At 74.4% G+C, this 57,671-nt stretch carries 21 protein-coding genes and 1 pseudogene (1 of these 22 running past the window's edge); 3 read left to right on the forward strand and 19 right to left on the reverse strand.

From position 1 onward, the window contains the following. Positions 1-69: 69 nt before the first annotated feature. The 6 genes from ACFU97_RS39230 to ACFU97_RS39255 form a co-directional block, all read right to left on the reverse strand. On the reverse strand, positions 70-978 hold the full coding sequence (locus ACFU97_RS39230) for a 3-hydroxybutyryl-CoA dehydrogenase (RefSeq protein WP_384266222.1): 909 nt from the start codon (positions 976-978) through the stop codon (positions 70-72). Continuing rightward, positions 975-1,964, reverse strand: a complete 990-nt coding sequence (locus ACFU97_RS39235) for a 3-oxoacyl-ACP synthase III family protein (protein WP_384266225.1) — start codon at positions 1,962-1,964, stop codon at positions 975-977. The genes ACFU97_RS39230 and ACFU97_RS39235 overlap by 4 nt, the downstream gene beginning before the upstream one ends. Position 1,965: 1 nt before the next feature. Then, positions 1,966-3,321 carry a crotonyl-CoA carboxylase/reductase gene (gene ccrA, locus ACFU97_RS39240; RefSeq protein ID WP_384266227.1) on the reverse strand — a complete coding sequence of 452 codons (1,356 nt, stop codon included), beginning with the start codon at positions 3,319-3,321 and terminating at the stop codon, positions 1,966-1,968. A 102-nt stretch (positions 3,322-3,423) separates the two neighbouring features. After that, complete coding sequence (locus ACFU97_RS39245; RefSeq protein WP_384266230.1) at positions 3,424-6,639, reverse strand: AMP-binding protein; 3,216 nt, start codon at positions 6,637-6,639, stop codon at positions 3,424-3,426. A 200-nt stretch (positions 6,640-6,839) separates the two neighbouring features. Continuing rightward, positions 6,840-10,037, reverse strand: a complete 3,198-nt coding sequence (locus ACFU97_RS39250) for an acyltransferase domain-containing protein (protein WP_384266232.1) — start codon at positions 10,035-10,037, stop codon at positions 6,840-6,842. A 5-nt stretch (positions 10,038-10,042) separates the two neighbouring features. After that, complete coding sequence (locus ACFU97_RS39255) at positions 10,043-16,870, reverse strand: type I polyketide synthase (RefSeq protein ID WP_384266235.1); 6,828 nt, start codon at positions 16,868-16,870, stop codon at positions 10,043-10,045. Positions 16,871-17,023: 153 nt separating this feature from the next. Here ACFU97_RS39255 and ACFU97_RS39260 point away from each other — a divergent pair, with 153 nt between their 5' ends. After that, positions 17,024-18,220 (forward strand): RNA-guided endonuclease InsQ/TnpB family protein, encoded by a 1,197-nt coding sequence (locus ACFU97_RS39260; RefSeq protein ID WP_384266238.1) that lies wholly within the window; start codon positions 17,024-17,026, stop codon positions 18,218-18,220. Between the two features lie 30 nt (positions 18,221-18,250). Here the strand turns inward: ACFU97_RS39260 and ACFU97_RS39265 are convergent. The 5 genes and pseudogenes from ACFU97_RS39265 to ACFU97_RS39285 form a co-directional block, all read right to left on the reverse strand. Further along, positions 18,251-23,884 (reverse strand): annotated as a pseudogene (locus tag ACFU97_RS39265) (SDR family NAD(P)-dependent oxidoreductase); the annotation flags it as partial. 90 nt (positions 23,885-23,974) lie between these two features. After that, positions 23,975-27,088, reverse strand: a complete 3,114-nt coding sequence (locus ACFU97_RS39270; RefSeq protein WP_384266240.1) for a type I polyketide synthase — start codon at positions 27,086-27,088, stop codon at positions 23,975-23,977. Between the two features lie 87 nt (positions 27,089-27,175). Next, the gene (locus ACFU97_RS39275) at positions 27,176-27,910 is read right to left on the reverse strand and encodes a thioesterase II family protein (protein WP_384266242.1); all 735 of its coding nucleotides are present in this window, start codon (positions 27,908-27,910) and stop codon (positions 27,176-27,178) included. Beyond that, positions 27,907-29,157, reverse strand: a complete 1,251-nt coding sequence (locus ACFU97_RS39280) for a cytochrome P450 (protein WP_384266244.1) — start codon at positions 29,155-29,157, stop codon at positions 27,907-27,909. Before ACFU97_RS39280 ends, ACFU97_RS39275 begins: the two co-directional genes overlap by 4 nt. Next, the gene (locus tag ACFU97_RS39285) at positions 29,154-29,510 is read right to left on the reverse strand and encodes a phosphopantetheine-binding protein (protein WP_384266247.1); all 357 of its coding nucleotides are present in this window, start codon (positions 29,508-29,510) and stop codon (positions 29,154-29,156) included. Before ACFU97_RS39285 ends, ACFU97_RS39280 begins: the two co-directional genes overlap by 4 nt. 445 nt (positions 29,511-29,955) lie before the next feature. Between ACFU97_RS39285 and ACFU97_RS39290 the strand changes: the two genes are divergently transcribed. Continuing rightward, on the forward strand, positions 29,956-30,789 hold the full coding sequence (locus tag ACFU97_RS39290; RefSeq protein WP_384266248.1) for a putative nonproteinogenic amino acid hydroxylase: 834 nt from the start codon (positions 29,956-29,958) through the stop codon (positions 30,787-30,789). A gap of 77 nt (positions 30,790-30,866) precedes the next feature. On the opposite strand, the gene ACFU97_RS39295 is transcribed toward ACFU97_RS39290, so the two are convergent. After that, positions 30,867-31,793, reverse strand: coding sequence for a phytanoyl-CoA dioxygenase family protein (locus ACFU97_RS39295; RefSeq protein WP_384266250.1), 927 nt, complete (start codon positions 31,791-31,793; stop codon positions 30,867-30,869). A 598-nt stretch (positions 31,794-32,391) separates the two neighbouring features. Here ACFU97_RS39295 and ACFU97_RS39300 point away from each other — a divergent pair. After that, positions 32,392-33,744 carry a PLP-dependent aminotransferase family protein gene (locus tag ACFU97_RS39300; RefSeq protein WP_384266253.1) on the forward strand — a complete coding sequence of 451 codons (1,353 nt, stop codon included), beginning with the start codon at positions 32,392-32,394 and terminating at the stop codon, positions 33,742-33,744. Positions 33,745-33,963: 219 nt separating this feature from the next. Here ACFU97_RS39300 and ACFU97_RS39305 read toward each other — a convergent pair whose 3' ends face one another. The 7 genes from ACFU97_RS39305 to ACFU97_RS39335 all read right to left on the reverse strand — a co-directional run. Then, the gene (locus ACFU97_RS39305; protein WP_384266255.1) at positions 33,964-34,725 is read right to left on the reverse strand and encodes an ABC transporter permease; all 762 of its coding nucleotides are present in this window, start codon (positions 34,723-34,725) and stop codon (positions 33,964-33,966) included. Continuing rightward, positions 34,722-35,702, reverse strand: a complete 981-nt coding sequence (locus ACFU97_RS39310) for an ATP-binding cassette domain-containing protein (protein ID WP_384266256.1) — start codon at positions 35,700-35,702, stop codon at positions 34,722-34,724. The genes ACFU97_RS39305 and ACFU97_RS39310 overlap by 4 nt, the downstream gene beginning before the upstream one ends. 168 nt (positions 35,703-35,870) lie before the next feature. Beyond that, positions 35,871-36,590, reverse strand: a complete 720-nt coding sequence (locus tag ACFU97_RS39315; protein ID WP_384266259.1) for a thioesterase II family protein — start codon at positions 36,588-36,590, stop codon at positions 35,871-35,873. Continuing rightward, positions 36,587-41,569 (reverse strand): amino acid adenylation domain-containing protein, encoded by a 4,983-nt coding sequence (locus ACFU97_RS39320; protein WP_384266261.1) that lies wholly within the window; start codon positions 41,567-41,569, stop codon positions 36,587-36,589. Before ACFU97_RS39320 ends, ACFU97_RS39315 begins: the two co-directional genes overlap by 4 nt. After that, complete coding sequence (locus tag ACFU97_RS39325; protein ID WP_384266263.1) at positions 41,566-49,353, reverse strand: amino acid adenylation domain-containing protein; 7,788 nt, start codon at positions 49,351-49,353, stop codon at positions 41,566-41,568. Before ACFU97_RS39325 ends, ACFU97_RS39320 begins: the two co-directional genes overlap by 4 nt. Before the next feature lie 10 nt (positions 49,354-49,363). Continuing rightward, the gene (locus ACFU97_RS39330; protein ID WP_384266266.1) at positions 49,364-57,154 is read right to left on the reverse strand and encodes an amino acid adenylation domain-containing protein; all 7,791 of its coding nucleotides are present in this window, start codon (positions 57,152-57,154) and stop codon (positions 49,364-49,366) included. Positions 57,155-57,193: 39 nt separating this feature from the next. Then, a protein-coding gene (locus ACFU97_RS39335) for an NAD(P)/FAD-dependent oxidoreductase (RefSeq protein ID WP_384266267.1) crosses the window boundary here: on the reverse strand, positions 57,194-57,671 show its 3' portion. The gene runs 713 nt beyond the window's last position; only the last 478 of its 1,191 coding nucleotides appear in the window; its start codon lies beyond the right edge, outside the window — the gene reads right to left on this strand; the stop codon is at positions 57,194-57,196.

The raw sequence follows: 57,671 nt of genomic DNA on the forward strand, positions 1-57,671 counted from the left end.
AAAAAAGGGGGGCCCGGTCGCCGTCGGCGGTGACCGGGCCCCCCTTTTTTTGTGCGACGCGGCGGGGGTTCAGTCGTAGGTGTAGAAGCCGCGGCCGGACTTGCGGCCCAGCAGGCCGCCCTCGACCATGCGCAGCAGCAGCGACGGGGGCGCGTACAGCGGCTGCTTGAACTCCTCGTACATGGCCTGGGCGATGGAGACGGTGGTGTCCAGGCCGATGAGGTCGGCGAGTTGGAGCGGGCCCAGCGGGTGCGAGCAGCCCTGCCTCATGCCCTGGTCGACGACCTCGGCGGTGGCCAGGCCGGATTCGACCATGCGGATGGCGGAGAGCAGGTAGGGGAACAGCAGCGCGTTGACGAGGAAGCCGGCCCGGTCCGGGGAGGTGATGGGCTGCTTGCCCAGGGTGTCGCGGACGAAGGCCAGGGCGCGGGCGGTGACGCTCTCGTCGGTGCGGACGCCGGGCACGAGCTCGACCAGCGGCAGTGCCGGCACCGGGTTGAAGAAGTGCAGGCCCAGCACCTGGGCGGGGCGGCGGGTGGCGGCGGCCAGCCGGGCGATGGGCAGGGAGGAGGTGTTGGTCGCCAGGATCGCGTCGGCGTCCTCGACGCTCTTGTCCAGGACGGCGAACAGGTCGAGCTTGAGCTGCAGGTCCTCCTTGACGGCCTCGATCACCAGCTGGCGGTCGGCGAGTTCGCCCAGGTCGCGGGTGAAGGAGACCCGCTCGAGGGCCGCGTCGCGCTCGGCGGGGGTGAGTTTGCCCCGGCCGACGCCGCGTTCGAGGCCGGCGGCCAGCTGCTGCGGGGCGCGGTGCAGGGAGGCTTCGGAGAAGACGGCGACGCGGACGTCCAGGCCGGACTTGGCGCACAGTTCGGCGATGCCGGTGCCCATGATGCCGCTGCCGACGACGCCCACCCGCTCGATGCCGGCCGTGCCGGTGGCCGGATCGGACGAGGTCGCCGGGGTTGTGGTGGTGGTCATGCGGGGGCTCCCCAGGTCAGAAGTGTCGCCCCGATCGACATGCCGCCGCCGAAGCCGGCGAGCAGCACCAGGTCGCCGGGGGCGAGGGCGCCGGTGCGGTGGGCCTCGTCGAGGGCGACCGGGACCGAGGCGCTGCCGACGTTGCCGTAGCGGATCAGGGTGCGGTGGGTGTGCGCGCCGCTCAGGCCGGCGCGTTCGACGACGTCGGCGAGCATGACGCCGTTGGCCTGGTGCGGCACGAAGTGGTCGACGTCCGCGAGGTCCACGCCGGCCGTGTCGGCGAGGGCGCGCAGGGCGGGCGGGACGTGTTCGGCGACGAAGTCGCGTACGCCGCGGCCGTCCATGCGGAAGTAGTGCTCGCCCTGCGCGACGGTGGCGGCGGAGGCCGGTTTGCGGCTGCCGCCGGCCTCCACCCGGATCAGGTGGTGGGCGTCGCCGCGGCTGGCGAGGTCGGTGGCGATGATCCCGTACGGCTCCGGGACGGCGCCCACGACGGCGGCGCCGGCGCCGTCGGCGAACAGGACGGCCGTCTTGCGGTCGGTGAAGTCCAGGATCCGCGAGTACACGTCGGCGCCGATGACCAGCACCCGGGCGGCCGGGTGCAGGGCGATGAGGCTGTGGGCCAGGGCCAGGGCGTAGACGAAGCCGCTGCACACGACGTTGACGTCGAAGCAGGCCGCGCCGTAGGCGCCCAGGTGGTGCTGGACCAGGTAGGAGGTGGGCGGCTGCGGGAAGTCGCCGGTGGAGGTGGAGACGATGACGTGGTCGATCTGATTGGCCGTCAGGCCGGCCTGGTCCAGGGCGCGTTCGGCGGCCTTGACGGCCAGGTCGGAGGTGGCCTCGTGGTCGGCGGCGTAGCGGCGGGAGCGGATCTGCGTCTTGCGTTCGATCCACTCCGCGCTGACGCCGACGCGTGCGGCGACCTCGTCGTTGCCGACCTCGTGCTTGGGCAGGTAGGAGCCGGTGGCCAGGATGCCGATGCCCATCTCAGGCCACCTCCGCGAACGCGGCGGCGGGGGTGCGCAGGGGGTTGAGGCGGGCGGCGCCGATCCTCTCGCGCAGGGCGGGGTCGGTGACGCCGAGGCCCTCCTCGGGGGCCAGGCACAGCACGCCGACCTTGCCGGTGTGCCGGTTGTTCTGCACCAGCCGGGCGGCCTCGCCCACCTGTGCCAGCGGGTAGACCGCGGACAGGATCGGCACCAGGTGCCCGAGCTGGAACAGCCGGTTGCACTCGGCCTGTTCCTGCAGGTTGGCGGCGTGGCTGCCGAGGATGCGCTTGAGGTTCATCCACAGGTAGCGGTTGTCGAAGTGGTGGTCGTAGCCGGTGCTGGAGCCGCAGGTGACGACGGTGCCGCCCTTGCGGACGACGAACACGGAGATGCCGAAGGTGGCCCGGCCGACGTAGTCGAAGACGACGTGCGGGTCCTCGCCGACCTGGCGGCGGATCTCGCGTCCGAGCCGCTTGCCCAGTTCGATGGTGCGCTCGGGGGTGAGCGGCGCATCGCCGCCCATGCCGATCTCGCTGCGGTCGATGACGACGTCGCAGCCCAGGCGGCGCAGCAGTGTGGCCTTGGCCGCGGAGCCGACCACGCCGACGGGGATGCCGCCGGCGTTCTTGACCATCTGCACCGCGAACGCGCCCAGGCCGCCGGTGGCGCCCCAGATCAGCACGATGTCGCCCTGCTTGATGCGGGCGCCGTTGGCGCCGACCAGCATCCGGTAGGAGGTGGCCGCGGTCAGCAGGATGCCGGCCGCCTCCTCCCAGGTCAGGTGGGCGGGTTTGGGCAGCAGCTGGCCGGCGCGGACGACCGCGTAGTGGGCCAGGCCGCCGAAGTTGGTCTCATAGCCCCAGATCCGCTGGCCGGTGCCGAGCATGGCGTCGGCGTGGGTGGCCGGTTCCTGCTCGTCGACCTGGACGCAGCTGGCGACGACGTGGTCGCCGGTCTTCCAGTGCCGGACCCCGGCGCCGGTGCGCACGACGATGCCGGCCGCGTCGGAGCCCACCACCTGGTGCGGCAGGTCGTGGCGGGCGGCGAAGCCGCCCTGGCGGGCGTAGCGGCTGAGGAAGTCGAAGGTGGGCACCGGCTCGAACGTCGCCGACCAGACGGTGTTGTAGTTGATGGAGCTGGCCATGACGGCGACGACGACCTCGTCGGGGGCGAGGTCGGGCATCGGCACCTGGCCGACGTGCAGCGACTTGCGCACGTCCTTGTCCGCGACGCCGTCGAACATGCCGCGGTCGGCGGCGAGCAGGTGCGCGGCCTGGTAGGTGGGGGGCAGGTCGTGTCGCCCGATCTCCTCGGGGCCGGCCCCGGACAGCAGGGCCTCTGTCAAAGAATCCATGGTTGTGCCTTCTCCTTTGCAGTGCCTGACGGGCCGGGGGCGGCCGTGTGCGCCGCCCGGCGTCGACGCGCCGGGCGGCGGGCGGTGTTCAGGGGCGCGAGGTCACAGGACCGCGCCCTCCCGGGTCCGCCGGCGCAGGCTGGGCCTGCGGGACTGGCCGAGGTCCTTCCACATGTCCGACAGGCCGATGACGGTGCGCGCCGCGAACAGCCGGCGGATGGAGACCTCCTGCTGCAGCTCGGCCCGGATCAGGCCGACCAGGCGGATGGCCCGCAGCGAGTTGCCGCCGAGGTCGAAGAAGTCCTCGTCGATGCCGACCCGGTCCCGTTCGAGGACGTCGGCGAAGGCCGCGGCCAGGACGCGTTCGGTGTCGTTGCGCGGGGCCCGGTAGGTGTCCTCGGCGAAGCGCGGCTCGGGCAGCGCGGCGCGGTCCACCCGGCCGGCCGCGGTCACCGGCAGCCGCTCCAGGACGGTGAAGACCGACGGAACCAGCGGCTCGGGCAGCCAGCCCGCGGCGAAGCGGCGCAACTCGTCGGCGGCCACGGTGTGTCCGGCGGCGGGCACCACGTAGGCCACCAGGCGCTGCTGGCCCGAGCCGTCGGTGCGGACGGTCACGGCCGCCTGGGCGAGGGCGGTGTGCTCGGCGAGCACCTCCTCGACCTCGGCCGGCTCCACCCGCACGCCGCGGACGTCGATCTCGGCGTCGGCGCGGGCCATGTACTCCAGGCGGCCCTCGGTGCCCCGGCGCACCCGGTCCCCGGTGCGGAACATGACCGTGCCGGGCGGGCCGAACGGGCAGGGCACGAAGTGTTCGGCGGTCGCCGCGGGGTGTCCCGGGTAGCCGCGGGCGGGCACGCCGGGCCCGGCCACGTACAGTTCGCCGCTCACGCCGACCGGCACCGGGGCCAGGCCCGGGCCCAGGACGTGCAGGGCGGTGTTGTCCAGGGGGTGGCCGACGGTGCCCGGGGCGCGCACCGGTTCGCCGGCGGCCAGGCGGTGGCAGGCGGCGAACACGGCGGCCTCGGTGGGGCCGTGGCCGTTGACGATGCTCAGGTCGGGGCAGGCCTCCCGCACCCGGCGCAGCGCGGCGGCGGAGACGCGGTCGCCGCCGGTGAACACCTCGCGCAGCCCGGCCAGCGCGGCCGGGTGCTGGGCCGCGATCGTCGCGAACAGGGCGGCGGGCAGCCAGACGGTGGTCAACTCGTGCGCGGTGCGGGCCTGGGCCAGGGTGTCGGCGGTGAGCTCGCCGGGGGCGGCGACCACGACGCGGCCGCCGTGCAGCAGCGGCACCCACACCTCCAGGGCGAGGGCGTCGGAGGTGGGCGGGGTGTGCCACAGCACGGTGCTGCGCCGGGCGTCCTGCCAGTGGCCGTCCGCGACGAGCCGCTCCAGGTTGCGGTGGGTGAGCCCGACCGGCCGGCCCGGGGCGCCGGGCAGCACGGCCAGCAGGTTGTCCGCCCGCACCGGAACCGGAGCGGGTGCCGGGACGGTGTGGCCGGTGCCGGGGGTGGGGGTGGTGAGGTCGCCGACCTTGAGGGCCGGGATGTCCAGGTGCGGGGCGAGCAGGTCGGCCGTGGCCGCGCCGGTGAGCAGGGCGCGGGCCGCCGCGGCGGCGGCCTGCGCGCTCATCTGCGCGGGCGCGCAGGCCGGGTCCAGGGGCAGGTAGGCTCCGCCCGCCTTCACCACCCCCAGCAGGGCCACCACCAGGTCCGCCGAGCGGGGCAGCGCCACCGCCACCACCGACTCCGGTCCCACCCCGTGGGTGCGCAGGGCGGCGGCCAGCCGGTCGGAGCGCTCGTCCAGCTGCCGGTAGGACAGGGCGGTCTCGCCGCAGACGAGGGCGACGGCGTCCGGGCTGCGGTCGGCCTGCCGGGCGAACAGCTGGGGCACCGTCAGGCCCTCGAGGGGGACGTCCGTGCCGTGCGCGGCCTTGAGGATCTGGCTGCGTTCGGCGCCGCCGAGCACGTCCAGCGCGCCGACCGGCTGCGCCGCGCCGGCCGTCAGGGCCCGGATGCAGGCGATCAACTCCTCGCCGATGAAGCGCAGTTCGGCCCGGTGGTAGAGGCGGGCGGGGGCGTCCAGGCGGATGTAGAGGTCGCTGTCGGGGCTGCCGTCGGTGTAGACGCCGATGGACAGTTCCTCGAAGGTGCCGGTGGTCGCGCCGGAGTAGCGGGCCGGGCTGTCGCCGAAGTGCAGCTGGTCGGCGAACTCGACGACGTTGACGACGGCGCCGTAGCTGCCGCGGCCGCTGAGCACGGTGCCGGCCGCCCGCTGGATGTCGGAGTAGTGGCAGGCGGTGTGGTCGAACAGGTCGTACGTCTCGTCGACGAGGGCCTCGGTGATCTCGGTGAAGGTGGCGTTGAGGTCGACGGCCGCCCGCACCGGCACCACGTTGACCGCGAGGCCGGGGGTCCGGGCGGCGACGCCGACCCGGTTGCCCACGGCCAGCGACAGCAGGAACTCCGGGCGGTCGCAGCGGTGGCGCAGGTACACCGCGGTGGCCGAGGTCAGCAGCTGCGACATCCACACGCCCATGGCGTTCGCGGTCCGCGTCCAGTCGGCCGCCTCGGCGCGGGGCACGGTCAGCGTGCGGCTGACCATGCCGATGGTCTCGGCCACCTCCGACCAGCGGTCCGCGCTGCCCAGCGGCTCGGACAGGGCACTGCGCTGGGCGTCGGACAGGGCCACGCGGGGCACCTGCGCGGGGGGCGGCGCCTGGGTCAGGTAGCCGCGCCAGAACGCGCTGTCCTCGGTGAACTGCGGGGAGGCGAGGTACTGGGTGGCCTCGGTGGCGAACGACTCGGTGTCCCACGGGTGCGCCAGCGGCGGCACCGGCCGGCCGTGCAGCAGCGCGGTGTAGACCTCGGCCAGCCGCTTGGAGAGCAGGCCGCCGGCGCCGAACCCGTCGGAGATGAGGTGGTGGTAGGCGATCACCAGCAGGAAGCGGTCCGCGGCCAGCCGCACCATGCCGAGCCGGAACAGCAGGTCGCGGCCGAGGTCGAAGGGCCGGCGCACCAGCTCGGCCAGCTCCTCGCGGGCCGCCTGCTCGGGGTCGGCCGCGGCGCTCAGGTCGAGGAGGAAGGGCTGCCAGTCCCCCAGTTCGCGGGGGGTCAGGCGCAGTTGGCCGCCGTCGTCGGCGAAGGTGACGCGCAGCACCTCCGCCTCGCCCATCACGTGCAAGAACGCGGACGTCATGACGGATGTGTCCAGGTCACCGGCCACATCCCACATGGTCAGCGCATGGTTCGGTGTGTCGGGAGCCATTTCCTGCGCCCGCCACATGCCTTTGTGCGCAGACGACGCACCGAACGAAGGCACACAGATCAACCCCTCGAGGAAACAGGCCAGAACACCGGAGGAAGGTCACGCATCACCCCCTCATCGTCCGGGGGGACGGATCAGCCGTTCAAGACAAGTCGACTCCCGGCGGGACAGGCCCTGTTGGGGCTTGCACCGTCCCGCCGGCGGGACATTCCCGCCGCGCCGGAAACCGGTCCGCGGCGGGGGCGCGCGTGCGCTCAGGGCGCGTCGGCCGGGGTCATCAGGGACACCAGATGGCCCGCGACCTGCCGCGGCGAGGGATGGCGCAGCACCAGGTTGGCCCGGAGTTTGTGGCCGGTCGACGCGGTCAGGCGTTTGCTCAGTTCCGAGGAGAGCATCGAGTCGAAGCCGATCTTCATGAACTCGCCGTCGGGGTCGATGGACGCGCTCGAGGGATGCCCGAGGACGACCGCCACCCGCTCCAGGACGTGGTCCAGGACCAGGGCCCGCGCGTCGTCGGGGGCCAGCGCGCCGACCCGTTCGGACAGCGGCACGAGCGAATCGGCGCCGGCCGGTTCCTCGACCGCCCCCACCGCGCCCGCGGGGGCGGTGGGGGCGGGGGCGGAGCTGAGCCAGTAGCGGCGGCGCTGGAAGGCGTAGGTGGGCAGGTCCACCACCCGGCGGGTGGTGAACAGGGCGCCGAGGTCGGCCGGCCCGCCGGCGGTGTGCAGGGCGGCCAGCGAGGTGAGCAGCGCCTCGACCTCGCCGCGGCCGCGCCGCGAGGAGGACAGCACCAGCGCCTGGTCGAGGTCCTCGACGATGTCCTGCACCGGCACGGTCAGCACCGGGTGCGGGCTCATCTCCACGAACACCCCGAAGCCGTCGGCGGCCAGACGCCCCGCGGACGTCTCGAAGCGCACCTTCTGGCGCAGGTTGTCGTACCAGTAGCCGGCGTCCAGCCGTGCGGTGTCGATGACTTCGCCGTACAGGGTCGAGTAGAACGGCAGCTGCGAGGTGCGCGGGTGGAGGCCGGCGAGGGGGCCGACGACGTCGTCGCGGACCCGGGTCACGTAGTGGGAGTGGGAGGCGTAGTCGACCTTGATCCGGCGGGCCTGGACGCCGTCGGCGTTCATCGTCGCGACGAACGCGTCCAGGGCGTCCGGCTCGCCGGAGACCACCACCGAACGCGGCCCGTTGACCACGGCCACGCTCACCCTCTCGCCGGAGCGGGCCAGATGGTCCTCGACGGCCTGCTCGGACAGCGCCACCGACGCCATCCCGCCGTGCCCGTCCAGGTCCACCAGCGCCTTGCTGCGCAGCGCCACGACCTTGGTGGCGTCCCGCAGCGACAGCGCCCCGCACACGTGGGCGGCGGCGATCTCGCCCTGGCTGTGGCCGATCACCGCGGCCGGCTCCACGCCCCAGGAGCGCCACAGCGCGGCCAGGGACACCATCACCGAGAACAGGGCGGGCTGTACGACGTCCACCCGGTCGTAGGTGGGGGCGCCCTCCACGCCGCGGATCACGTCCAGCAGCGACCAGTCGACCCACTCGGCCAGCGCGTGCGCGCACGCGTCGATGCTCCGCGCGAAGACCGGGAAGGCCTCGTACAGTTCGCGGCCCATGCCGGCCCACTGCGAGCCCTGGCCGGGGAACATGAAGGCGACGCGGCCCAGCGGGCCGGCCGTGCCGCTCACCACGGCGGCGGACTCGCCGCCGGCGCCCAACGAGGCGAGGCCGGCGAGGAGTTCACCGCGGTCACGGCCCAGGACCACGGCGCGGTGCTCGAAGCGGGTGCGGGTGGCGGCCAGCGAGAAGCCGGTGGCGGCGAGGTCCAGGCCGGCGTCGGCGGCGGCGAAGTCGTGCAGCCGGGCCGCCTGCTGGCGCAGGGCCTGGGCGGTGCGGCCGGACACCACCCACGGCACCAGCCCGCCGACCACGCCCGCGCCCGGCCGCTCCCCCGGCTCCCCCGGCAGCCGGTCCTGGACCGGCTCCTGCTCCTGCTCCTGGACCGGTTCCTGGACCGGCTCCTGGACCGGTTCCTGGTCCTGGGGGGCTTGTTCGAGGATGACGTGGGCGTTGGTGCCGCTGACGCCGAAGGAGGACACCCCGGCCCGGCGCGGGCCGGCCCCGGGAACCCACTCGCGGCCCCGGGTGAGGAGTTCGACGCGGCCGGAGGGCCAGTCCACGTGGTGCGAGGGCGCCTCCACGTGCAGGGTCTTGGGCAGGTGGCCGTGGCGCATGGCCATCACCGCCTTGATGACGCCGCCGACACCGGCGGCGGCCTGGGCGTGGCCCAGGTTCGACTTCAGCGAGCCCAGCCACAGCGGCCGGTCGGCGGGCCGGTCCTGGCCGTAGGTGGCCAGCAGGGCGCCCGCCTCGATCGGGTCGCCCAGCACGGTGCCGGTGCCGTGCGCCTCCAGCAGGTCGACCTCGGCGGGCGCGACGCCCGCATCCGCCAGCGCCTTGCGGATCACCTTCTCCTGGGCGCGGCCGTTGGGGGCGGTCAGCCCGTTGCTGGCGCCGTCCTGGTTGACGGCGCTGCCGCGCACGACGGCCAGCACCGGGTGGTTGTTGCGGCGGGCGTCGCAGAGCCGCTCCAGCAGCAGCACGCCCACCCCCTCGGCCCAGCCGGTGCCGTTCGCGCCGTCGGCGAAGGCCTTGCAGCGGCCGTCGGGCGAGAGGGCCGCCTGCCGGGAGAACTCCACGAACATCGCGGGCGTCGCCATCACCAGTGCCCCGCCCGCCAGCGCCAGGGAGGACTCCCCCGCGCGCAGCGACTGCACCGCCAGGTGCAGGGCCACCAGCGAGGAGGAGCAGGCGGTGTCCACCGACACGGCCGGCCCGGTCAGGCCCAGTTCGTAGGCGACCCGGCCGGAGGCGACGCTCAGCGCGCTGCCGTAGAGGAGGTAGCCCTCCAGGTCCTTCTGGCCGCCCTCCAAAAAGCGCCAGCCGTACTCCGAGGAGCTCACCCCGGTGAAGACGCCGACCTCGCTGCCGCGGACGTCGGCGGGCACGATGCCGGCCCGTTCGAAGGCCTCCCACGACGTCTCCAGCAGCAGCCGGTGGTGCGGGTCGACGGCCAGCGCCTCGCGCGGGCTGGTGCCGAAGAACTCCGCGTCCCAGCCCGCCACGTCGGTCAGGAAGCCGCCCTGGCGGGTGTAGGCGTGGCCGGGGGTGTCGGGGTCGGGGTCGTAGACGTCGCGCCAGCCGCGGTCGGCGGGGAAGTCGCCGACCACGTCGCGGCCCTCGCGGACCACGTCCCACAGCTGTTCGGGCGTGCTGACGCCGCCGGGGTAGCGGCAGGCCATGGCCACCACGGCGATCGGCTCGCCGCGGCCGGCCCTGAGGGCGTCGTTCTCCCGGCGCAGCCGGTCGCGTTCCTCCAGCAGGGTGCGGAGCGCCCGCTGGACCCGCTCCGCGCCCTCCGCCGTGCGTTGTGCGGAGTCGGTCATCGCTTCTACCTCTTCTCGTCCAGTGCCAGGTCGACCAGTGCTTCCAGGTCCAGGTCGGACAGTTCCTCGCCGTCCTCCGCCCCCGCCCCCGCGGCCGTATCCGCCCGGGTGGCGGGGTCGGCGGCCGCGGCGCACGCGAGGATGACGTCCAGGACGCCCGCCGCGCGCAGGCCGGCGATCGGCACGCTCGCCAGCGCCTGCCGGATCGCCGCCTCCTCCTCGGCCGCGGCCGGCTCCTCCTGCGCGGCGGGGGCGGTGTCGGCGGGGCGCAGCAACCCGTACAGGTGCTCGCTCAGTTCGCGCAGGGTGGGGTAGCTGAAGACGAGGGTGGAGGCCAGGCGCAGTCCGGTCGCGGCGGCCAGCCGGTTGCACAGTTCGACCGCGATCAGCGAGTCGAAGCCGAGCTGGGCGAAGGCCTGGTCGACGTCGACGCCCGCGCCGGAGGTGTGGCCCAGGACGACGGCGACCTGTTCGCGCACCCACTCCAGGGTGGCCGTGCGCGCCTGCGCCGCGGGCAGGGCGGCGAGGTCGGCCGCCAGGCCGCCCGGCCCGGCCGCGGGGGTGGTGGGGTGGCCGGCCGTGGTGCGGCGCGGGCGGCCGCCGTCGACCAGGTCGCGCAGCAGCGGCGAGGGCGGGGTGTCGCCGGGCCGGCCGCGCAGCGCGGCCAAATCCAGCCGGGCCGGGACGAGGACCGCCCGGCCGCTCGCGCAGCCCGCGTCGAACAGGTCCAGGGCCTCGGCCGTGGGCATCGCGGCGATGCCCATGCGCCGCAGCCGGGACAGGTCGGCCGCGTCCAGGTCGCCGGTCATGCCGCTGCGCTGCTCCCACCAGCCCCAGCACAGCGAGGTGCCGGGCAGGCCGGCGGCGCTGCGCTGCGCCGCCAGGCCGTCCACGAGGGCGTTGGCGGCGGCGTAGTTGGCCTGCCCGGCGTTGCCGAGGGTGCCGGCCAGGGCGGAGAAGACCACGAACGCCGACAGCGGCCGGGTGCGGGTCAGTTCGTGCAGGGCCAGGGCGCCGCCGGCCTTCGCGGCCAGCACCCGGTCGATGTCCGGCCCGGTCAGCGACTCCACGGTGGCGTCGGCCAGGACCCCGGCGGCGTGCACGACGGCGGTCAGCGGATCGCGGCCCTCCAGCCCGTCCAGCAGCCCCGCCAGCGCGGCCCGGTCGGCGACGTCGCAGGCGGCCACCTCGACCCGCGCGCCCGCGGCCCGCAGGTCGGCGACCAGTGCGTCGACGCCGTCGGCGGCCGGCCCGCTGCGGCTGGCCAGCAGCAGGCTGCGCACGCCGTGCGCGGCGACGAGGTGGCGGGCCACCAGCGAGCCCACTCCCCCGGTGCCGCCGGTGACCAGGACGGTGCCGCCGCCGAAGCCGCCGCCCACGTCGAGGACCAGCTTGCCGACGTGGCGGCCCTGGCTCATCTCGCGGAAGGCGCGGCGCGCGTCGCGGATGTCGCGCAGCGAGATCGGGTTGAGCCGCAGCCGCCCGTCGGCGAACAGCCGCATCACGGCCCGGAACATCTCGCCGATCGCCTCGGGGCCGGCCGCGTAGAGGTCGAAGGCCTCGTAGGCGACGCCGGGATGCGCGGCGGCGATCTGCCGCGGATCGCGGATGTCGGTCTTGCCCATCTCGACGAAGTGGCCGCCGCCGGGCAGCAGGGTCAAGGAGGCGTCGACGAACTTGTGCGCCAGGGAGTTGAGGACCACGTCCACGCCGCGGTCGCCGGAGGTCTTGAGGAACTTGCCGGCGAAACCCAGGTCGCGGGAGGACGCCAGATGGTCGTCGTCGATGCCCAGGGCGCGCAGCACGGGCCACTTGGCCTCGCTCGCGGTCGCGTAGACCTCGGCGCCGGCGTGCCGGGCCAGCTGCACCGCGGCCATGCCGACGCCGCCGGCCGCGGCGTGGATGAGGACGCGCTGGCCCTTGCGCAGCCGGGCCAGCGTGAACAGGCCGTGGTAGGCGGTCAGGAAGGTGCACGGCACCGACGCCGCCTGCGCGTAGCTCCAGCCGTCGGGGACGGGCACGAGCATGCGGTGATCCGCGATCGCGGTGCGGCCGAAGGCGCCGGTGAAGATGCCGGTGACCCGGTCGCCCGGCGCCAGGCCGGTGACGTCGTCGGCGACCTCCAGGACCTCACCGGCGCCCTCGCTGCCCAGGCCGGCGTCGATGGCGGTGCGGTCCACCAGGCCCAACGCGATCGTGACGTCACGGAAGTTGAGGCCCGCGGCCTGCACGGCGATACGGACCTGGCCGGCGGCCAGGGGGGCGTCCACCTCGGGGCAGGGCACCCAGGTCAGGTTCTCCAGCGTCCCCTTGCGGGGGATGCCCAGCCGGTGGGCGCCGGCCGGGGCCGGCAGCCGCTGGGCGTCGGGGGCGGCGGCGGCCAGCCGCGGCACGAGGGGGGCGCCGTCGCGCAGCGCCAGCTGGGCCTCGTCCAGGGCGAGGACGTCCGCGAGCGCGGCCAGCGAGGCGGGCGTGTCGTCGGTGTCCACCAGCCGGAAACGGCCCGGGTGTTCGGTCTGCGCGGAGCGGACCAGACCCCACACGGACGCGCCGGGCAGGCTCCGTACGCCGTCACCGGTGCCGGTGTCCACGGCGTGCCGGGTGAGCACCACCAGCGTGGACTCCGCCAGCGCCGCCTCGGCGAGGAAGCGCTGCACCAGGTGCAGGACGTGCCGGTCGGCGCCGGCGGCCGCCGCCAGCAGCCCCCCGCCGCCGTCGGCGCCCTCGGCGTCGACGCCGGTGCCGGTGCCGGTGCCGGTGCCGGTGTCGTCGTCCGGGCACACCAGCAGATGGCGGGGGGCCGGCGCGGCGAGCACCTCGTCCAGGCCGGCGTGCACCACCGGGCGGGCGCCGGCGCCGGCCAGCCGCTCGGCCAGGCCGCCGGCCGCGCCCAGCACCGTCAACGGCCCCGGATCGCCGGCCGTGCGGCCCTCTGCGGCCGGGCGCCACCGCACCTCGTACAGGGGCCGGCGCTGCCCGCCGCGGGCGGCGTGCACCTGCGCGGCACTGGCCGGGCGGAAGGTGAGGGCGGCGACGGAGGCGAGCGGCCGGCCGTGCTCGTCGGCGACGTGCAGCGCCACCCCGTCCTCGCCCGCCGGGCTCAGGCGCACCCGCACGGTGGGGCCGCCGTGTCCGCTCAGGCGCACGCCGGACCAGGCGAAGGGCATCCGGCCCTGCTCGCCGGTGACTTCGACGACGCCGCCGGCGATGGCCGCGTGCAGGACGGTGTCCAGCAGGGCCGGGTGCAGGGCGAAGCCGTCGCCCGCCGCGTCCTGGGCGGCGTCCGGGAGACTGGCCAGGGCGTACAGGTCCGTACCGCGCTGCCAGACCTCGCGCAGCCCGCGGAAGGCGGGGCCGTAGTCGAAGCCCGCGTCGGCGAAGGAGTCGTAGAGCGTGCCGATGTCGAGTTGCCGGGCGCCGGCCGGCGGCCAGACGGCGAGCGCCCGGCCGGCGTCCTGCGGGTCCTGCGCGGCGGGGCCGGCCGGGGCGCCGGAAGCACCGGAAGTGCAGGAGCTGTCCGGGGTGTCGGGGGTGTCGGGGGTGTCGGAGGTGTCGGAGGTGTCGGAGGTGTCGGAGGTGTCGGGGGTGTCGGAGGTGTCGGGGGCGAGGGTGCCCATGGCGTGGCGGGTCCAGCCCGCCGCCGGATCGTTTTCGTCCTCGTCGTCCTGGCCGGGCCGCGCGTACACGTCCAGGGAGCGGCGGCCCCGCTCGTCGGCGGCGCCGGCCACCAGGCGCAGGCGCACCTCGCCCGTCTCGGGCAGGATCAGCGGGACCTCCAGGGTGAGTTCCTCCACCGTGGTGCAGCCCAGCCGCGCGCCCACCGCCAGCGCCACCTCCAGGTAGGCCGTGGCGGGGACGACGACCCGGCCGAACACGGCGTGGTCGGCCAGCCAGCCGTGGCGGCGCAGGGACCACAGGCCGCTGACGACGACCTCGTCGCTGCCGGGGTGGTCCACCACCGCGCCCAGCAGCGGGTGCCCGGCCGTGGCCAGGCCGGCGCCGGCGACGTCCGCCGCATCCGCCCCGGCCCGCCAGTCCAGCCAGTAGCGCCGGCGCTGGAAGGCGTAGGTGGGCAGATCGACCGCGCGGCGGGGGCCGAACAGGGCGTCGAAGTCGACGTGCGCGCCCCGGGTGTGCAGGCGGGCCAGCGCCGCGATCAGGGCCTGCGGGCCGCCGCGGTCGCGCCGGGAGGCCGAGAGCACCAGCGCGTCGCCGGCGCCCTCGGCGGCGAAGGCCTCGCCGGTGATGCCGGTGAGGGTGGCCCCCGGCCCCACCTCGACGAAGAGCTGCCCGCCGGCCGCGCGGGCGCACTGCACCGCGTCGTGGAAGCGCACCGGTTCCCGCACGTGGCGCACCCAGTACGCGGGCGAGGCCAGTTCCTCGGCGCCCACCTCGCGGCCCAGCCGGGTGGAGATGATCGGGATCGTCGTCCGGCCCGCCGGCAGGCTGCCCAGGGCCTGGGTGAACTCCGCCAGGATCGGGTCCATCAGCGGGGAGTGGAAGGCGTGGGCGACCGGCAGGAGTTTGGCCGAGACGCCGTCGGCGGCCAGCCGGTCGCGCACGGCGTGGACCTGCTCGCGCAGGCCCGACACGACGACCGACTCGGGGCCGTTGACGGCGGCGATGCCGACGCGGTCGTAGCCGGCCAGCAGCGGGCTCAGGGCCGCCTCCGGGGCGCGGACGGCGAGCATGGCACCGGGCTCGGTGACCGTCTGCATGATGCGGCCGCGGGCGGCGACGAGCCGGGCCGCGGTGTCCAGGTCGAGGACCCCGGCCACATGCGCGGCGGCGATCTCGCCGACGGAGTGGCCGATCAGATGGCCGGGCGCGGGACCGTAGTGGGCCAGCAGCCGGTACAGGGCGACCTGCAGGGCGAACAGCGCCGGCTGCGCGATGTCCGTGCGGTCGGCGTGCGCGGGCTGCGCGGGCCCCTCGGCCAGCAGCAGCGGCTTGAGCGCGAACGGCAGGTGCGCGTCGAAGCGCGCGCAGGTCTCGTCCAGGCTCCGCGCGAACGGCGGATAGGCGTCGTACAGCGGGCGGGCCACCCCGGCCCACGGCGAGCCCTGGCCGGGGAAGAGGTAGACCGGTGCGCCAGGCGGCCCGGCGGTGTCCCGCACCAGCCCGGGGTGCTCGCCGCCCTCGCTCAACGAGGCGAGCGCGGCCAGCAGTTCGTCCCGGTCCTGGCCCAGGACCACGGCACGGTGCTCGAAGCGGGTCCGGGTCGCGGCCAGCGACCAGCCGATGTCGGCGAGGTCCGGGCCGGGCTGTGCGGCGGCGTAGGCGTGCAGCTTGTGCGCCTGCGCCCTCAGCGCCTGCTCGGAGCGGGCCGACAGCAGCCACGGCACCGGCCCGCCGGCCGCCTCGGCGGTCTGCCCGGACGCCTCGGACACGTCGGGGGCCTGTACGGGCGTGTCGGAGGTCTCGGGGGCCGGGTCCTGTACAGACGTGTCGGGGGCCTGCTCCAGGATCACGTGCGCGTTGGTGCCGCTGACGCCGAACGCGGAGATCCCGGCGCGCCGCGGCCGGCCCTCCGCCGTGGTCCACTCCCGGGCCTCGGTCAGCAGCTCGACGGCCCCGGATTCCCAGTCGACGTGCCGGGAGGGCCGGTCCACGTGCAGGGTGCGGGGCAGGATCCCGTGCCGCATCGCCATGATCATCTTGATGATGCCGCCGACCCCGGCGGCGGCCTGGGTGTGGCCGATGTTCGACTTCAACGACCCCAGCCACAACGGTGGTTGGTTCTCGCGGTGCTGTCCGTAGGTGGCCAGCAGGGCCGATGCCTCGATGGGGTCGCCCAGCGTGGTGCCGGTGCCGTGCGCCTCCACCGCGTCCACCTCGCCGGGCTGCAGGCGGGCGTCGGCCAGTGCCGCCCGGATCACCCGCTGCTGGGCGGGGCCGCTGGGGGCGGTCATCCCGTTGGAGGCGCCGTCCTGGTTGATGGCCGAGCCGCGGATGACGGCCCAGATGCGGCGGTTGTTGCGGCGCGCGTCGGAGAGGCGCTCCAGCACCAGCACGCCGACGCCCTCGGAGAAGCCGGTGCCGTCGGCGGCGTCCGCGAACGCCTTGCAGCGGCCGTCCGCCGACAGGCCGCGCTGGCGGGACATCTCCCGGAACACCTGCGGCATCCCCACCACGGTGACCCCGCCGGCCAGGGCGAGCGTGCACTCGCCGCCGCGCAGGGACTGCACCGCCTGGTGGATCGCCACCAGCGAGGAGGAGCAGGCGGTCTCGGTGGACACCGCCGGGCCCTCCAGGCCCAGCGTGTAGGCGACGCGGCCGGAGGCCACGCTCAGCAGCGAACCGACCTGTGCGTAGCCGGCGATGGCCTCGGGGGTGAAGAAGTGGTTGCCGTAGCCGAAGTAGGCCAGGCCGGCGAAGACGCCGGTGTCGCTGCCGCGCAGCGTCTCGGGGTCGATGCCGGCCCGCTCCAGGCCCTCCCAGGAGGTCTCCAGCAGCAGCCGCTGCTGCGGGTCGGCGGACAGCGCCTCGCGCGGGCTGATGCCGAAGAAGTCGGCGTCGAAGTCGCCGGCGTCGTAGAGGAATCCGCCCGAGCGGGTGGAGCAGGTGCCGGGCCGCTCGGGGTCCGGGTCGTAGGGCAGGTCCCAGTGGCGGTCGGCGGGGAAGTCGGAGATGACGTCCGCGCCCGAACGCACCAGCTCCCACAGCTGTTCCGGGGAGGTGGCCCCGCCGGGGTAGCGGCAGGCGACGCCGACGACGGCGATCGGTTCGGCGGCGGCGTCGGTGTACTCCTTGAGCCGCTTGCGGGTCTCGATCAGCTCGATCGAGGTGCGCCGGAGGTAGTCGAGGACCTCGGCGTTGTTGTCCTGTGTCATCTCATTCCTCCGTGAATTCCCCCGCCTTCAGGCGAGAGAGGAAACGGACTCCTGCAACGCAGGACAAAAAGCTGCGATGCGCCGCCCGGGATGGATCGCCGTGCCCTGAACTGAAGGTTTGGTCCTTACGTGCGGCCGCTCTAGCGTGTGAGCGTGACCGCGAGCCACCTGAAGCGGGCGTTCAAGTACCGCTTCTATCCGACCGATGCGCAGGCGGCCGAGCTGTCGCGCACGTTCGGATGCGTGCGCAAGGTCTACAACCTCGCCCGCGCCGCCCGCACCGAGGCGTGGACACGGCGGGAACGGGTCAACTACCACGCGACCTCGGCCATGCTGACCGCGTGGAAGAAGACCGAGGAACTGGCGTTCCTCAACGACGTCTCGTCGGTGCCGCTGCAGCAGACATTGCGGCACCTGCAGACGGCGTTCACCCATTTCGTCGTGAAGCGGGCCAAATACTCGCGCTTCAAGTCGCGAAAGACATCCCGGAAGTCCGCCGAGTGCACCACCAGCGGCTTCCGTTTCCGCGACGGCCGGCTGACCCTGGCGAAGATGGCGGACCCGCTGGACATCGTGTGGTCCAGGCCGCTGCCCGAAGGCGCCACGCCGTCCACCGTCACCGTGTCCCAGGATCCGGCGGGACGCTGGTTCGTGTCCCTGCTGTGCGACGATCCTGCCATCCAGCACCTTCCCGCCACCGATCAGGCAGTCGGGGTCGATGTCGGCCTCGACCACCTCCTGGCCCTCTCCACAGGCGAGAAGGTCGCCAACCCGCGGCACGAGCGCCGTGACCGGACCCGTCTCGCCAAGGCCCAGCGGGAGTTGTCCCGCAAGGCCGGCGGTGAGGGGGCCAACCGTCACAAGGCCCGGCGCAAAGTCGCGAAGATCCACGCCCGGATCGCCGACCGGCGCCGTGACCACCTGCACCAGCTGACCACGCGTCTCGTTCGTGAAAACCAAACGATCGTGATCGAAGACCTGGCCGTGCGCAACATGGTCAAAAACCGGAGCCTGGCCCGTGCCATCTCCGACGCCGCATGGGCCCAGTTCCGCGGCCTGCTGGCGTACAAGGCCGCCTGGTACGGGCGCGAAGTGATCGCCGTGAACCGGTTCTTCCCCTCGTCCAAACTGTGCTCCGCCTGCGGCACCCTGCACGAGAAGATGCCGCTCAACGTCCGCACCTGGACGTGCCGGTGCGGCGTCACGCACGACCGCGACACCAACGCGGCGCGCAATCTTCTGGCCGCCGGGCTGGCGGTGTCGGCCTGTGGAGCCGGTGTAAGACCTCAACGGAACACTCCGAGCGGGCAGTCGACGATGAAGCAGGACACCCCACGGCGCGAGCCGTAGGAATCCCCCTCGGTCACGAGGAGGAGGAAGTCAACGCTCTCCCCTAGCCGAGAGCTCTTGGTCCAGCAGCGCGAGGAGCTCTCCCGCCGAGGCCGAACTGATCTGGTCGGCGAGGCCGGTCTCCGCGGCGCTCGCGGTCGAACGGACACCGGCCTGCAGGTCGCCCAGCAGCGTGGCGAGGGCGGTCCGCTCCTGCCCGGCCAGCGCCGGCAGGGCGTCCTGCAGCCGGGCGCCCAGCTCCTCGATCTCCCGGACCAGCGCGGCGGCCCCCGAGGCGGCCGGCGTGCCGGGGTCGGGGGTGAGGCCCGCGGCCAGGAACTGGGCCAGGGCGGCGGGGTTGGGGTGGTCGAAGACGAGCGTGGCGGGCAGCTTCAGACCGGTCACCGCGGCCAGCTTGTTGCGCAGTTCCAGGGCCGTCAGCGAGTCGATGCCGAGTTTCTTGAACGCCTCGGCGGGCGTGACCCGGTCGGTGTCGGCGTGCCCCAGGACGAGCGCGGTCTGCGCCCGTACGGCGTCCAGCAGCAGCGCCTGCGCCTCCTGGGCCGGCAGCGACCGCAGCCGCTCGGCCAGGGAGGCGGTGGCCGGCTGCCCGCCGGCCTCCCCGCCGTCCCGGGCGGGTGGCGGGGCGAGGGTGCGCAGCAGCGGGGAGACCATCTCGCCGGGCTGCGGGGTCAGGGCCGCCGGGTGCAGCCGCACCGGCACCAGCACCGGTGTGCTCTCGGGTGCGCGCAGCGCGGCGTCGAAGAGGGCGAGGCCTTCCTGCGACGTCAGCGGCTGCACGCCCTGGCGCTGCATGCGCACCACGTCCGCGTCGCTGAGGGCGGCGCTCATCTCGCTGCGCTCGGCCCAGAAGCCGAAGCACAGGGCGCGGGCGGGCAGTTGCTCGGCGCGGCGGGTCTCGGCGAGGTGGTTGAGGAAGGCGTTGGCGGCCGCGTAGTTGGCCTGGCCGGCGGTGCCCAGGACGCTCGCGACCGAGGAGAACAGCACGAACGCGGACAGCTTCAGCGGCCGGGTCAGCTCGTGCAGGTGCCAGGCGCCGTGCACCTTCGGCGCGAGGACGGCGTCCACCCGGTCCGGGGTGAGTGCGGCGACGACGCCGTCGTCGAGGACGCCGGCGCAGTGCACGACCGCCGTCAGCGGGTGCGCGGCCGGTACGGCGGCCAGCAGGTCGGCGACCTGCGCGCGGCGGGTGACGTCGCAGGCGACGATCTCGACGTGGGCGCCGGCCGCGGTCAGCTCCTCGCGCAGTGCGGCCGCCGCCGGGGCTTTCGCCCCGCGCCTGCTGCTCAGGACGAGGCTGCGCACGCCGTGCCGGGCGACGAGGTGGCGGGCCAGCAGGGCGCCCAGGCCGCTGGTGCCGCCGGTGATGAGGACCGAACCGGTGCCCAGCGCGCCGCCGGTGCCGGCGGCCGCGGCCGGGGCGGGGACCAGAGCGGGGGTGCTCACCGTGCCGGCCCTGATCTTCAGCTGGGCCTCGCCGGTGGCGGCCGCGGCCGCCAGCACCGCCTGCGAGGCGGGGTGGTGGTCGGTGTCCACCAGGGTGAAGCGGCCCGGGTTCTCGGTCTGCGCGGCCCGCACGAAGCCCCATACGGCGGCGGCCGCGGGGTCGGGGCGGGCCACCTGGCCGTCGGCGCACGCGTCCCGGGTCACGAGCACCAGGCGGGAGGCGGCGAACCGCGGCTGGGCGAGCCAGTCCTGCATCAGGCGCAGCACCTCGTGCAGGGTGTCCTCGACGGCGGCCGGCACCTCCCCCGCACCCGTGCCCGCGGTATCGGCGGGGGTGAGGGGGGCGAGGACGAGCGGGGGTATCTCCCCCGCAGACGCGGCGAGTTCGGCGAGATCGGCGAAGAGCGCCGCGCCCGGCCCCGCGGCCGTCCCGGGCGTGCCGGGCGTGCCGGGCGTGTCGGGGGCGGTGGTGAGGAGTGCGTACGGGGCGGCGGGCGGGCCGGCGGGGGGCGCCGGCTGCCAGTCCACCTCGAACAGCGCGTCCTGGTGGTCGAAGCTCAGCCCGGTCAGCTCCTCGGCGTCCGCGGGCCGCACGGCCAGCGCGGCGATGCCGCCCACCGGGGTGCCGTGCGGGTCGGCGAGGGTGATGCCCACGGTGTCCCCGCCCGCGGGGGCCAGGCGCACGCGCAGCGCGGCGGGCCGGGCGGCATCCAGGTGCAGGCCGGTGAAGCGGGCCGGCAGGGCGCCCTCGGCGCGGGTGAGGGCGGGCAGCAGCGCGGCGTGCAGGAGCGCGGGGTGGAGGCGGAAGCCGTGGTGGCCCGGGGCGTCGTCGGCGGGCAGGGCCACCTCGGCGTACAGCGTCTCGTCCTGGCGCCACAGCTGTTTCAGGCCGTGCAGCAGCGGGCCGTGGGTGAGGCCGAGGGCGGCCAGGCGGGTGCGGGTGTCCTCGGCGGGCACGGCGCTCGCGCCGGCCGGCGGCCAGGCGGTCAGCTCGTCCTGGCGGGCGGGTGTGCCGGTGGTGAGGGTGGCGGTGGCGTTGCAGGTCCACCCGGCGTCGCCCGCGCCGCGGGAGTGCACGCCGAGGGTGTGCTCGGCGTCGACCGTGACGCGCAGCTCGCGTTCGGCCGTGCGGGAGAGCACCAGCGGGGTGTGCAGGGTGAGTTCGCCGACCGTGTCGTGGCCGGTGCGGTGCGCGGCCCACACGGCGAGTTCGGCGAGCACGCCCGCCGGGACCAGGACGGCGCCGTGCACGACGTGGCCGGCCAGCCAGGGGTGGCGTTCGAGGGAGAGGCGGCCGCTGCCGGCCAGGCCGGGGTGGGCGCCCGCGGCGGGCAGGTCGAGGGCGGTGTCGAGCAGCGGGTGGTCGCAGCCGCCGGCGGCGCCGGTGGTCTCGGCGGGGGTGTTCAGCCAGTAGCGGCGGCGCTGGAAGGGGTAGGTGGGCAGGTCCACCCGGCGGCCGTCGGCGCCGTCGAACACGGTCTGCCAGGACACCGGGGCGCCGGCGACGAAGGCCTCGGCCGCCGACCGGTACAGCCGGGCCAGGCCGCCCTCGTCGCGGCGCAGCGAGCCCACCACGACGCCGGTGGCGCCGGGGGTGGCGTCGAACATCTCCTGGATGTTCATCACCAGCAGCGGGTGCGGGCCGAGTTCGACGACCGCGCTGTGCGGTTCGCGTTCGATCAGGCGGCTCATGGCGGCGGCGAACTGCACCGGCCGGCGCAGGTTCTGGAACCAGTAGGCGGTGTCGAGGGCGAGGGGGTCGATCAGGTCGCCGGTGACCGTGGAGTAGATCGCCACCGGGGTGGGCCTGGGGGTGATGGGGCCCAGTTCGCCGGTGAGGCGGTCCTCGAACCGGTCCATGAGCGGGGAGTGGCCCGGCACGCTGGACTTGATCAGCCGGGCGCGGGCGCCCTCGGCCTGGCAGGCGGCGACCAGTTCCTCGACCGCCGTGGTGGCGCCGGAGACCGTGGTGGAGGTGGCGCCGTTGACCGCGGCGATCCCGACCCGGTCCTCCTGGCCGGCGATGAGGTCGCGCACGCGCTGTTCGGGCAGCAGGATGCCGGCCATGCTGCCCTGCCCGGCGACCGTGGCCAGCAGCCGGGAGCGCAGGGCCACGATCTTTGCGGCGTCCTCCAGGCTGAGGGCGCCCGCGACGTGGGCGGCGGCGATCTCGCCCTGGGAGTGGCCGATCACCACGTCGGGGCGCACCCCCAGCGAGCGCCACACCTCGGCCAGCGCGACCATCACGGCCCACAGCACCGGCTGGACGACGTCGATGTCCTCCAGGTCCGCGGCCCGCGCTCCCCCGCACACGGTGTCGATCAGCGACCAGGACACCCACGGTTCGAGCGCCTTGGCGCAGGCTTCCAGCCGCTCGGCGAAGACCGGGGAGGTCTCCCACAACTCCCGTCCCATGGCGGCCCATTGGCCGCCCTGGCCGGGGAAGACGAACACGGTTTTGCCGACCGGCCGGGCAAGGCCGGAGACCGGGCCGGCCGGGCCCGGTTCCTGCCCGGCGGCGACGGCGGCGAGCTGGGCCAGGAGGCTTTCGCGGTCGGCGCCGATGACGACCTGGCGGTGCTCGAACAGGGAGCGCCGGGTCACCAGGGCCTGGCCCACGTCGGCGAGCGGCAGTTCGGGGTGTGCGGCCACCAGCCGGTGCAGCCGTGCGGCCTGCGCCGTCAGCGCCGGCGCGGAGCGGGCCGACAGCACCCACGGCAGCACCCGCCCGGCCCCGTCCGGCGCCGGCACGGCGGGCTCGGGCGCGTCCGCGGGGGTGTCGGCGGGGGTGTCGGCGGGGGTGTCGGCGGGCGTGTCCGCGGGCGTGTCGGGGGCCTGTTCGAGGATGAGGTGGGCGTTGGTGCCGCTGATGCCGAACGAGGAGATCCCGGCGCGCCGCGGCCGGCCCTCCGCCGTGGTCCACTCCCGGGCCTCGGTCAGCAGCTCGACGGCCCCGGATTCCCAGTCGACGTGCCGGGAGGGCCGGTCCACGTGCAGGGTGCGGGGCAGGATACCGTGCCGCATCGCCATGATCATCTTGATGATGCCGCCGACCCCGGCGGCGGCCTGGGTGTGGCCGATGTTCGACTTCAACGAGCCCAGCCACAACGGTGGTTGGTTCTCGCGGTGCTGTCCGTAGGTGGCCAGCAGGGCCTCCGCCTCCAGGGGGTCGCCGAGGCGGGTGCCGGTGCCGTGCGCCTCGACCGCGTCCACGTCGGTGCCGGTGAGGCCGGCGTCGGCGAGGGCGGCGGTGATGACCTGCTGCTGGGCCAGCGCGTTGGGGGCGGTCAGGCCGTTGGAGGCGCCGTCCTGGTTGATGGCCGAGCCGCGGATGACGGCCCAGATGCGGCGGTTGTTGCGGCGCGCGTCGGAGAGGCGCTCCAGCACCAGCACGCCCGCGCCCTCGGAGAAGCCGGTGCCGTCGGCGGCGTCCGCGAACGCCTTGCAGCGGCCGTCCGCCGACAGGCCGCGCTGGCGGGCCAGTTCCACGAACATGCCCGGGGTGGGCAGCGCGGACACGCCGCCGGCCAGGGCCAGCGTGCACTCCCCGCTCCGCAGCGAGCGGACGGCCTGGTGGACGGCGACCAGCGAGGCCGAGCAGGCGGTGTCGGTGGAGACGGCCGGGCCGTGCAGGCCCAGCACGTAGGCCACCCGGCCGGAGGCGACGCTGAGGTAGCTGCCGGTCAGGGCGAAGCCCTCGATCTCGCCGCCGGCGCCGCCGCCCATCCGGGGGCCGTAGTCGACGCCGTAGAGGCCGGTGAACACGCCGGTGGGGGTGGCGCGCAGGGCGGCCGGGTCGATGCCGGCCCGCTCCAGGGCCTCCCAGGAGGTCTCCAGCATCAGCCGCTGCTGCGGGTCCATGGCCAGCGCCTCGCGCGGGCTGATGCCGAAGAACGGCGCGTCGAAGTCGGGCAGTTCGGGCAGGAAGCCGCCGGTGCGGGTGTAGGTCCTGCCGTGCGCCTCGGGGTCGGGGTCGTACAGGCCGGTGATGTCCCAGCCGCGGTCGGTGGGGAAGTCGCCCATCGCGTCCACCTCGCCGGCGACCAGCGACCACAGCGCTTCGGGGGAGGTGGCGCCGCCGGGGAAGCGGCAGCCCACGCCCACGACGGCGACGGGTTCGCGGGCGGCCTCCTCCAGCGCGCGCACCCGCTCGCGCAGCTCCTGCGCGTCGCCGACGGCGCGGCGCAAGTAGGAACGGAGCTTGTCGACTTCCTCCACCGGGGGCCTCCCTCAACGGTCGGTTCGAACAACGGGTGCGCGGGCTGCGCGGGGTGCGCGTGCTGCGCGGAGTGGGGCTGCAGGGGCGGGCTAGACGTATCCGCGCTCGATCAGGGCGTAGAGGTCGTCGTCGCTGCCGCCGTCCGGGGCAGCCGCTTCGGCCGGCGCCGGCGGGGCGGGCGGGCCGGGCGGGGGTGGTGTCTGCGGGGTGAGCAGGGCGAGGACTCGGTCGGCGAGCTGCTGCGGGGTGGGGTAGGTGAAGGCGACGGTGGCCGGCAGCCGCACCGCGGTCGCCGCGCCCAGCCGGTTGCGCAGCTCCACCGCCATCGCGGAGTCGAAGCCCAGCGATTTGAAGGTCTGCGCCGCGCGCGCGACGAGGTCCGCCGCGCCGAGCGGCGTGCCCTTGCCGGCCAGCAGTGCCGCGGTCTCCGCGCAGACCAGGGTGAGGACCGCGGCCGGTGAACCGACGTCCACGGCCGGCGTGTCGGGCGTGGCGGCGGTGTCCGCGGCCGGGCCGGACTCGGCGGCGGTCAGCCAGTGGCGGCGGCGCTGGAAGGGGTAGGTGGGCAGGGGGATACGGGCCGGGCGGCCGGCGGGGAAGAGGGCCGGCCAGTCGGCGTGCACGCCGTGCACGTGCAGCGCGGCCAGGGAGGTGAGGACCTGGCCCAGGCCGCCGTCGTGCCGGGTGAGGGTGGCCACGACCGGGGGCGGGCTCGCCAGGGTGTCGGCAACCTCCTCCATCGCCACCTGCAGCACGGGGTGCGGGCTGACCTCGACGAACACGCCGCCGCGGGTGTGCATCAGGCGGTCGACGACCTCGCCGAAGCGGACCGTCGAGCGCAGGTTGCGGTACCAGTAGGCGGCGTCCAGGGTGCGGGTGTCGAGTGCGCCGGCGGTGACCGTGGAGTGGAACGCGATCGGCGTGCGGTGGGGGGTGATGTCCGCGGCGGCCTCGAGCACCTGCGCGCGGATGTCCTCGACCTGGTGGGAGTGGGAGGCGTAGTCGATCCTGACCCGGCGCACCCGCACCTGTTCGGCGGCGGCCAGGGCGGCGAACTCCTCCAGCGCGGTCAGGTCGCCGGAGACGACCACGGAGGCCGGCCCGTTGACCGCGCCCACCGACAGCCGGCCGCTGAAGGGAGCGAGGCGCTGCTCGACCCAGCGCAGGGGGGCGGCGACGGCGCTGAGGCCGCCCCGGCCCGCCAGGGCGGCCAGCGCCCGGCTGCGCAGGGCGACCACGCGTGCCGCGTCCTGCAGGGACAGGGCGCCCGCCGCGCACGCGGCGGCGATCTCTCCCTGCGAGTGGCCGACGACCGCGTCGGGCACCACGCCCAGGGAGTTCCACAGCCGGGCCAAGGACACCATCATCGCGAACAGGGCGGGCTGGACGACGGCGTCGCCGTCCTTGAGCGAGGGCGCCGACGGTGCGCCGCGCACCAGGTCGGTGAGCGACCAGTCCAGCCACGGTGCGAGCGCCCGGTCGCAGTCGTCGATGGCGCGGGCGAACACCGCCGACTGCGCGTACAGCCGGCGGCCCATGTCCTGCCACTGCGAGCCCTGGCCGGGGAAGACGAACACGACCGGGCCCGGCGCCGGGGCGGCGGTGGCGCGCAGGACGCGGGCCGTGCGGCCGCCGGCCGCCAGCACCTCCAGGCCGGCCAGGGCCTGGCCGCGGTCCTCGGCCAGGACCACCGCGCGGTGCTCGAAGGTCGTGCGGGTGGCCGCCAGCGCATGCCCGACGCCGGTCACCGGCAGCGCCGCGTCGCCGGCCACGGTCTCCCGCAGCCGTGCCGCCTGCGCGGCCAGGGCCGCCGGGGAGCGGGCCGAGAGCACCCACGGCACCAGCCCGGCGCTCTGCACCGGGCTCGACTCCCCCGCCGGGCCGGGCCGTTGGGCCGCCGGCCGCGGTGCGGGGGCCTGTTCGAGGACGACGTGGGCGTTGGTGCCGCCCATGCCGATCGAGGACACCCCGGCGCGCCGCGGCCGGCCGGGCGCGGCGGGCCAGGGGCGGGCGGTGGCCAGGACCTCGAAGTCGTCGTGGAAGCGGGGGATGGCGGGGTTGGGGGTGCGAAAGCCGGGGGTGGGCACGAGGTGGGCGCGCTCCACGCACAGGGCGGCCTTGACGAAGCCGGTGATGCCGGCGGCCGGTTCCAGGTGGCCGACGTTGGCCTTCACCGAGCCGAGGGTCAGCGTCCGGGTGCGGCCGGCCCGGGTGAACACCTCGCGCAGGCCGGCCGCTTCGGCCGGATCGCCCCGCCGGGTGCCGGTGCCGTGGGCCTCGACGTAGTCGACGGTGTCGAAGGCGATGTCCGCGCGGCGCAGGGCGGTCAGCACCGCGGCGGCCTGCCCGGTGGGGCTGGGGTCGGGCATCCGGGAGGACGCGCCGGCGCCGGCCACGCCCCAGCCGCGCACCACGGCGTAGATGTGGTCGCCGTCGGCGACGGCCTGGTCGAGGCGTTTGAGCAGGACGAACGCGCCGCCCTCGCCGCGGATGAAGCCGCCCGCGCGGGCGTCGAAGGGGTAGCAGCGGCCGTCCGGGGACAGGGCGCCGAGGTTGGCCAGGCCGGCGCCGGCCTCCGGGTCGGCGATCAGGTGCACGCCGCCGGCGAGCGCCATGTCGGTGGCGCCGGCGCGGATGCGGTCGCAGGCCAGTGCCAGCGAGACCAGGGAGGAGGACTGCCCGGAGTCCGTGCACAGGCTCATCCCCCGCACGTCGAGCAGGTGCGAGATGCGGTTGGCGATGAGGGCGCCGCTGGAGCCGAGGGCGGCGTAGTGGTCGTCCGTGTCGCTGCCGGTGCGCCGGCGCAGCTGGTCGTAGCCGGAGGGGGCGGCGCCGACCAGGACGTCGATGTCCCGGCCGGCCAGTGCGGGCGCGGGCAGGCCGGCGTCCTCGACGGCCTCCCAGGCCAGTTCCAGTCCCAGCCGCTGCACGGGGTCCATGGCGGCCGCCTCGCCGGCGGAGGTGTCGAAGAAGGCGGCGTCGAAGGCGTCGACGGCCTCGAAGAACGAGCCCGCGCCCAAGGTGGCGGCGTCCGGGTGGGACGGGTAGCGGGAGTGCGCGTCGGCCGCCCGCTGCCCGGGGAAGGTGGCGATGGTCGAGCCGCCGTCGAGCAGCAGCTGCCAGAACGCGGCCAGGCCGGGCACACCGGGAAAGCGGCACGACATGCCGATGACGGCGACGTCGGGGGTGGCGGTGCCACGCATGGGTGGTCCTTCCGGGGTGCGGGCGGGACGGTCGGGGGCGGGCGGCGGGGGCGGGGCGGTCGACAGGGGCGGCGGGGGCGGCGGGGGTCACAGCCGGCGGGTCAGCAGCTTCCGCAGCGCGTCGGGGGCGTCCATGAAGGCGTAGTGGCCGCCCTCGAGCACCCGGAACTCGACCGGGTCCGCGTAGTGGCGCCAGCCCTGCAGGTCGGCGAGGGTGACGTCGGTGTCGTCCTGCCAGTGCACGACGACGACGGGGCAGTCGACGCGGGCCGGTTCGGTGCGCCGGTAGGCGGCGGCCGCGGCGTGGTCGCGCTGCAGCACCAGGAGGCCGAGGTCGACCATGTCGGGGCGGGGTTCGATGCCCCGGCCGCGCACGAACGTCTCGATCTCGGCGCGCAGTTCGGGCTCGGTCAGGGTGAGCATCCGGTCGCGGGCGGCGTCGTGCGGGGCCCGCTGGCCGGAGACGACCAGGCATGCCGGGGCGGGCAGGTTCCGGGCGGCCAGGCGCAGCACGGTCTCGTAGGCGGGCAGGGCGCCCGCGCAGTGCGCGAAGAACGCGAACGGCCGGTCCAGCAGCGGCGCCAGGTGCTCGGCCAGCTCGTCGGCGAGGTGTTCGTAGCTGCCGTAGTGGGGGTGGCCCAGCCGGTTCTCGCGGCCGGGGAACTGCACCGGGCAGACCTCGACGCCGTCCAGGTCGGCGGGCCAGGCGCTGAAGGCGGACGCGCCGGAGCCGGCGAAGGGCAGGCAGAACAGCCGGGCGCGGGGGCCGGCGGCCGGCGGGCGCACCAGCCACGGCGAGAGGGTGGTGGGGCCGGTGGTCATGGCGTGGGCCGTTTCTGGACGGTGACGGGCAGGTGGGTCAGGCCGGCGATGAAGTAGGAGCGCAGGTGCTGCGGTTCGCCGGCGGGTTCGATCGAGGCGCACTGCCCGAGCAGTTCCTCGAAGAAGATCCGCAGGGTCATCCGGGCCAGCGGCGCCCCGATGCAGAAGTGCGGGCCGAACCCGAACGCGCCGTGCCGCTTGGCGCCGGCGCGGGTGATGTCGAAGGTGTGCGGGTCGGGGAACTGGGTGGCGTCCCGGTTGGCCGATCCGATCCAGGCGACGACCGCGCCGCCGGCCGGAACGGTGCCGCCGGCGATGTCGACGGCGTCGACGGCGTAGCGCATGAAGTTGCAGGCGGCCGAGGTCCAGCGCAGCCCCTCCTCGACCAGGTCGGGGATCAGGCTCGGGTCGGCCTGGGCCTTCGCGAACTGCTCGGGCCGCTCCATCAGGGCCTGCACGGTGCCCGAGACGGTGTGCGGGGTGGTGACGTTGGCGCCCAGCAGGATGCTGTAGCCGTCGAGGGCGATCTCCTCCTCGCTCAGCGGGGCACCGCCGGGGCGCACGCTCATCAGGTGGTGCAGCAGGCTGTCGTCCTCGCCGCCGCCGGCGCGGCGCGCGGTGGCCCAGTCGCGGACGTAGGTGAGCAGTTCGTGGTGGGAGATGGCCAGGGTGGCGTCCTCGTTGCCGACCAGGAAGTGCGGGTCGGACGGGGCGGTGACCATGGCGGTCAGCTGGACGAGTTCGGCCCAGTCCTTGGCCGGGATGCCCAGCAGCGGTCCGGTGACCATGGCGGGCAGCAGCAGCGCCTGCTCGGCCAGGTCGAACACCTCGCCCTCCAGGGCGGGTTCGAGGAAATGCCGGACGGTGGCGCGGATCGAGTCCTCCCAGGACCGCACGGCCCGGGCGGTGAGTCTGGCGTTCAGCGGCCGGCGCACCTCGGTGTGCCGGGGCGGGTCGGTGGAGGTCATCAGCACGCCCGCGGCGGCGTCGTCGGTGCCCAGGTGGGTGGGGACGGTGCCGCGTTCGGAGGTGAACTCGCGGTGGTCGCTGAGCACCCGGCGCACGTCCTCGTAGCGGGTCACCGACCAGAACTCCCGCCCGTCGGGCAGGACTTGGTGGTGCAGGGGGGCCTTGTCCCGCATCACGTCCCAGATCGGGTGCGGGTCGCCCGCGCCGTACAGGTCCAGGTCGAACAGGTCGACGCGGTCGAGGTCGACGTCGCGCGCGGGGCCCGGCGTCAGCCTCACGCGGCGGCCCTCCCCTGCTCGATCAGCTCGGCGACGCGGGTCGGGGTCTGCGCGAGGTAGAAGTCGCGCACGGACAGCTTCACGCCGTAGGTCTGCGCCACCCGCTCGATGATTTTGATCCCGGCCAGCGAATTGCCGCCGAGCGCGAAGAAGTCGTCGACCGGGCCGACGTCGGGGCCGCCGAGGCATTCCCCCCACAGCGCCGCGACTTCCTGTACGAGCGATGCCGGCGCGCCCGACGGCGCGGCCTGTCGTTTCGATTCCATCGCCAGCCCTTTTCCTTCCTTCATCGAGCGGGAATGCCCGCCCACGCCATGGGCCTTGCAGAGGTGCCGTCCCGCCGGGCGGGACATGTCCGGAGGGCGGCCGGCGGCCTTCAAGAAAGCAGCGGTGTGCCCGCCTCGGAAAGAACGCGTGGGAGTGCACAGTGCACCGGCAGGTGCGCGCGGCGGACGCGGCCGGATCGGCCGCCGGGCCGTCGAAAAGGCCGTGGCCATCGCGACGCCAACGTAGTTGGCCGGGGAAAGCCGCGGCAAGGGATGACCGCCGCACACACGCCGGCGGGCACCGGGCTGTCCCGCCGACAGGACAGCCCGGGCCGGCCGGACACCGCAGTATGGGCCGCGGCCGGCCGGATCGGCCGCGTCCGCCCGCGCTTTCCGACCGGGCGGCGGGCGCCCGGAGTTGTCTCATTGTCTTTCGCAACTCGGCGGAAATATGGTGACGTCGAGGAACGCCCGCAATCAGTTTTTTCCTCGGATCATCACGACAACCATCATGTGCTGGAGGGGGATTTCCGTGCTCAAGTCACAGCGGCTTGCGGTGCTGCCCATCGACTCCTACGACCTGGCGGACGAATTCGCCGTCCTGGACGGTCACGAGTACGACGGGAAATACGACGCCTTCACCTTCGGGTCGTGGTCGGCGCATGTGCTGGCCAACGGCAGCGGCGCGGAATCCGACACCTCCTTCCGCCCGCACGACGGCGGCCTGGCCCTGACCGAACTGGGCAAGCAGCTGCCGGGCATCATGTCCCTGGTGACCGCGCACTTCCCGCTGGAGCGGCTGCAGTGGGTGCGCGTCTTCCGCGCCCACGACGCGATCATCACCCCGCACGTGGACTTCCTCGAATGGGGCGAGGCCGGCACCCGGCTGCAGATCCCGCTGCGCACCAGCGAGGAGTCCCTGCTGTCCGAGAACGACACCGTCTACCACCTGCGCCGCGGCGAGGTGTGGCAGATCCACTCGACGGTGCCGCACTCCGCGCTGACCGCCGGAGAGGTCACCCGGCTCTCGCTGTGCCTGGACTTCGCCGGCGCCCAGGAGCCGGTCGCGATCCGCGGCGACGTGCCGGCCACCGCACCGGTCCACCTGGTCGAGCGGCCCGCGCCGACCGCGGCGGAGCTGGAGCACCTCATCGGCGGCACGGCCCTGACCCGGCGCAGCATGCGGGCGGACTTCCGCCGCTTCGCCGCGCTGCACTTCGCCCGGCACGCGCACGCCGCGGCCGCGTTCGACTGGTACGTGCAGGCCGCGCGGCGCACCGGCGACGACGCGATCGTCGCCAAGGCGGAGGCGTTCCGCACCTACTGCATCGACAAGCGCCTGGACGGCGAGGCCTTCGCCTGGTGAATCGCCCCCGGCCTCGCACGCCTGCGGCCCCGGAACCGGTACGGGTTCTGGGGCCGCGGCCATGCGGGCGGTGGGTGTCAGCGCTTGGCGGTGCCCGCCCGCAGCCGGTCGATCATGTGCCGGGTGGTGTCGATGGGGCTCTCCTCCACCAGCTCCCGGGTACGGGCCGGCAGCGCCGCGTTCAGCTGCGCCACCCGCGCGTCCCAGGCGTCCTGCCCGGCGAAGGAAACCGTCTCGCCCTCCTGGAAGGCGGGGAAGGGACGGTAGTTGTTCAGGCCGGTCGCGTCGGTGCCGCGCACCAGCAGCGGGTCGAGGTAGATGCCGTCGCTGTGGATGCGGGTGGTGGTGGAGATGTAGCCCATGTCCAGGCCGCAGCGCCGCTTGGCGGAGGTGTTGGGCTCCGAGCAGTGCAGCAGGTTGGGGTGGTGGATGGAGACATCACCCGGCTGCAGCTCGATGTCCACCACGCCGCGCTCCTCGGCCCACTCGCGCACCAGGTCCTCGTCGGAGGCGGAGAAGAGCATGTTGTCGGTGTCGGTGCGCACCGACGGCTTGTGCAGCGGCAGCACATGGCTGCCGGGGATCATCCGCAGGCAGCCGTTCTCGGTGGTGGACTCGTCCACCGCCAGCCACACCGTCAGCGCCTGCATGGGGCTCAGCGACCAGTAGGCGCCGTCCTGGTGCCACAGCACCGGCTGGCCGTCGTAGGGCGGCTTGCAGATGTAGTGGGCGGTGAAGCAGGCCAGGTCCGGGCCGAGGAAGAACTCCGCGATGTCCACCAGGCGGCGGTCGGAGACCAGCCGGGCCCAGAAGGCGTCGTTGCGGATCAGCGGGTGGTGGAAGTGCTCGGGGCGCAGGTCCGGATACTTGCGGGTCAGCCAGTCGACGTGGGCGCACACCTCCTCCAGGAGGTCTTGCGGCACGACGTTGCGGATGATGGAGAAACCCTGCTCGGCGTATTCCGCCGCGGCCTTCTCCAAAACCCCGTCGCCAAGTGTGGTCATGCGTCAGCTCCTTCTCAGGTGTCAGATACCGCCGGCTCGACGGGAAATGGCTCTCCTCCAGCGGCAACCGCGCGCACGGCCGTGCCGCTCGTCGAGTTCACTCCCGGAAATCCGGATATGGAGAGGTGGTCGAACCGGAATGTCCGTGCGGCCCCACCCGGGCCATGAGGTGACCGGCCGGGCGGCTCGCTTCGTGGTGTACGGATCGACGGCTCATGCCCTATCGCGATTCGACCGGGCCGGGTCAACTCCGGCCACGTCGCGGCAGCAAGCCCTGAGCTTTCTCGCCATTCCTCAGCAATCCCATGTTCTGTCCGCCGGGCAGGGGGTGTCAATGTCCGAAGACCCCGCGGGGAAGGGCACCGCGCGGGATTGCCGGCCGAAGGCCGATGTCCCGCCGACAGGACACCGGAAAAGTTCCGGCAGGACACCGGAAATCAGAGGTGACGGCACTGCGGCGGGCAGCTTCGCTCTTCCCGCCCCGCCGGGCCCAGTTCTATTCTGGAGAGCCCGCGATCGGGAATTCCATGGAGCACTGCCCGACATCAACGACACCAGCTCGAGGCTGAGTTGTCCGGCGGATGAGGATGACGTGACTATGCCCATACAACCGGGGCCGATGCGGCTGAGTGTCACCGATCTGCACGCCTCGGTCGACGATCCCGCACTCACCTCCATGACCTTGCTCAACGAACTCGCGGGACGGTATCCGGACGCGGTCTCGTTCTCGGCCGGCCGGCCGTTCGAGGGCTTCTACGACGTCGACGACCTCGCCCGGCATCTCGCGACGTTCCGCCGTCACCTCGAGCACGACAAGGGGCTGCCCGCGGAGCTGGTGCGGCGCACCTTCTTCCAGTACGGCCGCACCAAGGGGTTCATCCACGAACTCATCGCCCGCCAGCTGCAGATCGACGAGGGCCTCACGGTCGACCCGGAGAGCATCGTGGTCACCACCGGCTGCCAGGAGGCGATGGTGCTGCTGCTGCGCGCCCTGGTGCGCGACCGCCGCGACGTCGTGCTGGCCGCCACGCCCAACTACGTCGGCTTCATCGGCGCGGCCCGGGTGGCCGGCGCCCCGCTGCGCGGCGTCCGCGAGCACGACGGCGGCATCGACCTGGACGACCTCGCCCGGCAGATCCGGGCGGCCCGGCGCGAGGGGCTGCGCCCGCGGGCCTGCTACGTCGTGCCGGACTTCGCCAACCCCAGCGGCGCGAGCATGTCGCGCTCCGACCGCGTCGCCCTGCTGGAGCTGGCGGCGCGGGAGGAGATCCTCGTCATCGAGGACAACCCCTACTCCCTCTTCCACGCCGGCGGCGCCGCGCCGCCCACCCTCAAGGCGCTGGACGACCGCCACCAGGTCATCCACCTCGGCTCGTTCGCCAAGTCGGCGTTCGCCGGCTCCCGGGTGGGCTACATCATCGCCGACCAGCCCGTCACGGCGGCCGCGTCCGCCGCGGCGCCCAGCGTGCTGCTCGCCGACCACCTGGCCAAGCTCAAGAGCATGGTGACGCTGAACACCTCCACCGTCGCCCAGGCCGTCATCGGCGGCTACCTGCTGGAGCACGGCTGCAGCCTCCGGCGGGCCACCGCCCGCGAGGCCGCGGTCTACCGGCACAACCTCACCACCCTGCTGCAGCGGCTGCGGGCCGTGTTCGCGCCCGCGCCGGGCGCGGCGCCGGAGGTCTCCTGGAACACGCCGCAGGGCGGCATGTTCGTCGTCCTGACGCTGCCCTTCCCGGCCGACGACGCCCTGCTGGAGTACTCCGCCTCGCGGTTCGGCGTCCTGTGGACGCCGATGCACCACTTCTACGGCGGCACCGGCGGCTTCCACCAGGCCCGGCTGTCCTTCAGCGTGCTGACCCCGGAGCAGATCGCGCTGGGCGTGGACCGGCTGGGCAAGCTGGTCCAGGACCAGCGCGCCCGGCGCCCCGCCACCGCGGCCCACGCCTGACCCCTCTCCCCCGCCCCGGCCGACGGCCGGCGTAACGACGGCCCCCGAACCGCGCGGTGTTCGGGGGCCGTTGGCCGTCCGCCCGACGGCGCGGTGTACGACGGGCGCGGGCGTACGGGGACGTAGGGAGCCGCCCCGGCGGCGTGGCGCCGGGGCGGCTGGAAGGGGGAAGGGGGAAGGGGGAAGGGGGAAGGGGGAAGGGGGGCGACGGTGGCGGGGTCAGGCCCGCTTCTTGAAGGTGGAGACCGCCCAGACGTAGCCGACGACGGCGAAGCCGACGCACCAGGCCAGGGCGGCGGCCGCGTCGCCGCCGGAGGGGTGGCCCTGCAGCAGGCCGCGCAGGGTCTCGATGATCGGGGTGAAGGGCTGGTACTCGGCGAACTGCCGCACGCCGGCGCCCATGGTGTCCGCGGGCACGAACGCGCTGCTGAGGAACGGCAGCATGATCAGCGGGACGGTGCCCAGGCCGGCCGTCTCCACCGACTTCGCGGCCAGGCCCAGTGCGACGGTCAGCCAGCCGGCGCCGAAGCTGAGCAGGACGAGCAGGCCGATCGCGCCGAGCCAGTCCGCCGCGCTCGCGGACGGGTCGAAGCCCATCGCGAAGGCGACGCCGATCAGGGCGGCCTCGGCGACCAGGCAGCGCACCGTGGTGACCACGACGTGCCCGGTCAGCACCGAGCCGCGGGAGACGTCCATGGTCTTGAACCGGTTGATGATGCCCTTGGTCATGTCGTCGTTGACGGCCGTGGCGGTGGCGCCCAGGCCGTAGCTGACGGCCATCACCAGCAGGCCCGGGGTGGCGTAGTCGATGTAGGCGTCGCCGACGCTGAACGCGCCGCCGAACACCTTCACGAACATCAGCATGATCACGATGGGGAACAGCACCGCGTTGAAGACCGTGGTGGGGTTGCGCAGGGTGTGCTTGAGATTGCGGCGCAGCATGATCGAGGAGTCGGCCAGCGGGGTGGCGAGGGTGCTCATCGTGCGATCGCCTCCTTCGTGCGCTCGGCGCCCGCCTGCCCGGCCTGGTCGGACGAGGTGGCCGTACGGTCGGTCAGGGCGAGGAACACGTCGTCCAGGTCCGGCGTGTGCACGGAGAACTCCTGGGCGTTGAGGGTGTGTTCGTCGAGCCGGTCCAGCAGGGCGCGCAGCGAGCGGGACTGGCCGTCGCTGGGCACCCTCAGGGCCAGCTCCTCCTCGTCGCGGGTGGAGCCGGGCAGGAGCCGGGCGGCCGCGTCGAGTTCGGCCGGCTCGGCGAAGCGCAGCCGCACGTGGGTACCGGGGATCTGCCGCTTGAGCTCCTCGGCGGTGCCCTGGGCGACCAGCTTGCCCTGGTTGAGGACGGCGATCCGGTCGGCGAGCTGGTCGGCCTCCTCCAGGTACTGGGTGGTGAGGAAGATGGTGGTGCCCTCGGCGACCAGTTCGCGGACGATGCCCCACATGGTGCGCCGGCTGCGCGGGTCCAGGCCCGTGGTCGGCTCGTCGAGGAAGATGATCTGCGGGCTGCCGACCAGGGTCATCGCCAGGTCCAGCTTGCGGCGCATCCCGCCGGAGTAGGTGGCGGCCATCTTGTCCGCCGACTCCGCCAGGTCGAACCGCTCGAGCAGGCGCGTGACCACCTCGGCCCTCGCGGGCACGCGTTTCAGGTCCGCCACCAGCTGCAGGTTCTCCCGGCCCGACAGCAGATCGTCCACCGCGGCGAACTGGCCGGTCACGCCGATGGCCGCGCGGACGTCCTTGGTCGCGCTCGCCACGTCGTGTCCGGCGACGCGCGCCGTGCCGGCGTCGGCCGCCAGCAGCGTGGTCAGCACGTTCACCGTCGTGGTCTTGCCCGCCCCGTTGGGGCCGAGCAGGGAGAAGACCGATCCCGCGGCGACCTCGAAGTCGATGCCGTCGAGCACGACCTTGTCGCCATACGCCTTGCGCAGCCCTGAGACTGCAATCGCGGAACTCTTCATGCTGCCACTGTCCCCAGCCGGCCTGACGGCGGCCTGTCACGGCCCTGCCATGCCCCTCGAGACCCGCTGGAGGCGGCCCGTCGCGGCCGCCGCACGGCGTGGAGGGCGCCCGCGGCTGCGGACGCCCTCCGGTCAAGCCCCGCCCCGCTGGGGGGCGTTGTCCCGCCGTCAGGGGGTGGGGGTGGATTGTGCCTCGATGACGTCGAGGATCTGCGGGCCGTGGTCGACGAGGTACATGTGGTCGCCGGGGAACTCCACGTAGTGGAAGCCGGCCGTGGTGGCGTCCCGCCACTGGCGGCCCTCCTCGGCGCTGACCAGGCCGTCGTGGTCGCCGCGCAGGGAGCAGATCGGTACCGGCACCGGGGTGTCGGTGCTGGGCACATACGCCTCGTGCATCTCGCAGTCGGCCTGCAGGGCGGGCAGGATCAGCTCCCGCATCTCCGGGTGGTCCAGCGCCTCGTGCCGAAAGCCCGCGAACTCCTCGACGCGGGCGAGGAATTCGTCGCCGCGCAGGCCCGCCGCGCGCCGCTCGCGCTGGGTCCAGGGGCCCGGCGAGCCGCTGACCACGAGCCGTTCGACAAGCACGCCGCGGGCGAGCAGCAGATGCGTCAGCTCGTAGGCGAGGACCGCGCCCAGGCTGTGGCCGAACAGCACCGTGCGGGTGCCCGGGCCGAGGTCGGCCACCACCTGGTCGATCTCGTTCTTGGCCGCCTCGACGACGTTGCGGTACGGCTCCTGCATCAACCGGCGCTCCCGGCCCGGCAGTTCCAGCGCGGTCACCCGCCAGCGGCCGGCGGCCGGCTCCCGCCAGGGGTGGAAGAAGGAGGGGCCGGCCCCGGCGAACGGCACGCACAGCAGCGTGCGGTGCGGTGCGTGGGCGGCGCTCACCGGGCGGCCAGCCTGCGCGCGATGACCTGCATGATCTGGCCCGCCGGTTTGGGCATGTGCAGGTCGTGGTGGGTGGCGTCCACGTCGAACTCCTCGATGGTGCCCGCCACGTGCGGGCGCCAGTCGGGCCCGTAGGAGGTCAGGCCGTCGACCTTGTCCAGCTTGGCGTTGAAGTACAGCAGGTCGCCGCGGTAGACGGGCGAGTCGAACACGCCCATCTTCTGCAGGTTGTTGGCGCCGACCCGGGCCATGGTGTCCAGGAAGGCGTCCATGTTGCCGGTGTTCATGAACTTGCCGAAGACCTCCTCCACGTCGGCCCGGTAGAGCTCCTTGGTGCGGCCGGCGACCTCGCGGAAGCCGTTGTCGGGATCGGAGTTGGCGGGCTGGGAGTCCAGCACGGCCAGCAGGGCGACCTGCAGGCCGCGCTGCTCCATCGCGGCGGCGACGGCGTGGGCGATCGGCCCGCCGAAGGACCAGCCGATCAGATGGTAGGGACCCTCGGGCTGCACGGCGAGGATCTGGGCGAGGTAGTCCTCGACCATGTCCTCCACCGAGTCGGCCACCGGCTCGGTGCCGTCGGAGCCGCGGGACTGCAGGCTGTAGGCGGCCCGGTCCGGCACGTGCGGGGCGAAGGTGAAGAACGCCCAGCCCAGGCCGCCGCCGCCGTGGAAGAACCACACCGGCTCCTTGCCCGTGCCCGGGTCCCGGTTGAGGGGCAGCACCACGCCGAAGGAGTCGGCGTGGTCGCCGGGGATGCTGCCCACCAGCAGCAGCGCGGCCAGTTCGGCCACCGTGGGGTACTGGATGATGGTGCGCAGCGGCATGTCGACGTCGAAGTGCTTGCGGATGCGGGCGCTGAGCCGGGTGGCGAGCAGGGAGTGCCCGCCCAGCGCGAAGAAGTCGTCGTTGATGCCGACCCGCTCGAGTTTGAGCAACTCGGCGAAGAAGCCGCACAGTTGCTGTTCGTGGGAGTTGCGCGGCTCGCCGCTGCCGGCGGTGGCCGCCTGCTCGGCCGGCAGCGCCCCGCGGTCGATCTTGCCGGCCGGGTTCAGCGGCAGCTGCGAGAGCGCCACCATCACGGCCGGCACCATGTAGTCCGGCAGCCGGGCGGCCAGGTGGGCGGGCAGCTCGGCCAGCAGCGGGCCGATCGCCTGGGCCAGGGCGGGGGTGTTGGCGCGGATCCGGCCGGCCACCGGGCTGGGCACGAACGAGCCGGTCACCGCCCGCTCGGCGGGCAGCAGCAGCGCGTCGAAGCTGTGCGGGGCGTCGGTGGCGTAGGTGAGGACGGGGTGGAGGTTCTTGCGGCGGGCCAGGGCGGCGACGTCCTCGGGGTCGACGGGCCGGCCGGCGGGCGGGTCCAGGTCGACGACGCCGGCGAAGACGGCCGCGACGCTCTCCTCGGCCAGCCGGGCGCTGGGGATCGCGGTGAGGCGGACGGGGCCGCGGGCGTGGTCGACGAAGTCGCTCAGCGCGGCCAGGTCGTCGACCTCCGCCCACGGCACCGCGGGCACCGTGGACAGGTCCAGCACACCGGCCGGGTCCTTGTGCAGGACGACCTCGTAGCGGTGCCGGCTGAGCGCGTTGTGCGCGGCGCCGGCCTTGAGGCGGATGTCGACGCCCGCGCCGTGCGCGGCGGCGAAGTCGGTGAACCACTCGGGGGCCAGGGCCAGTTCGCGCTGGGCGAGCAGGGCCGCCTCCACCGCGGAGCGGATCTCCTCGTGGGAGGCGTAGGGCTGCGCGGCCTGCTGCTGCGCGGTGGTCAGGATGCGCAGGGTGGCGGCGTTCTTCACGTCGCCGACGATCAGCCGGCCGCCCGGCGCGAGGAGGCCCAGGGCCTGGGCGAGGACCTGCTCGAGGTAGCCGGCGCTGGGGAAGTACTGCACCACCGAGTGGACGACGATGGTGTCGAAGACGCCGGCGGGCAGGTCGCCGATGTCGTCGGCGGCCTGCACCCGCAGGCGGACCCGGTCGCCGAGGCCGGCGTCGGCGACCTGGGCGCGCAGCCGCTGCACCGCGGCGGCGCAGAAGTCCGTGCCCCAGTACTCCTGGACCTGGCCGGCGACCTTGGCCAGCAGCAGGCCGGAGCCGACGCCGATCTCCAGCACCCGGCGCGGGGCCTGGGCCAGCACGTGCGCGGCGGCCGCGTCCTGCCACTGGCGCAGCTGGCCGGGCGGGACGGGTTCGCCGTCGTAGAGGGCCGTCAGGGCCTGGAAGTCCTCGCCGAGGCCCTCCTCGGCGGCCTGCGCGTAGTGGTCCTCGTGCAGCCGTCGCCAGGCCTCGACCTGGGCGTCGTGGTCGGCGACGGCGGCGTCCGGGTCGGGTTCGACGTAGGCGACCAGGCGCTGGTCGCCCTTGTGGTCCTCGCGGACCACGACGGCGGCCTGCTTCACCGAGGGGTGCCCGCTGAGCACGTGCTCGATCTCGCCCAGTTCGATGCGGAAGCCGCGGACCTTGACCTGGGAGTCGGTGCGGCCCAGGTATTCGACCTGGCCGTCCTTGTTCCACTTCACCAGGTCGCCGCTGCGGTACATGCGCCGGCCCGGCTCGCCGAACGGGCAGGCCACGAAGCGCTCCGCGGTCAGGGCGCTCTGGCCGAGGTAGCCGCGGGCCAGGCAGGTGCCGGCCAGGTAGAGCTCGCCGGGCACGCCGGGGGCGACCGGGCGCAGCGCCGCGTCCAGGATGTAGACCTGGTTGTTCCAGATCGGCCGGCCGATGGGCACCCGGTCGGCGCCGGGCACGTGCTGGTAGCCGGTGATCTCCACGGTGGCCTCGGTGGGGCCGTAGAGGTTGTGGGCGGCGCAGCCGGGCAGCAGGTCGACGAACCGGTTGGCCAGGGCGGCGGGGAAGGCCTCGGCGGCGACCTCGATCCAGCGCAGGCTGGAGCAGCCGGCCGCGGTGGGTTCGGTGACGAACGCCGACAGCAGGGAGGGCACGAAGAACGCGCCGGTGACCTGCTCGCGCTGGATGAGGTCGGCGAGGTAGGCGGGGTCGCGGCGGCCCTCGGCGCCGGCGACGACGACGGCGGCGCCCATCTGCAGGTGGGAGAACATCTCCGGCACCGAGGCGTCGAAGCTGGCCGAGGTGTGCACCAGCATGCGGTCGTCGGTGGTGACGTCGAAGTGGTCCAGGCCCCAGGCCAGCCGGTTCATGATGGAGCGGTGGGCGACCGGGACGCCCTTGGGGCCGCCGGTGGAGCCGGAGGTGAAGATGACGTAGGCGGCGTTGTCCGGGGACAGGGTGCGCACCGGGTCGGTGTCCGGCTGGCCGGTGGTGTCGGGCAGGGTGTCCTCGAGCAGCAGCAGCGGGTCGGCGCCGGCCAGGATGTGCCGCACCCGGTCGGCGGGCAGTTCGGTGTCCAGCGGCACGTAGGCGGCGCCGGCCTTGACGACGCCGTAGACGGCGACCAGCAGGTCGACGGAGCGGGGGATCTTCACCGCGACGATCTTCTCGGGGCCGGCGCCCTGGGCGATCAGCCAGTGGGCGAGGCGGTTGGCGCGCCGGTTGAACTCCGCGTAGGTCAGCCGCTCGTGCTCGCCGATGACGGCGGTCGCCTGCGGGGTGCGGGCCACCTGGGCCTCGAAGGCGTCCGGCAGGGTGGTGGGGGTGAGCGGGTGGGCGGTGTCGTTGATCTGCCCTACCAGCCGGTCCCGTTCGCCGGCGTCCAGCACCTGCAGGGAGCTGATGGGGGCCTGCGGGGCGGCGGCCACCTGCTCCAGCAGCCGCACGAAGCGGGCGGCGATCTGCTCGGCGGTGTCCCGGTCGAAGAGCTGGGTGGCGTACATCAGGTCGCCGCGCAGCGCCCCGGCCTGGTCGTAGGCGAGGCTGAAGAACAGGTCCGCCAGGGAGGTGTTGGTGAGGAACTGCTCGAACCGGGCGGTGAGGCCGGGCAGTTCGAAGTCGGCCTTCTCGAAGCTCTGCCAGGCGAACATCACCTGGAACAGCGGCTGGTAGGAGGTGGAGCGGTCGGGGTTGATCAGTTCGACCAGCGTCTCGAAGGGCACGTCCTGGTTCTCGTAGGCGGCCAGGGCCTTGTCGCGGATCTGCGGCAGCAGGTCGGCGAAGGAGGGGTTGCCGCTCAGGTCGACGCGCAGCACCTGGGTGTTGACGAACAGGCCGACCAGGTCGGCCAGGCCCTCGTCGGTGCGGCCGGCGATCGGGTTGCCGATGGTGACGTCGTCGCCGCCGCCGAGGGTGTTCAGCAGCACCCCGAGCGCGGCCTGCACCACCATCGACATGGTCATGCCGCGCTCGTCGGCGAGTCGGTGCAGGGCGGCCGCGACCGGGGCGGGCACCTCGAGGCTGAGGGAGTCGCCCTGGGAGTTGCGGGTGGCCGGCCGCGGCCGGTCCAGCGGCAGGCTCAACGGCTGCGGCACACCGGCCAGTTCCTTGCGCCAGTAGTTGGCCTGCGCCGCGGCCAGCGAGCCGGGGTCGGTGACGTCGCCGAGCAGCTCGCGCTGCCACAGCGCGTAGTCCTTGTAGGTCACCGGCAGCGGCTCGTAGTCGGGTGCGCGGCCCTCGAGGCGGGCGGTGTAGGCGAGGGTCAGGTCGCGGGCCAGCGGGCCGCCGGAGACGCCGTCGGAGGCGATGTGGTGGATCAGCAGCACCAGGACGTGCTCCTCGGGTGCGCACCGAAACAGCCGCACCCGGAAGGGGATGTCGGCCATCAGGTCGAAGCGGTGGGCGATGAACGCGTCGACCGCGCCGGGCAGTTCCTCGGGTGTCACCTCGACGACGCCGACCTGCACCGGTGCCTGGCCGGCGGGCAGGATCAGCTGGTGCGGCTCGTCGTTGTCGTCCAGCACATAGGTGGTGCGCAGCGTCTCGTGCCGGGCGACCACGTCCTGGACGGCCGCGACCAGGGCCTGTTGGTCCAGCGGCCCCGACAGGCGGAACGCCGGGGAGATGTTGTAGGTCTCGGCCCCGCCCTCCAGCTGGTGCGTGAGCCACATGCGGCGCTGCGCGAACGAAAGCGGAATCACGAGTTCTGCTCCTCTACGATCATCCTGCGGAGAGCGGGGCGGAGGGGGACGGCCGACTCCTGCGCCCAGGCGGCCAGCTGGGCCACCGTCGGCAGGTCGAAGATCTTGCGGATGGGGATCTCCATCCCGATCTCGGCGCGGGCCCGGGTGATCAGCCGGGTGGCGAGCAGGGAGTGCCCGCCCAGTTCGAAGAAGCCGTCGTCGATGCCGACCTTCGCCACCCCCAGCACGTCCGCGAACAGGGCGGCCAGGGCCCGTTCCTGGGCGGTGCGCGGCGCCCGGAAGGCGGTGCTGGCGGCCAGGTCGGGGGTGGGCAGGGCCTTGAGGTCGAGTTTGCCGTTGGCCGACAGCGGCAGCCGCTCCAGCGGCACGTAGACGGCCGGCACCATGTACTCGGGCAGCCGGTCGGCCAGGTGCTCCTGCAGGGCGGCCGCGTCCGGGACGTGCCGGCCGGGCGCGGGCACCAGGTAGGCGGCCAGGTAGGGGGTGGTGTCGCCGGGCCGCTGGGTGACGACGGCGACCTGGGCGATGTGCGGATGGGCGGTCAGGGCCGCCTCCACCTCGGCGGGTTCGACCCGGTAGCCGCGGATCTTGACCTGGGTGTCGATGCGGCCCAGGTGCTGCACCTCGCCGTCGTCGGTGAGGCTGGCGAGGTCGCCGGTGCGGTACATGCGGGTGCCGGGCGGCCCGTAGGGGTCGGGGACGAACCGGTCGGCGGTCAGGGCCGGCTGGCGGTGGTAGCCGCGGCCGGCGCCGGCCAGGTACAGCTCCCCCGGGGTGCCCGGGGGCAGCAGTGCCAGGCCGGGGTCGAGGACGTAGGCCCGCACGCCGGGGAAGGGCCGCCCGATGGGGACCCCGTCGGGGTAGGGCTCGTCGGGGTCGAGCAGGTGGCCGGTGGCGTAGAAGGTCTCGCTGGGGCCGTAGCTGTTGATGACGCGGGCCTTGGGCCAGCGGGTGCGGACCCGTTCGGCGAGCACCGGGGTGAGCACCTCGCCGGAGATGTTCAGGGCGGTGGGCGTGATGCGGTCGGCGAGCTGGTCGACGAGTTCGGCGAAGGCGGAGGGCACCGAGCAGATGACGTCGACGTCCCAGCTGTCGCGTTCGGCCAGCTCCAGCACGTCGCGCACGATCTCGGCGGTGCCGCCGGTGGTGAGTGCGGCGAACGTCTCGAAGGTGGCGACGTCGAAGCCGAACGAGGCGGCCACCAGGATGCGCCGCCCGTCCTGCGCGCCGGCCTGCGCGACCATCGTCTCGACGGCGTTGACGACGGTGGTGTGGGTGACCCCGACGCCCTTGGGCACGCCGGTGGAGCCGGAGGTGTAGATGACGTAGGCCAGGTGGTCCGGGCCGGCCGTGGCCCGCCGCCCCGCCGGGGCGGGGGCCGGGGCGGGGGCGGTCAGGTCGACGTCGTCGAGCAGCAGCAGCGGGATGTCGGTGGCCGGCACCAGCGGCCGGCGGCCGGTGTCGGTGAGGATCAGGTGCGGGCGGGCGGTGGGCAGCACGTGCGGCAGCCGGGCGGCGGCGTAGGCGGGGTCGACGGGCAGGTAGGCGCCGCCCGCCTTGAGCACGCCCAGCAGCGCCACGACGGTGTCGACGGTGCGCGGCAGGACGACCCCGACCACGGTCTCCGGGCCCACCCCGCGCGCGGCCAGCTCGGCGGCCAACACGGCGGCGCGGGCGTCGAGTTCGGCGTAGGTCAGCGAGGCGCCCTGTGCGGTGACGGCGACCCGCTGCGGGGTGCGCGCCACCTGCGCCTCGACGAGTTCGGTGAGCGTGGCCCGGTGGGCGCGGGCGGCGTCCTGGTCGAAGCGGGCCAGCATCCGCTCCCGCTCCCCCGGCTCCAGCGCGTCGAGCTGGGCCAGCTTGCGGTGCGGGTCGCCGGCCAGCTGCCGCAGCAGGCGCACCAGCCGGCGGCCGTGGCGCTGCACCGTCGGCCGGTCGAAGACGGCCGGCGCGTACTGGATGACCAGCTGCAGGTGCGGGTCGGCGGCGGCGGTCAGGCACAGCGCGTAGTGGTTGCCGGCCGAGGGGCGCAGGCCGGTGAAGGTGATGCCGTCGGCGGCGTCGCTGGCCGCGCCCAGGCCCTCCCGGTCGACCGGGTAGGACTCGAAGACGACGAGCGTGTCGAACAGGGAGCGCACGCCGGCCGACTTCTGGATCTCCGCCAGGCCGTAGTAGTGGTGCTCGGCGAGGGCCGCCTGCCGGCTCTGCAGCCCGCCCAGCATCTCGGCGACGCTCTGCCCGGGCGGGCAGGTGACCCGCACGGGCAGGGTGTTGATGAACATGCCGACCATCGACTCCACGTCCGCCACCGCGGGCGGGCGGCCGGAGACGGTCGCCCCGAACACCACGTCCTGGCGGCCGGTGAGCCGGCCCAGCAGCAGCGCCCAGGCGGCCTGCACCAGGGTGTTGACGGTGATGCCCAGCTGCGCGGCGCGGCGCACCAGGTCGTGTGCCTCCTGCGCGTCCAGCTCCACCTCGACCTGGTCGCGGGTGCCGTCGTCGCGGCTCGCGGCGTCCGGCGCCAGCAGTGCCGGCTCGTCGATGCCCTCCAGCTCGGCCGCCCAGGCCGCCGCCGCCTGCTCGGTGTCCTGCCGGGTCAGCCAGGACAGGAAATCGCCGTAGTCGCGGGGGGCGGGCAGCGCGGACGGGTCGCCGTCGGCGGCGTACAGCAGCAGCAGGTCCTGCATCAGCAGCGGCGTGGACCAGCCGTCGTAGAGGGCGTGGTGGGCGGTGAGGACCAGTTCGGGCCGGTCGGGGTCGAGGACGGCGAGGGCCAGCCGGATCAGCGGCGGCGTGTCGGCGCTGAAGTAGCTGGTGCGGTCCGCGTCGAGGAAGGCCTCGAAGCGGTCGCCGCGTTCGGGTTCGGGCAGCGCGGTCAGGTCCAGGTGCTGCCAGGGCAGGGTCACCGTCTCGGGCACGACCTGCACGAGGTCGCCGTCGGCGCGGGGCACGAAGGCCGCGCGCAGCGCCGGGTAGCGGTCCAGCAGGGCCTGCCCGGCGCGGTGCATGCGCTGCGGGTCGACCCGGCCGGACAGGTGGAAGACCAGCTGGATGTGGTACGGGTCGTGGGACGCCCCGGCGAGCATGGCCTGGAAGAGGATGCCGGACTGGGCGGGGGTGGCGGGCCACAGGGTGGTCAGGGCGCCGAAGCGCTCCTGCCAGCCGTCGATCTCGTGCTGGCCGACCTGGACCAGGGGGGTGTCGCTGGGGGTGAGGCCGCCGGCGTCGGCGCGCAGGGTGTGGCGGGCCAGCGCGGTCAGCGCGCCGACCCACAGCCCGGCCAGCTCGGTGACCTCCTGGCGGGTCAGGACGGTGGTGGCGAAGCCGAAGTAGGCGGTCAGCCGTTCGCCGTCGCCGGTGTCGGCGGCGACCGCGTTGATCTCCAGTGCGGACAGCACCGGCATGTCGGCGTCGGGTGCGGCGATCAGGTCCTGGTGGCCGGTGTCGGGTGCCCAGCCCAGGTGGCGCAGCTCCTCGGGCAGGTCGGCGGCGGAGGCCTTGCCGAGGTAGTTGAAGCCGATCTGCGGCCGGCGGGCGGTGCGCAGGGCGGCGGCGGTGCGGTGGTTGAGGTGGCGCAGCAGCCCGTAGCCCATCCCGTGGTCGGGGAGGGCGCGCAGCTGTTCCTTGACGGCCTTGACGGCCTGGCCGGCGGCCGGGCCGGCGGCGAAGGCGTCGGCGAGGTCGATGCCGGTGACGTCCAGGCGGACGGGGTACATGGCGGTGAACCAGCCGACGGTGGCCGACAGGTCGGCGCCGGGCACGAGGTGTTCCTCGCGGCCGTGTCCCTCCAGCCGGACCAGGGTGGGGGCCGGCCGGGTGCCGCGGGTGCGGTGCCAGCGGGCCACCGCCAGGGCGAGGCCGGCCAGCAGTCCGTCGTCGACGCCGCCGCGGAAGACGGCCGGCAGCGTGTCCAGCAGGGTCCGGGTGACGTCGGCGGGCAGCTGCACGCGGACGGTGTCCACCTGGGAGGCGACGTCGCGGGTGCGGTCCACCTGCCGTGAGCCCAGCAGCGGTTCGTCGCCGTCGAGCAGTTCCTGCCACAGCGGGAGCTGGGCCACCTGCTCGTCGCTGGTGGCGGCTTCGGCCAGGGCGTGGCACCAGCGGCGCAACGAGGTGCCGCCGGCGGGCGGTTCGGGCTCCTTGCCGGCCCGGACGTGCTGGTGGGCGGCGGCGAGGTCGGGCAGCAGGACGCGCCAGGACACGCCGTCCACGACGAGGTGGTGCAGCACGATCAGCAGCCGGTCCGCGGCCGCGTCCGGGGTGGTCAGGTGCACGAACTGGGCCATCACGCCGGCGTCCGGGTCCAGCCGGCCGGCGGCGGCGTCCAGGTCGGCCTGCACCCGGTCCGGCCGGTAGGGGGTCTGGTGCAGCAGGGTGGCGGCGCGCACGCTGCCGGCCGGTTGCATGCGCAGGCCGGGGTTGACCCGGTCCAGGCGGGCGCGCAGCGCGTCGTGCCGGTCCAGCACGGCCTGCAGGGTGGCGAGCAGGTCCGCCCGGTCGATGCCGCAGGGCAGGGTCAGCAGCGCCGACATGCAGAACCGGCCGATGCCGCCGCCCAGTTCGAGGACGTGGGCCGCGGTCGGCGGCAGCGGGGCCCAGCCCTCGCCGCCGCCGGGGAGTTCGGCCAGCACCACGCGTTCCTCCTCGCCGCGTTCGGCGACGAGTTCGGCGAGCCGGGCGACGGTGCGGTGCTCGAAGATGTCGCGGGTGGTGACCAGCACGCCGCGGGTCTTGGCGCGGGCGACGACCTGGATGGAGCGGATGCTGTCGCCGCCGCTGGTGAAGAAGTCGTCGTCGACGCCGACCTGTCCGGCGCCCAGGACGTCGGCGTAGACGTCGGCGAGGGCGCGTTCGGTCGCGGTGCGCGGGGCGCGGTAGGCGGTGCGGGTGAACTCCGGGGCGGGCAGGGCGGCCCGGTCGACCTTGCCGTTGGCGGTCAGCGGCAGCCGGTCCAGGACGACGAGCTGGGTGGGCACCATGTAGTCCGGCAGGCGCTTGGCGGCAAAGCGCCGCAGATCCGCCGCCGACACCACGGCGTTGATGTCCACGTCGCCGCCGGCGGCGTCGCCGCCGCGCTGCGCGACATGGCCGACCAGGCGTTTGGTGCCGGTGGGGTCGGCGCAGACGGTGACCACGGCCTGGGCGACGGCGGGGTGCTGGGCGAGCACGGCCTCGATCTCGGTGGGCTCCACGCGGATGCCGTTGACCTTGACCTGGTTGTCGGCGCGCCCGGCGTAGGTCAGCTGTCCCTCGCCGTCCCAGCGGGCGAGGTCGCCGGTGCGGTACATGCGGGTGCCGGGCGGGCCGAAGGGGCAGGCCACGAAGCGTTCCGCGGTCGCGGCCCCGTTGCGGTGGTAGCCGCGGGCGAGGGGGCCGGCCAGGTAGAGCTCGCCGACCACGCCCGGCGGGACCGGGGTGAGTTCGGGGCCCAGGACGTGGGCGCGCAGGTTGGCCAGCGGTGCGCCGATCGGCACCGCGCCGGTGGCCGGCCACGGCCCGGGCACGGTGAAGGTGGTGGCGTAGAAGCTCTCGGTCTGCCCGTAGGCGTTCATCACGCGGGTGGCGGGCAGGGCGGCCTGCGTCTTGCGGACCAGGTCGCCGGAGAGTGCCTCGCCGGCGAGGACGACGGTGTCCACGGTGAGGTGCAGGCCGCCGGCGGCGATCTGGTCCAGCAGGGCGGCGAACACGGCGGGGACGGCGCTGAGGGTGGTGCCCGACCAGCTGTCGCGTTCGGCGAGTTCGAGGACGTCGCGGACGATCTCGACGCTCGCGCCGCTGGTGAGGGCGGTGAACAGTTCGAACACGGAGACGTCGAAGTTGACCGAGGTGGCGGCCAGCATGCGCGCGCCGGGTCCGACGCCGGTGCGCCGGCGCAGGTCGGCCAGGCCGTTGACGATGGCGGCGTGGGTGAGGGCGACGCCCTTGGGGATGCCGGTCGAGCCGGAGGTGAACATCACGTAGGCGAGGTGGTCGGGGCCGGTGCCGCTGTGGGCGGGGTCGGCGACCGGGCCGTCCAGGGCGAGGTCGAGGTCGAGGCCGTCCAGGTGCAGCACGGGCGGCCGGCAGCCGGCCACCGTCCGCTCGGTGTCCTGGTCGGTCACGACCAGGACGGGCGCGGCGCCGTCCAGGAGCTGGTGGACGCGGGCGGAGGGGTAGTCGGGGTCGATGGGCAGGTAGGCGCCGCCCGCCTTGAGCACGGCGAGCAGGGCGACGGCCAGGTCGGTGCCGCGCGGCAGGGCGACGGCCACCAGGGCGTCGGGGCCCACGCCGTGCTCGCGCAGGATCGCCGCGAGCCGGCCCGCGCGCACCTCCAACTCCCCGTAGCTCAGGCAGGTGCGGCCGGCGATGACGGCGGCGGCGCCGGGGGTGCGGGCGGCCTGCGCGGCCACCAGCTCCGCGACGGTGGCGGCGGGCTGCGCGGCGCCGGTGTCGTTCCAGCGGGTCAGGCGGGCGTGTTCGGTGTCGGTGAGCACGTCCACCGCGCCCAGCCGGGTTGCGGGTTCGGCGACCACCTGGGTGAGGATGCGCACGAACCGGTCGACGAGGAGTTCGGCGGTGGTGTGGTCGAACAGCTCGGTCGCGTACTCCAGGCGGCCGTAGGCGCGGCCGGCGGCGGCCGGGACGATGTTGAAGAACAGGTCGAACTTCGCGGTGTCGGTGCCCGCCGGGAGCGGGGTGACCTGCAGGCCGGGCACGTCGATGTCGGACCAGGCGAACTGCCAGGCCAGCATCACCTGGAACAAAGGCTGGTAGGCGGTGGTGCGTTCGGGGTTGAGGAGTTCCACCAGGTGCTCGAAGGGCACGTCCTGGTGGTCGTAGGCGCCCAGGGCCCGCTCGCGCACCTGCTCCAGCAGCTCGTGGAAGGTGGGGTTGCCGGACAGGTCCACGCGCAGCACCCAGGTGTTGGCGAAGAACCCGATCAGATCCTCCAGCTGCTCATCGGCCCGGCCCTCGATGGGGCTGCCGATGGTCAGGTCGTTGCCCGCGCCGAGGTGGTGCAGCAGGACGGCCAGGACGGCCTGGGCGAGCATCGGGGCGGTCGCGCCGTGCGCGGCGGCCAGCCGGCCCACCGCGGCGATCAGTTCCGGTTCGAGCCGGAAGTCGACGTGCCCGCCGTGGTGGCCGGCCCGGGTCGGGCGCGGCCGGTCCAGCGGCAGCTGCACCGGCTGCGGCACGCCCGCCAGTTCCCTGCGCCAGTAGGCGAGTTGCTCGGCGGCGACGCTGTCGGGGTCGTCCTCCTCCCCCAGCATCTGCCGCTGCCACACGGTGTAGTCCTTGTACTGCACCGGCAGCGGCTGCCACTGCGGCGGCGTGCCGTGCCGGCGGGCGGCGTAGGCGGCCAGCAGGTCCCGCATGAAGGGGCCCATCGACGCCCCGTCGGCGGCGGTGTGGTGGAAGACGAACACCAGCACGTGCTGTTGCGGTGACTGCCGCAGCAGGCCGGCCCGCAGCGGCAGGTCCGCCTCCAGCGCGAACCCGGCGGCCGCCATCTCGTGCACGGCCGCCTCCACCGCGTCGGCGGCCACCTCCCGCACCGGCAGCGGTATCCGTGCCTGGGCGGGGGTGAGGATGTGCTGGGCGGGGGTGCCGTCCTCGTGCTCCACCAGCAGGGTGCGCAGGCTCTCGTGCCGGGTGACGACGTCGCCGATCGCCGCGGCCAGCGCGTCGGTGTCCAGCGGGCCGTCCAGGCGCAGCACGAACGGGATGTTGTACGTCGCCGACGGCCCCTCCAGACGGTGGAGGAACCACAGCCGGCGCTGAGCGAAGGACAACGGGATCATCGTGCGACTCCTAAACGTTCATCTGGCGCAGCTGGAGGCGGTTGGACCGGCCCGACGTCGCGATCCGGCCGGCCAGTTCGGCGACGGTGGGGCTGCGGAAGACCGTGGTGACCTTGATGTCGGCGCCCAGTTCGGCGCGGATGCGCCCCACCAGCCGGGTGGCGAGCAGGGAGTGCCCGCCGACCTCGAAGAAGTCGACGTCGATGCCGACCTCGTCGACGCCGAGGAGTTCGGCGTACAGCCGGCACAGCACTTCCTCGTGGTGGTTGCGCGGTCCGCGGCCGGTGGCGGTCTCGGTGCGCTCGGGGGCGGGCAGGGCGTTGCGGTCGAGCTTGCCGCTGGGGGTGGTGGGGAACGCGGCGAGCGGCACGATGGCGGAGGGGACCATGTAGTCGGGCAGGTGGGCGCGGGCCTGCTCGGTCAGGGCGGTGAGGTCCGGCGCGGCCGGGCCGGTGCCGGGGGCGGGCAGGACGTAGGCGACCAGGCGCTGGTCGTCGGGGGTGTCCTCGCGGACCACGGCGACGGCGGCGTCCACCTGCGGGTGGCCGGCCAGGACCTGTTCGATCTCGGCGAGTTCGATGCGGAAGCCGCGGATCTTGACCTGGAAGTCGGCGCGGCCGAGGTATTCGACCTGGCCGTCGCCGCTGAAGCGCACGACGTCGCCGGTGCGGTACATGCGGGCGCCCGGGGGGCCGAAGGGGCAGGCGACGAAGCGGTGGGCGGTCAGGGCGCTCTGCCTGAGGTAGCCGCGGGCGAGCTGGTCGCCGGCCAGGTACAGCTCGCCGGGCACGCCGGGCGGGACCGGGCGCAGGGCGTCGTCCAGGACGTAGACCTGGGTGTTCCAGATGGGCCGGCCGATGGGCAGCCGGTTCTCGCCGGGCCGGTGGCGGTACGCGGTGACCTCGACGGCGGCCTCGGTGGGGCCGTAGACGTTGTGGGCGGCGCAGCCGGGCAGCAGGCGGGTGAACTTCTCGGCCAGGGCGGGCGGGAAGGCCTCGCCGGCGACCTCGATCCAGCGCAGGCTGGTGCAGTTTCGGGCGGTGGGTTCGGCGACGAACGCCTCCAGCAGGGAGGGCACGAAGTCGGCGCCGGTGACCTGTTCGCGGCGGATGAGGTCGGCGAGGTAGGCGGGGTCGCGGCGGCCGTCCGGGCGGGCGATCACGACGGCGGCGCCGGCCTGCAGCGGGGCGAACAGTTCGGGCACCGACACGTCGAAGCCGGCGGTGGTGGACAGCAGCACCCGGTCCTCGGGGCCGACCTGGAAGTGGTCCAGGCCCCAGGCGAGCCGGTTCATGATGGCCCGGTGGGCGACCGGGACGCCCTTGGGGCCGCCGGTGGAGCCGGAGGTGAAGATGGCGTAGGCGGCGTTGTCCGGGGACAGGGTGCGCGCCGGGTCGGTATCGGGCCGGCTGCCGGTGTCGGGCAGGTCGGTGTCCAGGACGAGCAGCGGCCGGGCCAGGTTCAGGATGTGCTGGACGCGGTCGGCGGGCAGTTCGGTGTCGATGGGCACGTAGGCGGCGCCGGCCTTGACGACGGCATAGATGGCCACCATCAGCTCCACCGAGCGGGGGATCTTGACGGCGATCAGCCGCTCGGGGCCGGCACCCTGGTCGATCAGCCAGTGGGCGAGCCGGTTGGCGCGCCGGTTGAACTCCGCGTAGGTGAGGCGCTCGTGCTCGCCGATCAGGGCGGTGCGCTCGGGGGTGCGGGCCGCCTGGGCCTCGAAGGCGTCCGGCAGGGTGGTGGGGGTGAGCGGGTGGGCGGTGTCGTTGATCTCCCGTACCAGCAGCCGGTGTTCGTCCGCGGCCAGGATGTCGACGGCGGCGAGGGGCTGGGCGGGGTCGGCCAGGACGTGCTCCAGGACGCGGACGAGGCGGGCGGCGATCTCCTCGGCGTCGGCCCGGTCGTAGAGGTTGCGCTGGTAGTCCAGGGACAGGCGCAGGTAGGGGTCGGAGGAGTTGAGGGTGAGGGGGTAGTGGGAGCCGGCGAAGGGGCGGATGGCGTCGATGGTGAAGCCGGCCGCGTCGTTGGCGTCGACGATGCCCTCGCGGTCGATGGGGTAGTTCTCGAAGACGACGATGGTGTCGAACAGGGCGGGCAGGCCGGTGGCGCGCTGGATGTCGGCCAGGCCGTAGTAGTGGTGGTCCAGCAGGCTGATCTGCCGGTCCTGCAGGTCGGTGATGACCTCGCCCAGGGTGCGTTCGGGCCGGCACCGGGCGCGGGTGGGCAGCGAGTTGATGAACAGGCCGACCATCTCGTCGCTGCCGGCCAGGTCGGCGGGGCGGCCGTTGACGGCGGCGCCGAAGACGACGTCCTGCTGTCCGGTCAGCTTGGCCAGCAGGATCGCCCAGGCGCCCTGCAGCAGGGTGTTGAGGGTGACGCCCAACTGGGCGGCGCGGCGGGCCAGTTCGCGGCCCTTGTCGATGGACAGCGGCACCTCGACGCGGCCCAGCGAGGTGGCGGTGCCGTGCGCGGTGCGGCCGGCGGCCAGCAGGGTGGGCTCGTCGAAGCCGTCGAGTTCGGCGGCCCAGCGGGCGGCGGAGGCGTCCCGGTCCTGGCGGGTCAGCCAGGCCAGGTAGTCGCCGTAGGAGCGGACCGGGCCGAGGTCGCCGGCCTGGGCGTACAGCCGCACCAGGTCGGTGATGACCAGGGGGGAGGACCAGCCGTCGAAGAGGGTGTGGTGGGCGGTGAGGATGAGCTTGGCCTGCCGCGGGCCGCAGGTGAGCAGGGCCAGGCGCAGCAACGGCGGCCGGGTGGGGTCGAGTTGGTCGGCCCGGTCGGCGGCCAGGGCCTCCTCCAGGGCGGCGTCCTGCTCGGCCGGGTTGCGGCCGGTCAGGTCGAGGTGGCGCCAGGGCAGGGTGACGGTGTCCGGGACGACCTGGACGGGTTCGCCGTCGGCGGTGGTGGTGAACGCGGAGCGCAGGTTGGGGTGGCGCTCGAGCAGGGCCTGTCCGGCGGCGCGCATGCGGTCCGGGTCGACGCCGCCGGACAGGTGCAGCACGAACTGCATGTGGTAGACGTCGAAGGCGCCGTCGGCGAGCGCGGCCTGGAACTGGATGCCGGACTGGCCCGGGGCCTGCGGCCACACCTGCTGCAGGCGGCCGTAGCGCTGTTCGAAGGCGTCGATGTCGGGCTGGGTGACGGTGACCAGGGGGGCGTCGGCGGGGGTGAGGCCGCCGATGCCGGGGCGGGCGGCGTAGGCGGCCATGCCGTGCAGCACCCTGGTCCAGCTCTGGGCCAGTTCGCCGGCCTGGGCGTGGGTGAGCAGGGTGGTGGGGAACATGAACGCGGCCTGCAGCCGGGTGCCGTCGGGGGTGTCGGTGGCCACCGAGTTGACCTCGAGGGCGGACAGGGCGGGCAGGTCCGGGTCGGGTTCGGGGATCAGCTGGGCCGACCAGTCGGCGGGCCCCCAGCCGTGGCCGCGCAGCTGCTCGGGCAGGTCGGTGGCGGAGATCCGGCCGAGGTAGTTGAAGCCGATCTGCGGCACGGCCAGGCCGTCGAGCTGTGCGGCGGTGGCGTCGTTGAGGTGGCGCAGCAGCCCGTAGCCCAGGCCCTTGTCGGGGATGGCGCGCAGCTGTTCCTTGACCTGCTTGACCGCCTGCGCGGTGGCGGGGCCGCCGGCCAGGACGTCGGCCAGGTCGATGCCGGCGGTGTCGACGCGGGCGGGGTACATGGTGGTGAACCAGCCCAGGGTGCGGGCGAGGTCGGCGCCCGGCACGGCGTCCTCCTCGCGGCCGTGGCCCTCCAGCCGCACCAGGGTGGGCTCGCCGGTGCCGCGCCAGTGGCCCACGGCCAGGGCGAGCGCGGCCAGCAGCACGTCGGTGGCGGTGCCGCGGAACGCGGCGGGCAGGGTGGTCAGCACCGCCTCGGTGACGTCGGCGGGCAGCTGGACGCGGACGGTGTCGACGGTGGCGAACACGTCGACGGCCGGGTCGAGGCGGCGGGCGCCCAGCGGCGGGTCGGGGGTGGCCAGCACGTCCTGCCAGTGGCCGAGCTCGGCCTCCCGCTCGGGGCTGTGCGCCTGCTCGTCGAGGGCGGCGGCCCAGCGGCGGGCGGAGGTGCCCACGGCGGGCAGCCGGGGGGTGCGGCCGGCCCGGACGTGCTGCCAGGCCTCGGCCAGGTCGGACATGAGGATGCGCCAGGAGACGCCGTCGACGACCAGGTGGTGCAGCACGATCAGCAGCCGGCCCGGGCCGGTGGGCGGGGCGAAGTGGACGAAGGCCGCGAGCACGCCGGCCCGCGGGTCGAGGCGGCCGGCCGCGGCGTGCAGCTGGGTGCGGGCGGCGGCCAGCGCGGCCGGGTCCTGCCAGCGGCCGTCGCACTCGACCCGGTGGACGAGGTCCGCGGCGCGCACGCTGCCGGGCGGGCGGACGGTCAGGGCGGGCGCGTCGGTGCCGGTCAGCTGGGCGCGCAGCAGGTCGTGGTGGTCCAGGACGGCGTCCAGGACGGCGGTCAGCTGGGCGGGGGTGATGCCGTCGGGCAGGTCGAGGACCATCGACATGGCGAACCGGTCCAGGCCGCCGCCGTGGCCGAACACCTGCCGGGCCACCGGCGGCAGCGGCAGCACGCCGAGGCCGCCGTCCGCGTCCTCGGCCAGCACCGGCGTCTGCTCGCCGCGGGCGGCGGCCACCTCCGCGAGGCGGGCCGCGGTGCGGCATTCGAAGATCTCCCGGGTGGACAGCTGCAGGCCGCGGGCGCGGGCGCGGGCGACGACCTGGATGGAGCGCAGGCTGTCGCCGCCGGCGGCGAAGAAGTCGTCGTCGATGCCGACGCGGTCCACGCCCAGCACGTCCGCGTAGGCGGCGGTGATGATCTGCTCGGTCTCGGTGCGCGGCGCGCGGTAGGCCTCGCCGGTGAACTCCGGTGCGGGCAGGGCGGCGCGGTCGAGTTTGCCGGTCGGCCCCAGCGGCAGCCGGTCCAGGGCCACGAACGCGGAGGGCACCATGTAGTCGGGCAGCCGGGCGGCGGTGAACTTACGCAGTTCCGCGGCCGAGGCGCCGGCCAGCACGTCGACGTCGCCGATGCCGCCGGCGCCGTCGTCGCCGACCGCGCCCTCGCCGGTGTGCACCACGTAGGCCACCAGCCGGCGCCCGCCGCCGGGCACCTCGCGGCTGATCACGACGGCCTCGCTGATGCCGGGGTGGGCGGTGACCGCCGCCTCCACCTCGGCGGTCTCGATGCGGAAGCCGCGCACCTTGACCTGGCCGTCGCTGCGGCCCACGCACTCCAGGTGGCCGTCCGCGGTGTGGCGGGCCAGGTCGCCGGTGCGGTACATGCGCGCGCCGGGCGGGCCGAAGGGGTCGGCGAGATAGCGTTGCGCGCTCAGCGCGGGCATGCCGTGGTAGCCGCGGCCCAGGCAGCTGCCGGCCACGTACAGTTCGCCGACCACGCCGGGCGGCACCGGGGCCAGGCCGGGGCCCAGGACGTAGGCGCGCATGCCGGTCAGCGGGCGGCCGATGGGGGCGACGGTGTCCTGCGCCCACTCCTGCCCGGCCGCCAGGGTGAAGGTGGTGGCGTAGAAACTCTCGCTCTGGCCGTAGGAGTTGACGATGCGGGCGGCGGGCAGCGCCCGGCGGATCTGCTGCACCAGCCGGCCCGGCAGCACGTCGCCGGCCAGGACGACGGTGTCCACCCGGGGGGCCTTGGACAGGTGCGGCACGAGTTCGGCGAGCACCGAGGGCACGCCGCTGAGGACGTGGCCGTCCCACTCCTGTTCGCGTTCGGCCAGCACCAGCGCGTTGTCCACGAGCTGCGCGCAGCCGCCGCTGCCGAGGGTGGTCAGCAGCTCGAAGACGGAGACGTCGAAGTTGACGGAGGTGCCGGCCAGCAGCCGCCGGCCCGGACCGGCGTCCACCACGTCCGCCAGGTCCGCCACGCCGTCCACGATCGAGCGGTGGGTGAGGGCGGCGCCCTTGGGGGTGCCGGTGGAGCCGGAGGTGTACATCACGTAGGCGAGATGGTCCGCGCGCAGCGGCATGGCGCGGTCGGCGTCGGCCGGGGCGCGGGCGGGTGTGCCGGGGCCGGCGTCCGGGTCGGGCCGGTCCATCAGCAGCGGGGTGAGGGGATGGGCGGGCAGCCGCTGCCGGGTGGCGGTGTCGGTGACGGCGAAGCGCGGCGCGGCCTGCGCCAGCACGCTCTCGGCGCGGCCCTGCAGGTACTGCGGGTCCAACGGCACATAGCCGGCACCGGACTTGAGGATGCCGAGCAGGCCGGCCACCAGGTCCTCGGTGCGCGGCAGGGCGAGCACGACCAGGTCCTCGGGTCCGGCGCCGTGCCGGATCAGCCGCCAGGCGACGGCGTTGGCCCGCTCCTCCAGCTGCCGGTAGGTCAGCGTGCGGCCGGCGCACACCAGGGCGGGGGCGTCGGGGGTGCGGGCCACCTGCCGCTCGAACAGCTCGGGCACGGTCGCCGCGGTCGCGGTCGCGGCGGTCGCGGCGGTCGCGGTGCGGGCGGGGCCGGCCAGCAGCCGGGCCCGTTCGGCCGGCTCCAGGACGTCGACGGTGGCGACGGCGCGCTCGGGGTCGGCGGCCAGCCGGCCCAGCAGGCGCACGAAGCGCTGCGCGAGGGCGGCGGCGGTGGCACGGTCGAAGAGGCTGGTGGCGTACTCCAGGCGGCAGCGGGCCCCGCCGGAGGCGTCCGGGAGCAGGTCGAAGAACAGGTCGAACTTGGCGGTGCGGGTCTCCAGGCGCTCCACCGCGACGTCCAGGCCGGGCAGTTGAAGCGGCGGCACCGGCGGCTGCCAGGACAGCATGACCTGGAAGAAGGGGTTGTAGGCGGTGGAGCGGTCGGGGTTGAGGAGTTCCACCAGCCGTTCGAAGGGCATGTCCTGGTGGTCGTAGGCGGCCAGCGAGCGCTCCCGCACCCGGCGCAGCAGGCGGCGGAAGGTGGGGGCGCCGGACAGGTCCGCGCGCAGCACCCAGGTGTTGACGAAGAAGCCGACGAGGTCGCGCAGGTCCTCGTCGGTGCGGTCGGTGATGGGGGCGCCGATGGGGATGTCGTCGCCGCAGCCCAGGTGGTGCAGCAGCACCGCCAGCGCGGCGTGCATCACCATCGAGACGGTGGTGTCCTCCTGGGTGGCCAGCTTCTCCACGGCCTGCAGCAGGTCGGCGTCCAGGGTGAAGGGGATGCGGTCGCCGTCCGGGCGCATCACCCGCGGCCGGGGCCGGTCGGTGGGCAGCGCCAGCGGCTGCGGCAGGTCGGCCAGCGCCCGTCCCCAGTAGGCCAGTTGGCGGGCGGCCAGGCTGTCGGGGTCGTCCTCGTCGCCGAGCAGGTCGCGCTGCCACAGCGTGTAGTCGGCGTACTGCACCGGCAGCGGCTCCCAGGTGGGGGCGCCGCCCTGGCTGCGGGCCGCGTAGGCGGTGGTCAGGTCGCGGAACAGCGGCCCGAAGGACTCGCCGTCGACGGCGATGTGGTGGGCGACGACGACCAGGGTGTGGTCCTGGGCGGCACAGCGCACCAGCAGGGCGCGCACCGGGATGTCGGCGGCCAGGTCGAAGGTCTCGGTGGCCGCCGCCTCGACGGCCGCCGCCCGCTTGTGCGGCGGCACGTCGACGACCGGCAGCTCCAGCGGCCGCTCCTCGGCGGCCAGGACCTGCTGGTGCGGGACGCCGTCGCCGTCCTCGACGATGACCGTGCGCAGCACCTCGTGCCGGTCGACGACGTCACGCAGCGCGGCTCGCAGGGCCGGCACGTCCAGGGCGCCGGTCAGCCGCAGGGCGAACGCGCCGTTGTAGGTCGGCGACGGGCCTTCGAACCGGTCCACGAACCACAGCCGGCGCTGCGCGAACGACAACGGGATCATTGTTTCTCCAAATCGGCGAAGCCACGCGGGAGCGGGTCGTCACTCGGCTGAGTCGAGCAGGGTCAGCAGGTCGTCGTTGTAGAAGTCGTCGATGGAGCAGGCGCCCGACAGCGTCGAGAAGTAGCGGTCGATGTGCTCCTGGTGGCCGACCAGCTTCTGCAGCATGTCGACGCGTCCTTGAGGCTTGAGCTCGGCCACGTTGAGCGCGCCCTGGTAGTGGCTGAGGGCCTCGCCGCTGAGGTTGTTCTCGTAGCGGCGCAGCGCGGCGGCCAGGGCCCGCTCGTCGTGCAGCTGCCCGCCGATGTACTCGGTGAGGGTGTGGGCCTGCACGAACGCCTCGGTGATGCCGCGGGCGGTGATGGAGTCCTTGTGGTTGACCGCGTCGCCCACCAGCACCCAGCCGGGCCCGTAGGCCTTGCGGAAGTAGTTCTCCTGGTGGCCGGTGCCATACAGCTGCTCGACCCGCTCGCCGGCCCGCATCCGCTCGTACAGCTCGGGGGCGGTGCTGCGGAAGGAG

Source organism: Streptomyces sp. NPDC057616 (assembly GCF_042800575.1).
Lineage (GTDB): Bacteria > Actinomycetota > Actinomycetes > Streptomycetales > Streptomycetaceae > Streptomyces.

What these genes read in the sequence shown, in the direction of transcription:
- ACFU97_RS39275 (WP_384266242.1), bottom strand. Translation starts at nt 27,910, where the DNA reads ATGACCACCGGCCCCACCACCCTCTCGCCGTGGCTGGTGCGCCCGCCG.
- ccrA (WP_384266227.1), bottom strand. Translation starts at nt 3,321, where the DNA reads ATGGATTCTTTGACAGAGGCCCTGCTGTCCGGGGCCGGCCCCGAGGAG.
- ACFU97_RS39285 (WP_384266247.1), bottom strand. Translation starts at nt 29,510, where the DNA reads ATGTCCCGCCCGGCGGGACGGCACCTCTGCAAGGCCCATGGCGTGGGC.
- ACFU97_RS39300 (WP_384266253.1), top strand. Translation starts at nt 32,392, where the DNA reads ATGCCCATACAACCGGGGCCGATGCGGCTGAGTGTCACCGATCTGCAC.
- ACFU97_RS39310 (WP_384266256.1), bottom strand. Translation starts at nt 35,702, where the DNA reads ATGAAGAGTTCCGCGATTGCAGTCTCAGGGCTGCGCAAGGCGTATGGC.
- ACFU97_RS39230 (WP_384266222.1), bottom strand. Translation starts at nt 978, where the DNA reads ATGACCACCACCACAACCCCGGCGACCTCGTCCGATCCGGCCACCGGC.
- ACFU97_RS39250 (WP_384266232.1), bottom strand. Translation starts at nt 10,037, where the DNA reads ATGACCGACTCCGCACAACGCACGGCGGAGGGCGCGGAGCGGGTCCAG.
- ACFU97_RS39270 (WP_384266240.1), bottom strand. Translation starts at nt 27,088, where the DNA reads ATGCGTGGCACCGCCACCCCCGACGTCGCCGTCATCGGCATGTCGTGC.
- ACFU97_RS39330 (WP_384266266.1), bottom strand. Translation starts at nt 57,154, where the DNA reads ATGATCCCGTTGTCGTTCGCGCAGCGCCGGCTGTGGTTCGTGGACCGG.
- ACFU97_RS39295 (WP_384266250.1), bottom strand. Translation starts at nt 31,793, where the DNA reads ATGACCACACTTGGCGACGGGGTTTTGGAGAAGGCCGCGGCGGAATAC.
- ACFU97_RS39235 (WP_384266225.1), bottom strand. Translation starts at nt 1,964, where the DNA reads ATGGGCATCGGCATCCTGGCCACCGGCTCCTACCTGCCCAAGCACGAG.
- ACFU97_RS39255 (WP_384266235.1), bottom strand. Translation starts at nt 16,870, where the DNA reads ATGACACAGGACAACAACGCCGAGGTCCTCGACTACCTCCGGCGCACC.
- ACFU97_RS39305 (WP_384266255.1), bottom strand. Translation starts at nt 34,725, where the DNA reads ATGAGCACCCTCGCCACCCCGCTGGCCGACTCCTCGATCATGCTGCGC.
- ACFU97_RS39325 (WP_384266263.1), bottom strand. Translation starts at nt 49,353, where the DNA reads ATGATCCCGTTGTCCTTCGCTCAGCGCCGGCTGTGGTTCCTCCACCGT.